Here is a 57,671-nt window from a genome sequence, read left to right on the forward strand (position 1 = left end):
CATCTTTTACGATCGCCCGGCCGGCCAGTTCTTCAACGACGCTAGTGCGGGACTGCCGCTCTTCGGCACGGCCACCGTCAGTCGACAAACCGCTCCGGCGGTGCCCGTCTTCGGGTTGAGCAGCACTACGGAATCGCCGTTCGACTTCCCGGCGATCCCGAACTTGCAGACCGGGCTGGACGAACGCAACGGCCTGATCGGCGCGCCCGCGGCCATCGACATCTGGGACCCGGATCTCGAAACGCAGTATTCGATGAACTGGTTCCTCGGCGTGCAGCAACAGCTCGGCGGCGATTGGGTAGTCGAGGTCAACTACAACGGTTCGGTGGGCCGCCACTTATATCAAGCGTTTGATGTCAATCGGTTCAGCGGCGACGTGATCGACGGACAGTTGGATCGGCTGAACCCCAGCTTCGCGGGCATCAATTACGGGCAAGCGAATGGGAAGTCTTCCTATCACGGCGGCAACGTGACCGTCACGAAGCGCCTCTCCCACGGGCTCCATTTCCAGAGCGCCTACACCGTCGGCAAGGCAATCGACACGGCCAGCAGCTTTGGCGGCAACTTACCGATGGTCGATGCGGGCAATCTCGAGCTCAATCGCGGCCTGGCGAACTTCGATATCCGTCAGAAGCTGGCAATGAGCATCATTTATGAAGTCCCCAACCTGGCGCAATCCGGCCCGTTGCGCGCCATCTTCGGCGACTGGCAGGTCGGAGCGGTGACCATCCTCCAAAGCGGCTCCCCCTTCTCGGTGTTCTGCACCGATCCGTTCGATCCGGTTGTCAATGCCCGCGGCGAGGTGATTGGCAACAGCGGCTGCGACTACAACGCCGACGGGTTCAACAATGACTTTCCCGACGCGCCGGCGTTCGGGAATTCACTTCCCAACTCCGACAGAGCGGCCTTCTTGAGCGGGGTCTTCACGCGGGCGGACTTCCCGCAGCCGGCGCTCGGCTCACCCGGAAATCTGGGTCGCAATGTCTTCATCGGGCCTGGGTTCGCCAACACCGACCTCAACCTGACGAAGCGAATTCCGGCGCCCTTCTTGGGCAACGCCGGCCGCATCGACTTCCGGGCCGAGCTCTTCAATCTCTTCAACCGCGTCAATCTGCAGAATCCGGACGACAACCTCAGTAGCTCGACGTTCGGCCGCTCGACAGCGGCATTTGGGGTGCGTAACATCCAGTTCGGTCTGAAGATTAGCTTTTGACGCGAGGTCGGAGGCGCCCGACCTAAAGGTCGGGCCTACATTTAGATCACTGATCAGACGGGTGTAGGCCCGACCTTTAGGTCGGGCGCTTCCGTTTCTGCCACGAACCAACGATCTTTTGACCCCGTCGAGCGCAATCGATGTCGTCGCGTTTTCGCTGTCTACTGTTCACCGTCGTCTTCGTCGGCGCGGCGGGCCTGCCGGCGTTGGGCCAAGGCATGGCCACGTCGGGCCGTGCCGTCCCCTCGGGCGTGGTCGTCGACGCGACCGACTCGCCGTTCGACGTTCGGTTCGTCGACATCGCGGTCGAGGCCGGTTTGACCGCGCGCAATGTTTCTGGAAATCCCTCGCGCAAGCAATACATCGTGGAGGCTGTTGGCAACGGCGTCGCGTTGTTCGATTACGACAACGACGGGCGCCTCGACATCTTTCTCGCCAACGGCTCGACGCTGGACAACTCGGTTGACGCAGCCGCGGAAACGCATCGCCTCTACCGCAACCTCGGGAATCTTCGCTTCCAGGACGTCACGCACGCGGCCGGCTTGGAGCGGACTGGCTGGGGCCAAGGGGCCTGCGTCGGCGACTACGACAACGATGGCTGGCGCGATCTGTTCGTCACGTTCTGGGGACAGAGCGTCCTGTACCGCAATGACGGCGACGGCACGTTCACCGACATTACAACGACCGCAGGGCTCTCGTCGGAAGGCGTCCGCTGGGACACCGGCTGCACGTTCATCGATTACGACGTCGACGGAGACCTGGACCTTGCTGTCAGCGGCTATGTTGATTTCGACCTGGACGAAGTGCCCTCGCCTGGCAGCGGAGGCTACTGCCGCTGGAAGGGGCTGCCAGTGATGTGTGGACCCCGCGGTCTGCCGCCTGGGCGCAACCTCCTCCTTCAGAACGACGGACGAGGCCATTTCCGGGACGTATCCAAGGCGAGCGGCATCGGCGAGCAGAAGCGCTGCTACGGGTTCACGGTGCTCGCTTCCGATCTCGACAACGACGCCTTTCCTGATCTGTACGTCGCGTGTGACTCCACACCCAGCTTGTTCTATCGAAATCTCGGCGACGGCTCCTTCGAAGAGATCGGCGTGCTGGCCGGCGTCGCCCTCAACGAGAATGGCCAGGAACAGGCAGGCATGGGTGTTGCGACCGCCGACGTGGACGAGGACGGCTTCGTCGACATCGTCAAGACCAACTTCAGCGACGATACGCCGAATCTCTATCACAACGACGGCAACGCCACGTTTTCCGACCAGGTCTACGTGTCAGGGCTCGGCATCCATACGCAGTACTTGGGGTGGGGCGCGCACCTGTTCGATGCGGATCATGACGGGCGGCGCGACATCCTCTTGGTAAACGGACATGTCTACCCCGAGGTCGATAATGCCGGTCTTGCGGTGACCTATCGTCAGAAGCGGCTGCTCTATCAGAACGTCCGCGGGCGCTTCGCCGACGTCTCTGACAAGGCAGGTCCAGGAATCGCAACGGCAGCCTGGTCCTCCCGCGGCTCCGCGGTGGGAGATCTCGATAACGACGGATCTCTCGAAGTCGTCATCAACAACATGAGCGAGAGGCCCAGCCTGCTGAAGAACCAGGGGAAGCCAAAGAACTGGTTGATGGTTCGGCTGGTCGGCACTCGGGCCAATCGCGACGCACTCGGGGCCCGCGCATACGTGGTCACCGCAGAGGGACGAATCTCCGGCGAGGTTCAGGGTGGGTCGGGATATCTCTCGCAGAGCGACTCACGACTCCATTTCGGCTTGGGCGGCGCCGAACGCTGCGAGCGAATCGAGGTGCTGTGGCCGGGCGGCGAGCGCGAAGTGTTCGAGGGATCGAAGGCGAATCGCCTCGTCGTGTTGAAGCAGGGCGAGGGCGAGCCGGCCGGTCCGTCAAAGTCGCGCTGAGCCGCAGGCTCGAAGGGTGGGTCGCAGGTTCAGCGGAGGGTAGCCAGCGCGTGTGTCGCCTCGGCGACCAGGCGCGAGTCGGCTGTGGCGGAGCCCACCAGCGCCGTCAGCCCGGCTTCAATCAGCGAACGGGCCTCGGCGGTACGCCCTTGGGCCACGCGACACAGGCCAGCGCAACGCGCGCCTGGTTGGTGAGGTCGCTGCGTGAGGCGCTCACCAGTGTGGCCCTGACGGGCGTGATTGACACACGCCAAGTCGAGACGCTGCTCGGCGGGAGATGCGAGTCTCTGTGCGCCAACGGCGTGCAAGCCGGGGCTCGTTGCAAGCCGTGCGACGACGGCGTCGCCGCCTGCCTGAGCATCCGCTACGTAAAGTACCGCATTTCAGAATTATTGTGACGTATCTTTACGACCGTCAGGTGCGCGGAGGTGTGCGGCGGAATGTCGCGAGGGGCTGCAGCGCCGGTATGCGCGTGATGCGCCAACGGTGCCGGCCCGCGTGAAGAAAGCGCTTGACAACGATTCGCCACCCGTGCGCGTTTTTGTGCCGTCCCGCGTGAGAATGGTCCGTTACGCAGGCGACGTTGGCCGAGAAGCCGCGTTTGCACGCAACTTTGATTAAAAAGAAGGATCGGTCAGTTTGCGTGCGATCGAGGGCCGTTCTGCGCTTAGAAAATCGCGTCCGTATAATGGGATATGGCGACGCTATTTTCCCCGTTTAATCAGCTCTCTGACTCCGATCTCCTCCGCGAGGTCACGCGCCTCGCTGCCCGTGAACGTGAGGCCACCGCGCGCCTCGTCGGCTCCCTCGCCGAACTCGATCCGCGACGTCTGTATCTCCGCGAAGGCTGTGCCTCGCTCTTTGCGTACTGCGTTCGCGTGTTGCACCTCGCGGAGCACGCCGCGTACGACCGCATCGAGGTCGCCCGCGCGGCGCGCCGCTTCCCCGCCATTCTCGGGCACCTGGCGGCGGGCGCGGTCACGCTGACCACGATTCGCCTGCTGGCCCCGCACTTGACCACCGAGAACCAGGCCGCGGTGCTGGCCGAGGCCCAGCACCGCACGCGCCGCGAGGTCGAACAGATCGTGGCCCGACTGCAGCCGCGCCCCGATGTGCCAAGCACAGTCCGGAAACTGCCCACGCCAACGGCCCCACACCCTAACACGCCGACGGCCGAGAGCAGCTCGCTCACCGCGGCACGAGCGAACGCTGACGCCGCGCCGCCGTGCGCCACGCCGGCCTCGTCTGCCGCAGCCCCGCCACCGCCCGCCCCGGCCCCGACACCGACACGTCCTACGGTGGTCGCCCCGCTGGCCCCCACGCGCTATAAGGTGTCGTTCACGATCAGCGCAGAGACGTATGCCAAGCTGCAGGAGGCGCAGGCGCTTCTTCGGCACGTCATCCCGAGCGGCGACCCTGCGCTGATCTTCGATCGCGCGCTCACGCTGCTCGTCGCTCAGTGTGCGCGGACGAAGCACGCGGCCACGACCACGCCCAGGCCCCGTCGCGCCTCGACGGCGGTTGGCCCGGCCGTCGACCATCCTCGAGGGACCTCCGCGCGGGTCGACGGCGCTACGGCCGGTGCGACGGTCGTGCGGTCGCGGCATATCCCGGCCGAGGTGAAGCGCCAGGTCTGGGCGCGCGATGGTGGCCGGTGCGCGTTTGTGAGCCCTAGCGGCCGGCGGTGCGCAGAACGCGGGTTCCTCGAGTTCCATCACCTGGTGCCGTATGCGAAGGATGGTGAGCCGGCCGTCGAGAATCTGCAGCTTCGCTGTCGTCAGCACAATCGCTATGAAGCCGAGCGCGACTTCAGCCCCTGGCCGACGTCTGTCCGAGAGACGGCACCGATCTTTGGCGTGCCGCCGCCGGCGACTTGGTTTGAAACGAGTGTGGCGCAACTCTTGTGCCACGCCGCCGGGCCACCCCGGATGGAAGCGTCACACGCACGTGATCCCACCGTGCGCGCCTCACCCTAAGGGCGCACGAACGTTGGCTCATGCTTAGACGACGAAACACCTCCGCGCTAAAGCAGCAACAGGGCGTGAGCGGCTGGTCCCTCTGTGGAACCAGCTCGCCGCTTTCGCCGCCCTGCGGGATCGCCGACCGCTGCCCGTCACCCGTTGAACGGAAGCTCGCTGACCCACGACTAAAGAGGGTGAACGACCTCTGAGCCAGCGTTCGCTCAGGAGGCTGGCGACCTTTTACGCTGGCACGTACTCCTCACCAGGAAACAACGCTCGCTGAGTCAGCAGAGAACAGGCACGTTCGATCATGAGACGACGCATGCAGTCTCCTTACGTGTGGTGGGCGTCTATCGCACGGCGTTGCTCCTGACACGCTCGGCAGCTAGACGGCCACCCTCGCGGATCACTACGAAGGTACGTAGGATCTTGGTCGTCGTGCGTTCGGGGCCTCGGTGTGCGCCGTTGTTTCAGGTAGGTTCGGCCACCGATAGTGCGGGCGGCGCCAGTCGACCGCGGACCAGATCATCGTCGCAACAACAGTCAGCACCAGATAGCAGAAGAGCAGGACCCAGTCAGAGGTTTTGTCGCCGCTGCCGCTCGGAAAATAGGTGATAGGGGAGCGCAGATTCAGGATGTGGGCGCCGACCCACGGCACGATCTGCTGCCACATCGTCATGTACCCACGCACGAGCGACGACAGGCCCGGGACGAGTGCGGGCGACACGTTTGCCAACGTCACCGTGTTGTAGAGCGTGAGGTAGATGAACCCGAAGCGGAAGGCGACGGCCAGGGCGCGCGACCACGCTGTGGTATTCAAGCCCTTCGGAAATGCGGATGCACCGCCGCCAGGCGTCGGCGCCGGTTTCGATCCCGCCAGTGGTGCCGACCAAGAGTGCGCGCGCGGCGTCGCGGGCGACGCTGCAGCTGGCGTGGCGCCGACATCAGGAGTGGAACTGCCGTTCGTGCCCAGGGAGCTCATGTGTAGCCTCTCTCTTCGAGCGCGCCGACAGCGACTCCCGTGGGGCGGAGGGAAGCCCGCGCCGTTTGTGCCTCGCAAGCGCTCCTCACCAGGAAACAACGCTCGCTGAGTCACCAGAGAACAGGCTGCCAAGAACGCGTTCGGTTAACGACGAATTCATAAACTCGTCACCGAACGGCATCGCTGTCGGCCCGGAGCGCAGCATCGAGCAACCGCCGCGCCGCAGCATCATCAGGAGCCCAAAGCAGCACGGCTCGGGCATGCCGAGCGGCCTCACGTGACCCGCCGGCATCGAGCAGCGCCTCCGCCAGGCGAAGGCGTGCGGGTGTGAAGCTGGGCGCGACGCTCGCGGCGAGTCGAAGCTCTTCGAGCGCCTGCGCATCTTGGCCCTGATCCTCGAGCAGCAGGGCAGCCTCATAGTGTGCCTGCGCGTTGCTTGGGTCCAGCTCTATGGCGCGCTGCAGCGCGGCAGCCGCGTCTTGGGGGTCGCCGCCGGATTTTCGAATGGCTCGGCCCAGCAGTAGATGCGTATCCGCCGCGTTCGGGCTCATCGAGACCGCCTTGCGCAGTTGACCAAGTGCATTGTCAACGTCGCCCCGCTCCAGGTGTTGTGCCGCCGACTGCGTCAGGATCATGGCGCGGCCCACGCGAGCCTCCTCATCCCTCAGTGCCTCGGCCTGGCGCGCCGACCGCATCGCTTGGTCGCGCTTTCCCAGTCTGTAGTACGCCTGAGCGAGCGTGCGGTGAGCCTTGATAAGCTTTGGATTCGCCTCGATCGCCCGCTGCAGATGCATGAGGGCCTCGTCGACGGCACCCAACGTGAGAAGCACCACGCCCAGCATGTTGTGCGCCTCGGGGTCGTCTGGATCGCGCTCGACCGCCACACGCAGCTCGCGCGCCGCAGCCTTCGCGTCGCCGCTTCGCTGCAGCGCCACGCCCAGGGCACGTCGGGCACGCGCCTCGTCTGGACGCAACCGAAGCGCGTCGCCAAGTGCTTTCGCCGCGTCGGAAAGCCGTCCCGCCTGCGCCAAGGCGAGGCCGAGATTGTAATGCGCATCCGGATTGGCCGGATCGAGGCGGACAGCAGCGCCGAGCGTCTCGACGGCCGCCTTCAGATCCGGTTTCTCCGCATAGGCGATGCCGAGCGCGAGCGCCGCCGATGGATCGTTCGGCTGCAGCTCGTGCGCGGTTCGCAGCGAGGTGATCGCCGCCGCTGGATCGCGGGACTGGAGCAGCAGACCGAGGTTGTAGCGCGCTTCGGCGAACGTCGGCTCGCGCTCAATCACGTCGCGCAGCAGGCGGATCGCCCCTTCCGTGTCGCCCTGTTTGCGCAGCACCCCGCTCAAGAGATAGCGCGCTGGCGTCAAATCAGCGTCGAGCCGTAGCGCTTCCTCGAAACCGGCGATCGCGTCGCTCGTGCGTCCCAAACGATCCTGGGCGAGGCCGAGGTGATAGTGCGCCTCCGCCGACGCCGGGTTCAGCGCGACGGCCTTTCGAAAGTGCGCCTCGGCGTCGGCGACGCGTCCTGTCTCTGCCAGAATGACGCCGAGATTGTCATGGGAAACAGCGTCGTTCGGATCGAGCCGAATCGCCTCTTCAACATGAGGCAGCGCGGCTCGAAGATCTCCGCGCTTCAAGAGCTCGACGGCGCGGTTGCGATGCGTTTCAGCAGCGGTGCGCCGCTCGCCTCGCTCGGTCCGTTGTTGAGCGAGCGCGGCGGGCGGGACCAGCGCTGCGAGCACCATCGCCACGAGCATTGTCTTCACGTGCACCAGCGCTTCTGTGTGTCGGACGGCTCGGCGAGCCGTCCCTACCTTCCCGTCATTGGTAGGGCGCGTTCGCCGAACGCGGCGTGGGTCGCACGCCTCGGCGAGGCGTCCGCACCAGACCCTGTCCCTCGCGCACGGTAATCGCTTGGTTCGCCGGGACGTTCTCGAGTCGGTCAATCGTGCCGCTCGGCCAACGCACCTCGACCGAGTCCGCGCGATCGCTCGTGCCGAGCCCGAAATGGAGGCGCGGATCGTGAGCTGATTGGTAACTGCCACCGCCGGTTCGCTGGTCGCGCTGGTCGAGCCCGTTGGCTCTCACCACCACGCTGGCGCCAATCCCGTCGCGATTGGACTTGACGCCAACGAGACGCACTTGCAGCCAGCTCCGTTGATTGCCGCCGTCATTGCGCAGGAGCTCCGCCTGATCGCCGTTGTTGCTGACCAGGACATCCTCGTCTCCGTCGTTGTCGTAGTCGCCGAACGCCGCTGCACGACTGACCTTCGCGCGCGACAGGTCCGGGCCAAGCTGCCTCGTCACGTTGCGAAAGTGGCCCCCCAGGTTGCGAAAGATGAGCTTCGGCTCGGCGTAGGTGGTCTTCGCATGAAAGAGCTCGATGTTATCCATGACATGTCCGTTCACGACGAAGACGTCCAGCCGGCCATCGTTGTCGTAGTCGACGAAGCGGGTGCCGAACCCGCTGGTCTGAAACGTCTCGTAACCGAGCTTCGTGGAGAACACGACGTCTTCGAACGTGCCATCTCCGCGATTCCGGTACAGGGTCATCGTCTGGCCGCGATACTTGTTCGGATGACAGTACGCGCGGTAGCCGGGGCGTCGCTCACCGCAGTACAGGTTCGTTTCTGGCGTCCAATCGAGATAGTTCACCACGATGAGATCGAGCCGTCCATCGTTGTCGTAGTCGAACCAGGCGCCGCTCGACCCCCACTTATCTCGATTGGCGACACCCGCGCGATCGGTGACATCGGTGAAGGAGCCGTCACCGTCGTTGCGATAGAGAATGGACCGTCGGTAACCCACGACAAAGAGGTCCTGATCGCCGTCGTTGTCGTAATCTCCTACGGCAACGCCCATGCCGAACAGTCCTTCCGCTGCGACGCCGGCCCGCGCGGTCACGTTCGAAAACGTTCCGTCGCCGTTGTTCCGAAACAGGGCGCTGCGCAGTGGCTGGTCGGGCTGGTACACCTTCGTGGGGGCGCTGTTCACCAGATACGCATCGAGCCAACCATCCTCATCGAAGTCGATCCAAGCCGCGCCCGCGCCCATCGTCTCGATCAGGTATTTCTCGGGCGATGCGGCGTTGTCGTGCCGAAATGTCAGGCCCGAGCGCGCAGCGACGTCGACGAACCGCAACTGTGCTCGGTTGGTCCCTGGCGCGGGAGCGGCTGCAAATGACAAGGCGAGTATGCCGCATGCGACCCCCGCCGCATGGTGCGCCGGCGCGACGGTGCTCATCGCCTGCCCTCGCGCACAATCCTGAGCAAGCCGCTCCGTGTGAGCTCGTCGCGGTCGTCCGCCTTTATGTCGCGCACTTTTGCGAACAGCTCGTTCGCCTCGCGGGTCTTCCCTTGGCGACGATAGACTTGCGCCAGTTGGTAACTCGTCGCCGCGTTGTCCGGATCAAGAGCCAGCGCTTGTTTCAAGTGCTCGAGCGCCTCGTCCAGTCTGTCATTGCGCTGCAGCATCTTGGCGAGGAGCAGGTGCGCCTGCAGGAGATCCGGCTGCAGGTCGACGGCGCTGTTCAGAGCCTGGAGCGCCTCGATTTCCTCCTTCGAGCCGGGCTGGGCCCCCGAGCGGTACAAGGCTTCGCCGAGGAACCAGCTCGCGAGCGCATCATCGGGGCTGCGGCGGCGCCGCGCTCGGAGCGTGGCGACGGCTTCGGGAGTGCGCCCCATTTGGAGATAGACCAAGCCGAGCGCGACATACGAGAGTCCATCATCCGGGGATCGCGTGGCGGCCTCGTCGAAGGAGGACTGGGCCGTCTGAAAATCGCCCTTCATGGCGAGGACAATGCCCCGTTGGCGCAGAAGTCTCGCCGAGCGCGGTGACGCCGATGTCGGCGATCTCCAGTGCAAGCTCGAGATTCTCGTGGTCCAGACAGAGGGCGATGAGATCGACGTAGTGCGTCTCGCCGGCTGGATCGATCTCGATGGCGGCGCGCAATGCGTCGTACGCCTGCTGGGTCTCGCCGGTCGCTTCATACGCGCGCGACAGCAGGTTGTAGACCTCTGGGGTCCGGCGCCCATTTTCGACGAGATCTCGAAGGGTCTGCACTGCCGCCGCCGGCTGCTCGCCCCGAAGCCTGGCGAGCGCGAGGTTGAAGCCGACGTCGTAGTTGTCAGGAGAGGCGGCAAGCACACTTTCAAAACGCGTCGCGGCCGCGGAGAATTCTTCCATCTCCACGAGCAATCGAGCCGCTTCTCGATCGATGGTGGGATCGTCGGTAGGCAACGTCGCCAGCGCCGATACCGCCTCCTCGGGGCGACCGACGCGTTGGTAGCTGCGCGCGAGCTTCAACACCAGTGCTGGATCTCCGCGCTCGAAGATGCGGCTCTGTTCGTAGTGCTCGACAGCTCCTTGGAAATCGTCCGCGTCGAAGGCCGCTTCCGCCAGGACGAGATGCGCGACACGGTCGTCCGGCACGGCCTTCAGCAATTCCCGGAAGTGCGCCACCGCCTCGTCCGCTCGCCCGAGCGACATCTCGTTGACAGCCAGATTCTTCAGCGCGGGATGAAAGGTGGGGGCGAGGGCGACCGCCTTCGCGAACTGTGCGTGCGCCTCCTCTCTCCGGCCGCTCGACGAGAGCGCGATGCCCAGCAGGTTCAACGCTCGCACCTCGTCTGGAGAGCGCGCCAACGTGGCTTCCAGGATCTCGATGGCGCTGGTCCAGCGCTCTTCTCGGATGTGATTGGCAGCCTGCTGCAACGGATCAGGCTGCGCCGACGTGACGACCGCAAACGCGCATGAACAGAGCGCAACGAGGATCGCGTACGGTCGGGGCGGCCTCGAAACGACCTGTGTCACATCGTGCTCCTTCGTCCGACGAGTCTACCACTCGATGTCGTGGCACAGCAGACGCTGCACTTGACAGGGCAGTCGCCCGTAGGCTACCGTCCCCTCACCGAGAATGACATCGATATCATGACATCGCTGTCCACCCTGCGGGCGAGGGCAAGGAGAGGGAGAGATGCGTTCCAGACGATCGGTGTTCGCGCTCGTGCTGCTTTCGCAGATGCTCGTTGCGACCTCTGCGTGGGCGCAGGGCGCCGAAGCCACGATCAGCGGCTTTGTCACGGACGATACCGGAGCGGTCCTGCCCGGTGTCACGGTGGCGGCCACCCATGTCGGGACACAGCAGCAGGTGGTGGGCGTCACCAACGAGCAAGGCTTCTACGTCCTGCAGCCGGTGCCTATCGGCGCATACGTGGTGGAGGCCGTGCTCGAAGGGTTCGGGACCTATCGTCGTGAAGGGGTCACCGTCACCACGCAGGCACGGGTTGGCCTGGATATCACGCTAGACGTCGGCGGCATGGAAGACACCGTGACCGTCAACGCGCAGCTGCCGCTCCTCGAGTCGCGATCGTCAGAGGTGGGCCAGCTGATCGAGTCCCGTGCCGTGGAGAGCATGCCGCTGGGCGATCGGCGCTCCATGAACCTGATCCGGATGACCGGAGCCGCGGTGTTCGTGAGCTACGACACGGGCGCCAAGCCGAACTTCAGCCTGGCGGGCGGTCGCACGCAAAGCCAATCCTTCTTGATCGACGGCGGCACCGGCCAGAACATGCGGCTGGGGATCGGCCAGGTGGATGTCGACCCGCCCGTCGAAACAGTGCAAGAAGTCCGCGTGCTGAGTAACAACTACTCGGCAGAGTTTGGCGGGTCGGCGGGTGGCGTCATCACGGCCACCACCAAATCGGGGACCAACACGTTCCGCGGCGTCGGCTTCGAGTACTTCCGCCACGACGGCCTCGACGCGGCCGGCTTCTTCGCGCCTTTCGTCGATGGCAGCAAGCAAAAAGAGCCACTCCGCTACAACGTCTATGGGGGCACGCTGGGCGGCCCTATCGTGCCCGACCGCACGTTTTTCTTCTTCTCCTATGAAGGATCGCGGAGAAAGTTCGGGGAGACGCGCACACTGACGGTTCCCACCACGCTCCAGCGGCGCGGCGACTTCTCGGAGACCGTAAGCGCCAGCGGTGATCAGATCACGGTCTACGACCCGCAGACGACAATGCCGAGTGGAGCGCGGAGGCCGTTTGCCGGTAACGTCATTCCCTCCGACCGCCTCGATCCGGTGGCGCTCCGGTTGATGGATTTCTATCCGCTGCCGAATCGTCCGCCCGACAACCCGAGCGGTGCCAACAACTTCAGTGCGAACGCGACCGACCGGCTCGAGCGCGACAACTATCTGATCAAGATCGATCACGCGCTCACCAGCCGCGACAAGATCACCGGGCGTTATCTCTACAACAGCGACAATCGGTTTCCGGGGAGCGTGCTGCCAGAGTCGGCAGCGGACACGGCGAGCGATGCGCTGCGCCACCAGAACTACCTCTACGTCAGCCACACACGCACCTTTGGCAACGCGGTCAACGAGCTCCGCTATACGTACGCCAACCGTATCAACCACACGACGTCGCCCGGGCTCGGGGGCGGCTGGCCGTCGCAACTCGGCCTGCAGGGCGTCTCGGACGAAGCGTTCCCCCGCTTTTCGGTCGCCGGCTTCGCGCCGCTCGGCGCCACGAACCACGAGCGGCGCCAGTTTCCAATCGAGCAGCATCAGTTCACCGACACGCTGTCCTACGTGCGCGGCCGACACACCTGGAAGACGGGCTTCGAAGTACGGCCCTCGCTCAACTACGAGGTCAACCGTCCGTCGGTCTCGGGGAACTTCAGCTTTACCACGCAGCCAACTGGGCTCCCTGGCCAAAGCGGAACGGGGTATGGATTGGCCAGCCTCCTGCTCGGCTTCCCGAACAGCGTCTCGGTGCGCGAGACGGAGGTGCTCGACCGCTCGAGCTGGTATCTCGCGGCATTTCTGCAAGATGACTGGACCGTGAGCCGCAATCTCACGATCAACCTCGGTGTGCGGTGGGAGGTAGACACGCCGATCAAAGACAAGAACCAGCGCATGAACAGCTTCGACCCTGAGGCCATCAATCCGGTCTCGGGCACGCCCGGCGTCGTGCGCTTCGCCGGCGTCGATGGCTGGAGCGATCTCCCCTACGAGACCGACTGGAACAACTTCGGTCCACGCTTTGGGTTCGCGTGGCGTCCCTTCGGGCTGGAGGGAACTGTCGTGCGTGGCGGCGCCGGCATCTTCTATGCGCATCCGTTCGATCATGGCGCGCCGAGCTCTGCGTCGCTCGGCTTCGAACGATCGGCGAGCCTGTCCACACCCGATAACGGTCTGACCGCACCGTTCTATTTGGCTGACGGCGTGCCGCCGCTCGAAGCGGGCGATGCGCCGCGCGACGAGCGGTTCGGCGCCGTGCCGGTCGGCGCGCCTACCACCACGGCGGTTACCTTCTTCGAGCCGGACCGAGAGACCGGCTACGCCCAGCAATTCAACCTCGGCCTCCAGCGGGAGCTTCCAGGCCGCATCGTCCTCGAGGCGGCGTACGTGGGGAATATCTCCCGGAAGCTGCCGGGACAGAACCTCCCGATCAACCAAATCCCGCCCGAGATGCTGGAGCCCGGTGTGACGCAGAGCGACCGTCCCTTTCCGCAGTTTTCCAACGTGACGATCGTGCTGCCATCCATTGGCCGCTCCGACTATCATGCGGGCACGCTCCGTGTGGAGAGGCGGTTCGACAGTGGGTTCAGCTTGCTCGGCACCTACACCTACGCTCGCTTCGACAGCGATACGGACATGGGAGGGCAGGACCTGGGCGATGTCGGCGTGTACTCCGACTTCTACAACCGACAGGCCGACTACGGACCGTCAGGCAACGACATCCGACGCCGCCTGACGATCAGTAGCGTGTACGAGCTGCCCATCGGGCCAGGCAAGCGCTGGCTGGGCTCCGGCTGGCTTGGCCAGGTCATCGGTGGCTGGTCGGTCGGTCTGCTGGGAACCTTCCAATCAGGGCCGCCGTTCTCGGTCACGACCCAGACGAATACCACGAATGCGTTTTCCGCAGGCGCGCTGCGAGCGAACATGGTTGGTGAACCCGAGCTTCCGGCCGACGAGCGCTCGATCACTCGCTGGTTCGACACCGAGGCCTTCGCCCAGCCAGCAGCGCTGACGTTCGGGAACAGCCCACGTGGCCTGCTTCGCGGCGACGGTATCATCAACTTCGATCTGTCTCTCGCCAAGAGCGTGGCGCTCGGCGGCGAGCGTGTCTTGCAAGCTCGCGTCGAGCTGTTCAACATGTTCAACCACCCGAACTTCGAAATCCCGGGCAACGTCCTTGGCGCGCCGGGCTTCGGCGTGGTCTCGAGCGCTGGACCCGCACGAACCGTGCAGCTTGGTCTACGCTTTGCCTTCTAGGAGACGTGATGACATCACAGCGAAGTGTGAGCTGCGTGTTGTGCCACTGTCTGGCGGTGGCATTGCTGGCAATGATCGGTGTGGCCGGCGCAAGCCGTGCGCGGCTGGATGCCAGCGCTGCTCGCCCGCAAGATGCGCCATCGGAGGAGCGGCCAAACATTCTGCTCGCTATCGCGGACGACTGGTCGTGGCCTCATGCCAGCGCGTACGGTGACAAGGCCATCTCCACACCGGTCTTCGATCGTGTGGCGCGCGAAGGCGCACTGTTCAGCAACGCGTTTACGGCGGCGCCATCGTGCACGCCCTCTCGCGCCGCCATCCTCACCGGCCAATATTCGCATCGGCTCGCCGAGGGCGCCAACCTGCACGGATTTCTGCCGTCCCGCTTTCCAGTCTATCCGGACCTTCTCGAGGAGGCGGGCTACTACGTTGGCTACACACGAAAGGGGTGGGGACCTGGCCGATTCGAGCCCGGCGGCCGTACGCGCAACCCTGCTGGCACGCAGTTCGAGGATTTCGCAGCGTTCTTGGCGAGCAGGCCCTCGAAGCAGCCGTTTGTGTTCTGGTTCGGGAGTCAGGATCCGCACAGACCCTATGAGGAAGGATCCGGCGCCGCAGCCGGGATCGACCTGGATCGGATCGAGGTGCCTCCTCATCTGCCGGACACGCGCGAGGTGCGAAGCGACCTGGCGGATTACCTCGCCGAAGTGCAACGATTCGACCGCGAGGTCGGTGAGATCCTCGAGCGACTCGAATCGGCTGGTGAGCTCGACAACACGCTCGTCGTGATCACCTCTGACAATGGGATGCCGTTCCCACGTTCGAAGGCCAACGTGTACGACGCCGGCGCTCGTATGCCGCTGGCCATCCGATGGCCGGGCAAGGTCAAGGCAGGCGCGACGGTCGATGGCTTCGTCAACCTGTCCGATCTCGCGCCGACGTTTCTGGCCGCCGCGGGGCTCGAGCCGCCGGACGAGATGACCGGTCGCAGCCTGCTCACCCTTGCAGAAGGAAAAGACGAGGCAGATCGCGACCACGTCTTCGTCGAGCGCGAGCGCCACGCACAGGTACGTAAGGGGGATCTCTCGTATCCGATGCGCGCCGTACGGACCAGCGACTGGCTCTACATTCGCAATCTTCGCCCCGACCGGTGGCCGGCTGGCGATCCAGAGATGTACTTCTCCGTGGGCCCCTTCGGGGACATCGATGGTGGACCGACCAAGCAGATCCTCTTGGATGGGCGAGACGACCCAGCGTTCTCTCGCTTCTTTCACCTCGCCACGGACAAGCGCCCGGCGGAAGAGTTCTACGACCTTCGATCGGATCCCGGCCAGCTCCGCAACGTCGCCGACGATCCCACGCACGCCAAAGAAAAGGCGCGGCTGCGCGCACTCCTCGACGACTGGATGCGCAGCACCGGTGATCCTCGTGCGACCAGCGACGATGACCGGTGGGATCGGTATCCGTACTATGGCGGTCCGGCCAAGCCCGTCAAGGGTGAATAGCGCCCGCGCACGCACTTCGCCACGTGCTCGGCGGTCCGAGGCAGGACCTCCTGAGCCGTAGACTTCCTGTATTCTGTTGGCCGTCGCGCTGGTCGCCTCCAGCCCGGCTCTGCGCGCGTCAAAGGTCGATCCGACCTTGGTCTTGCGTCGGGAGCAGGGGGCTCTGAGACGCGCATGTGCCCATGAGACACTACGCCCTTCGTGCCGCACGGCATGCGACAATCGCGTCACTGTTCGGGATCGCGATCCTCACGGGCGCCGTGTGCGGTGTGCTGTTCGCGCACGCCGCCGATCTGCCAGAGATCTCTACACTCGACAGCTACGCTCCCGCGACGATCACGCGTATCCACGCCGACAACAACGAGGTCATCGCCGAGCTCGCGGTCGAGCGTCGTCTGCCGGTGGGGTACGACGACATCGCTCCGCACCTGCGCGAAGCCATCATCGCAGCGGAAGACGGCGGTTTCGACTCGCACGTCGGAGTGAGCCTTTCGAGGCTCGCCGTGACGCTGGTACGCAATGCGTTGGAGGTCGTGCACGACGCGGTGACGGGGCGGGCGTCCCGCCCGGCTGGCGCGAGCACGCTGACGCAACAGCTCGCTCGCAGCGTCTTTGCCGAAACGGTCGGCTTCAGAATCGGAGACGTCAGCCCGGGACGGAAGATCAGAGAAGCGCTCGTCGCGCTGCAGATCGAGAAGCGCTACACCAAGCGTGAAATCCTGACCTTCTACGCCAATCACATGCCCTTTGGCCACGGCACCTATGGCGTCGAGGCTGCGGCGCGGCTCTACTTCGCGAAGTCCGCCGTGGATGTATCGCTCGAGGAAGCGGCGTTGCTGGCCGGGATTCTCCAGTCACCAGCGCGGCATAGCCCATTCGTCAACCGCGACAACGCGCGGTGGCGCCGCAACTACACAGTGCAACGGATGGCAGACGAGGGATTCATCACCCACGCACAAGCGGAGGCGAGCACGAAGAAGCCCATCGTCACACGCGGCGGCCCGCGGCGACCCGACTCGCCTGCACCGTATTTCGTCGAAGAGGTTCGCCAGGCGCTGGAGGCGAGATACGGTGCCAAGCAACTCTACGAGGGCGGGCTGCAGGTTCACACGTCGCTCAACCTCGAGCTCCAAGCGGCTGCGACGCAAGCGCTCGGGGCCGGCTTGGCACGTCTCAACAAGGGCCGCAAGGATCCCGCCGTTGAAGGCGCGGTGCTCGCGCTGCACAATGACACGGGCCAGGTGCTCGCGATGGTTGGCGGCTCGGATTTCGATCGCACGAAGTTCAACCGCGCCGTTCAAGCCAGGCGACAGATCGGATCGACCTTCAAGCCGATCGTCTACACGACTGCCGTGGATCGCGGCTATACCGCGCTGTCCCAGCTGAAAGATAAGCCCGCCTGGTACATGGTGGGCCCGGGACAGCCGCTCTATGCTCCCGAGAACTACGACCACCACTACGAGGGGGTGGTGACGCTTCGCCGTGCGCTCGAGCAGTCACGGAACGTGCCGACGGTTGGCCTGATGCACGACCTCGGCGCGCGCCAGGTGGCGGACTACGCGCGCCGGCTGGGCTTCGCGTCGCAGGTCCGCCCGTATCTCTCGAGCGCGCTCGGGTCGAGTGAAGCGACCTTGCTGGAAGTCGTGAACGCGTTCTCGGTGTTCCCCAACCAGGGCGTACGCATGCAGCCGCACTCTATCCTGCGGATAGCCGATCGGTCAGGAAGCGTGCTCCAGGAGAACCGGCCGGAGCCGCATGCCGCCATCCGGGCGGACACCGCGTATGTCATGTTGAGCCTGCTCCAGGGCGTCACGGCCCGGGGGACGGCGGCACGCGCCTCATCGCTTGGCTGGCCGCTCGGAGGGAAGACCGGAACGACCGACGATTATACGGATGCCTGGATGGTCGGTTTCGACCCCGACATCACGATTGGTGTTTGGGTGGGCTACGACACGAAGAAGACGCTGGGGCCCTCCAATGACGGGTCGGTCGCGGCGCTTCCCATTTGGCTCGATGTGATGAAGGCACACATTGCACACCACAAGGACCAGCCCAAGCCAGCGTTCGCCTCGCCGGGCAACATCGTCTTCGTCCAGCTCGACAACGGCGTCCGCGAAGCGTTCATCGCAGGAACGCAGCCAGGTGCGACTTTTGGTGACATCGACGAATGACGCGTGGCTATGACGACAGCTTCTTTCGTCTCGGTGCCATTGGTGCCGCGCTGTATCTCGGCGCCCAGTTGTTCCAGGCGGTCGCCTTCTGGTGGCTCCCCGTGGCTACGGCGCCGGGAGAAGCCATCGCCCTCAGGCAGCTCCCGTTGGACCAGATACGTAATCTCGTCGTGCTGCTTGGATTCGTGCCGCTGCTCGTGGCCTACACCGCCGCGGCGCTGACGGGCGCTCGCCGCTTCACCGGGAGCGCGATCCTGGCGATCACGTTCACGTCATTGTTCGTGGCGCTCGAGATAGGCTATCGAAGCATAGACCTCTTCGGGGTCAGCCTGCAGTGGGCCTCGGAGTACACCGCCTCCCCAGACGCAGCCGCGCGCGCAGCCGTCATCGATCGCATCCACCACTGGGAGCAGATCGTGGTGGCCTGGTACTTCGGGCTGCTGCTCACGCATGGCGCTGCCTCGATCTGCTTGGCCTGGGTTGTCCGCCGCTCCGACGCACCTGCAACTGCCGTTGTATCGCTGCTGTTCGCGCTGAACGCGCTGCGCATCCTGGCACGGATGCTCGAGATGCATGCGGGCGTTCATGGCCTCGCACCGCTCAACGCCGTCGCCTATTTCCCGATGGTCGTTGTCCTGTACGGGACGCTGACGTATTGGTTGCTCAAGCAGCGCGGCTCAGCGGACCAGGCGCCCGTGCTCCCGGGAACACGCCCCGCCTGAGACGGGCACCCTCAGCGTGAACGAGCATGCGCTTCAGAAGCGCCAGCCGGCAGCAAGGTTGACGTTCGGGTTGTGCGTCCACTCCGCCGACCGTTCGGCGCGGCCGAACCGGATGACGTTGTCTCCACCGTCGATTCGCAGCATGGTCGAGCGGGTGGGATAGACGTCAAAGACCGCTCCAACGTCGACGGCAAAGTTCGATCCGTCAATGAAACAGCTCTCAGGGGTGGGAACGATCGCCGGGCAATTCGTATCCGGCGCGAAGAAGCGCCTCGAGAAGTGCAAGACGCCTGGCCGCACCTTTCCGAACAGCCCGAAGCGGTCGTTGCGCCAGCCTGCCTTGGCGCCAACCAGCGCCTGGAACTGACGGCCACTCACCGCATCGTTGGTCGGGAAGAACGAGACGCTCGTGTCGAGCGCAAGCCAGTCGGCGACGTCATAGGTAAACCAGCCACCGATTCCGGAACGAGTCTGATCAGGATAATCGAGGGCCATCGCTGAATACTGCAGACCCACGGCGCCGCGCGGATCGGCCGCGACCTGCGCGCGCACCTCATTCGAGGCAGCAATGAAGACGACGGACACGAGAATGATGACCTTGTAGGCTTTGGACCACACGGTTAGCTCCTACGCGTAGAGGCAGGCGCGTTCCTCCCAGTGTAACGCCACATCCGGCTCGTAATCCCCCTCCGGGGGCACCTCCTGCGACGACGACCCGCGCTCGGCACCGTGCCCGTGTTCATCATTTGGGGTATTTACGGGGACGCATGACGAGGCAGAGCTCATTTGCCGGCGTCATCATGCGGCCATCGAGTAGGTGCCCCAGCCGGGGCGAGAACACGGGCTGTCGGGCCACCACCCGCAGAGGCGTACCGGCGCGGTCGATCGTGGGCTCCACATCGCGACACGACAGGACCAGATAGCGTCGAGATGGTTCAGCCAGGAATTGGACGACCTCGTCCGGGCTTTGGAGGAAGCGTACTGGCCGTCGCGCGTAGTACACGAGCGATGGATGCAATAGTGTCGAGGCGAGCGGCGCACCCGCCGGAGCGATCGTCGCCGTCGTCCGTCCCAGGGCCTGCGCGGCCTGAAAATGTCCGGCGATCTCGTCGCTCCAGCGCCACGCCACGACCGGGTACAGGAGCGCTGCCACGCAGACGACGACGCCGAGCGCCCTCGAGAGACGAGCGCTTTGAAGAGCTGCCAGGCCAGCGCCGACGGCCAGCAGCACGAGCAGCGTCGTACCGAGCAGGTCGAAGGAAAACAACCACCACAGGAGCGCCGCGAGGACCGCGCAGATCAGGGCGACCACTGCTGCTGTTGCCGCGAGCGTGCCGCGCAAGGCGCGCGACCAACCAGGAGCACCGTTGGCCGTCGCATCGACAAAGGCACCCGCTGCAATCAGGAGCGGCGGGTACGCAGGCAGCGTGTAATGAGGCAGCTTGTAGCGCGCGGCACTGAACAACGCAAGGACACCGAGGCTCCATACGGCAAGCAGCGCAACGCTCGCCCGATCGTCTCTCGACATGCGCCGCCAGGTGACGACAGCCCACACGACCGCGGCGCCAACGAGCAACGTCCAGGGCACGATCTCGCCGGGGAGGATCTTCAGATAGAACAAAGGGCCTCGGGTCGGGCCTGCGAACTTCGACGACACGGCGCGTGTGATGACTTCGTATCCGAAGTGGAGCGCGATGAAGCGCCATCCGTGCAAGGCGATCTCGAAGAGATACCAGGGCGCCGCAATACCAGCCGCCAACACGCTGCCCGCCAGCCACCGGAGTCGGGCGAGGCTGCGCCAGTCGCGCATGACGAGGAGCCAGACGGCAATCACCAGGCACGGTAGGAGGCCTATGGGCCCCTTGGTGAGGACGCCGAGACCCACCGCCGTCCACGCAACCCAGACCCAGCGGGGATCCCCACCCAACACGGCGCGCGTGAAGCCGAGCATGGCGGCGAGCACGAAGCACAGGACCGGCACGTCGGTGAGCCCCTGGCGCGCATACGTGACGAAGCGAAACGTCGAGAGCCACATCCCGCTGGCCAGCAGCGCCGCACGACGCGTGAAAAGTGTGCGACCGAGGAGATAGATGAGCAGGGCGCATCCCACCGCGGCGAAGGCCGCAGGGGCTCGGGCAGCCCACTCGCTGTCGCCCGCCATCCGAAACAGAAGGGCTTGTGCCCAGTACAAGAGGATCGGCTTCTCCCACCGCGGCGCATCGTTGAAATACGGCGTGAGATAGTCGCCGCGCGCGATCATCTGGCGCGTGGCCTCGGCGAACCGTGGCTCGTCTGGATCCCAGAGATTCGTGCCGCCGAGGGCTGGCAGCAGACACACGAGCGCGCCAACGGCGATGAGAACGACATCTCCGACAGTAGCCCAGGTCAGCCTGGGCAAGGGCTCTTCCCGCATGGACATCGCAGACATCTTGTCAGAAGCCGGCGGATCGGGCACACTCGTGTGAGATGGCCACCGTGCTCAGCGCCGCCGAACAGCGAGTGCTCTTACAGAACATCCCCTGGGAGGTCTACGAGGGCCTGCTCGCTACCCAGCAAGACGCGAGTGTACCGCGATACACGTATGACGAAGGGTTGTTGGAGATCATGAGCCCCTCGGCAGAGCACGAGCACGCCAACGATGTCATCCGACTGCTAGTCAACGTCGCGGCGGAGGAAATGGCCATCGACGTCGCGGGATTTGGCTCGACGACCTACCGGAGGAAAGACCTCGCACGTGGCTTCGAGCCGGATGCTTCGTTCTACGTCACGCACGTCAAACAGGTGCGCGGGAGGGCAACCCTCGACCTGACGACCGATCCGCCACCCGATTTGGTCGTTGAGATCGACGTGACCAAATCCTCGTTGGACAAGCTCGCGATTTTTGCACGCTTTGGCATTCGCGAAGCGTGGCGATACGACGGTACGCGGCTCACGGTCTTCGTTCTCGTGGCTGGCCAGTATGTAGAACGTCAAGCTAGCGACGTCTTTCCAGGCCTGGCCGCGGAGACGCTCACACGCTTTATTGGCGAGGCTCGCGAGCTAGAGCGGCCCGTCTGGTTGCACCGCCTCCGTGCCTGGATACGCTCGCACCGTGTCTGACCCCGGGACGCACACCCTCCCTCTGGTGGCGGGACAATCGAGTCCGTCAGATTTGGCGCTATCTCAGTCTTCTGCCGACGCGTTTGTCGCTTCGCCACCGACTGGTCCCGGACTCCCGCAGATGCGATACCGCTAGAATTCCGCGAAAAACCCAGGTAGTCGCGGGCGAAGGGCCCCGTCACGGCCGTGGCGTGCGTCTTGCTACAGTGTGACGCGGGCAGGCCAGTATCCCTGTCTCGCGGGCGCTCCAACGGCGCCGGAGCGCTCTGGTCGAGCAGGACCGTTTGTCCGTGGAGGGGTGCATCATGGAATCGGATCCCGTCGATCGCGTTCGGAGTGAGTTCATCGAGATGCCAGGCATGCGGCTGACGCTCGCACAGGCGGCGCGTTTGTGCGGTCTGGATCAGCCCGCCTGTCAGCGTGTGGTCAACGCGCTCGTGGGATCCGGGTTTCTGCGATGGACGCCCAACGGTACGATCGCGCGCGTCGAGTAGGGCAGGGCCTCCCTGGCCTGAGCGACGTCGAAGGCAACGGTGCAGACCATGGCGGCCCCTTGGGGCCGCCATACTCGTCTCCGCTTGGCGCGCTCTTCTCGGGCTACCACCTCGGTGGCGCCTACGACGAGATGTTCGAGCCGTCTGGCGGGGCGCGCCAGCACTGCCGTGCGCTCTACTGGATCAGCCGATATCTCGAGCGCGCCGAGCACACCATCCGGCTGATTGATGTCCGCCTCGATCTCGGATTGGATCGACGTCCCTCGTCTGCTGGATGGGACTTCGAACGGCTGTACGCCATCCTCAGGTTCTCGCAAACCGGAGAGCCGCCCGACACGCCAGCAGCGCTCATCGAGACGTCGGTCTTCGATCTGTCGAACCCGGATTCCGTGGCCCGTCGGTGACGGCGGCACGCGAGAACGCCCAGCAGGTCCGAGAAGAGATCAGCGCGGACATGTGGGAACAGGTGAACCGTCTCTACCTGCGGCTGAAGCAGGTCCGCACCGAGGGCCTCTGGTCCGCTCGCCCTCATTACCTGTCCCGAGTCGTCATCGAGGGAGTCCACCTGCTCAGCGCGGAGTTCCCGCGCTCTGTGCGCTTCGCCGCGGCTCGTATCGAGTCGGCGTTACAGGCCATCGCCCATCACACGTCTCGCGGTGCCATGCCCAGCCCCCGCGCGGTCAGACGGCGCAGGGTGGCAGAGGACGAGCGGAGCGGCTCGCCGGACGTTTGCACGCATCGTTGGACTATGGCCAGGTCCCAGTCCGTTTGCGCAACCGACGCAGCTGTTGCGCGACTTGGCGTCCGAGGTGGGCCTCGAGCGGGGTGACGACCCGCTCGGCACGTTGCGCCAGCTTTCGCGGGATGTCTACGCCAGCTTCGAGTACAGCCCCAAGAGCACCCGCGTCGACTCGCCGATCGACGAGGCGCTGGAGACGCGGCGCGGTGTGTGTCAAGACTTCGCGCACATCTTCATCGCCCTCGCGCGACAGATCGGCATACCCTCTCGCTATGTGAGCGGCTATCTCCTTCACGCCGCGGACAGCGCCGACCGGTCATCCGACGGCGCCACTCATGCATGGGTCGAGGTGCTGCTGCCTGACCTCGCGTGGGTCGGCTTCGATCCGACCAATGACCTCATCGCGGGCGATCGCCACATTCGAGTGGCGATTGGTCGCGACTACGCGGACGTGCCCCCGACTCGCGGCGTCTTCAAGGGGATCAGCGCCGTTCGCAGCGAGCTGGCCGTGTCGGTCCACGTTGGACCCGTGCCCCCGCCGCTGGCTGGTGAGGCGCTGCCCTTCGTGCCCTGGATGTCACGCGAGGCGGCGGCGCCGCTCGGCGACGCCAGCGCGAGCCAACAGCAGCCGTAGCGGTTTGACGCGTCGTCAGCAGTCCTGTACTCTTGTTGCTACGTTCAGGGCCTGACCGCTTGGACGTGTGTTGGTCCTCACTCGGTCGCCGCTCCCCCGCTGCACTCTCATCGTTGGCACGGCAGGGCGCATGGACGCGCCGAGATACGCCTTGTGATCTCGCGGCAGATGCACTGACGTTCATGGCTGTTTCTGCAGACGCACCGTCCTCGAGCGACCTTCTCGCCGCCGAGGTCGCCCGGCGGCGAACCTTCGCCATCATCTCGCACCCGGATGCGGGCAAGACCACCTTGACGGAGAAGACGCTCCTGTATGCTGGCGCAATTGAGCTGGCGGGAGCGGTCCGTGGCCGCAAGTCGCAGCGACACGCCCTCTCGGATTGGATGGAGGTCGAGCGTCAGCGCGGCATCTCGATTACGTCTGCCGCGCTGGAGTTCGAGCTCGACGACTGCAAGATCACGCTGCTCGACACGCCGGGACACCGCGACTTCAGCGAAGACACCTATCGCACGCTGCTGGCCGTGGACAGCGCTGTCATGGTCATCGATGCGGCCAAGGGCATCGAAGATCAGACACGAAAGCTGTTCGAGGTGTGCCGCAGGCGGGGTCTGCCGATTCTCACGTTCGTGAACAAGCTGGATCTGCCCAGCCGCGATCCGCTCGAGCTCGTCGATGAGATCGAGCGCGTCCTCCAGATCGCGGCAGCGCCGGTCAACTGGCCGATTGGCGATGGAGACCGCTTCAAGGGTGTCTACGATCTCGAGCGCCACCAGGTGCTGCTCTACGAGCGGTCCGTTGGTGGCCAGCGCCGCGCGCCCGTGGCGGTGACGAGCGTGACCGATCCGCTGCTCGTCACGCTGCTGGGCGAGGCGGCATGCGCTCGGTTACGAGAGGCAGTTGCCTTGCTCGAAACAGCCGGCACCCCTTTCGATCGCGACGCGTATCTCGCAGCCGCGCAAACCCCAGTGTTCTTCGGAAGCGCGCTCACGAACTTCGGTCTGGAGCCTTTCCTTCGGGCGCTGGTACAGCTCGCGCCGTCCCCCCGACCGCGCCCCAGCACGCGCGGCCTGATCGATCCGACGGCTCCGGACTTCAGCGGCTTCGTGTTCAAGATTCAGGCGAACATGAACCCGCGGCATCGCGATCGCATCGCGTTCGTTCGCGTCTGCTCCGGCCGGCTGAGCAGGGACATGCAGGTGATGAACCCGCGACTGAAAACGCCGGTGCGTCTCGCGCGTCCCCATCGCTTCTTCGGCCGCGAGCGGGAGACGGTCGAGACGGCCGTCGCGGGCGATGTCGTCGGCCTCGTGAATCCCGGCCGCTTTGCCATTGGGGACACGCTCTTTGCAGGAACGCCCGCGGAATATCCGCCAATCCCGCGCTTCGCCGCCGAGCACTTCGGCATCGCCCGGCTCCGCGACATCCGGTTCAAGCAGTTCGACGAGGGCGTCAAGCAGCTCGAGGAGGAAGGGCTGATGCAGGTGGTCTTCCCCACCGCGGGGCGCCGAGAGCCCATCCTCGGCGTCGTCGGAGCCCTGCAGCTCGACGTCGTGGAGGCACGCTTGACGAGCGAGTATGGAGTCTCCTGCGAAGTGCAGCGGCTGAACTACGTCTCCGCGCGCTGGGTGGCCGGCTCAGACGAGGCCATGCGTGCGATTGAGTTGCCCGGGCAGGGTGTCCTCCAGGCCACGGATCGACAAGGCCGCCTCGTGCTGCTCTTTGCGTCCAGCTGGGAGCTGGATTACTGCCAACGAAAGAATCCTGACCTGGAGCTCCTCGCGGTCGCGTGAGCCCCGAACGTGCTCGCCTTGTCACCCTTTCGGTCGGCGGCTCCTTCGCGCGTCAAAATGTGACCCGCACACCGAGCTGCACCTGCCGCGGCGGTGCAGCGCTCGTCACCGTCCCAAAGGCCATTTGCGACGCGTTGGTGTTCACCTCGTTGAGGTTCACACGGTTGAAGAGATTGAAGAAGTCGACCTGGAAGAGCACGTTCGCTGCTCCGCCGACGCCGACGCGCTTTCGCAGGGAGAGATCCCAGACGTGCAGGGCAGGTCTCTGTACCGTGCCGACGCCCGCCGTACCACGCCGCTCGTCGGGCGCCGGTGCGAACGCGTCCGTATTGAACCACCGGTCGGCTGAGCGCTCGCTCGAAGGAAGGTCGATCTCACCACCGAGATAATCGGCGCGGCGCCCGCCGGTCGACGTGTCCCCGGAGACCGTCGAGAAGCCCCCGGATTGGAGGCGAACGATACCACTCACTTCCCAGCCACCGAGCAGGCCCGCGACGAGGCCCGGGTGATCGCGCCACCAGGGCAATCGCATCGTGAACGTGCTGACAAAAATATGCGGGCGATGGAAGCCCGCGGGGCCGTAATTGTACTTTCGATCGTCGAGCTGTTCGGGATTCGCCGTCGGACCAGTGGCATCGGTTAGCGCCTTCGACCAGGTGTAACTGCCGGTGAAGGTCAACAGTCCCAAGCGGCGGGCGACATAGAGCTGCAGGGCGTCGTAATTCGAGATTGCATCGGCCTGGTAGTAGAGAATGTTCGAGTAGCCTTTGAACGGCCGAAGCGAATTGTCCGATGCCCGTTCGCCCGGCGGCAGGGCGGCGTTGGCCGCGAGCATCTCGAATGGCACGCGGTTGATGTTGGGCCGGCGAAGGAGGCTGCGTCCCCGAGTGCCCACATAGGCGACTTCTGCGAGCATGCCGCCTGGAAGCTCCCGCTGCATGCCGAGGCTGAAGCTTGTCGTGCGGGGCGGTTTCATCCCGGGGTCGATTCCCTGGACCTCGCCGAGCACGCCCGCGGCCGGCGCGCGGCCGCCCGCTGGATCGACGAGGTTGCCGTTCTCGAACTCCACGACGTCGACAAATGGAGGATTCGCGGAGGCGCGCTGCGTGATGTCGCCGCGGGGACTGTCGTAGAACAGGCCGATACCCCCACGGATGGCGGTTCTGCTGTCTCGAAATGGCGTGATCGCGAAGCTGAAGCGCGGCGCGAACCGATGCGCCGGCTCCCAGAGCGTCCGCTCGGCGCCTGCGGGGATGACGTCGAGCGCCGGGTCGCTGCTGTCGCGCGATCCGTCGCCAGCGCGAATCATCCCGTCGAAGGGATCGCCGGAACCGGGCACAACCGTGCCGTCTGGATTGACGACCACAGCCCTTGCCGGGTCGTAGAGCAACGGGTCGAAGGTCGAGAGGCGGTCGTCGCCGGAGAAGATCGGCCGGATGAATTGGTAGCGGACGCCGAGCTCGAGGCTCACGCGATTCGAGACCCTCCAGCTGTCGGTGACGAACGCTTCGTAGTTCTCCGAGCGGAAGGGGGTGACCGGCGTGCCGCTCATCTCCCTGTACCTGCGAAAGTTGCCGAGGAGCGCGTCGGCAAACGCATCGCCGGTGCGCATCGGATTGCCAGCCGAGTTGAAGGTCACATTGCCGAGCGTGAAGTCAGTGACGCGTCCGTTCTGGTCGTTCTTGGTTCGGATGTAGACAATACCCGACTTCATCGTATGCCGCCCGAGCAGCATCGTCAGGGTGTTGGTGACGGCGAAGTCAGCCGCTTCGGCGGCGTTGGCTTGCGCCGGCCCCTTGAATCCAGCGTAGTCAGTGATGGTGACATCAGGCAGTCCCCCAGGAAAGCGGCCACCATCGAACAGGTGTGGAAAGTCGAGGCCAAACGCTGACCGTTCCCAGTTGTCTCCGATCGGCGCAACATCTTGTTCCCACCACGTCATGTTTGCCTTGGCCTCGTTGACGAGCCTTGGCGAGACCACCCAGTTGTGTGTGACGAGCAGGCTGTACGGCGACCGCACTTGTTCCGTCGGAACAGTGGGCAGGTTCGAGTTGATGTTGAGCCCGAAGGGACTCGTCCTCGTGGGAGCGTCGTGCAGATACCGTCCGTACAACGTGTGGCGATCGTTGAGCCGGTAGTCGAGGCGCAGAATGTCCTGACGATAGTCGTACGGGCTGGACAACTGATAGACCGCGTTGTTTGCGGTCGGCTCATCGACGTAGCCCGCCGCGAGCGTCTCCATGGCGTCGTAGACCGCCGCCATGGCCTCGCCTTGTGGTGTGATGAGCGACGAGATGTCGCGATTCGGGACCGGCGTCGTGGTGCCTGGGAAGAAGAGGTCGCCCGTCGTACCGCTGAAGTCGCCGCGTCGCTGGGCGCGGGTCGGGAGCGTTCGCCGCACCGGACTCTCGGTGCGTCGAATGGTGCGCCACTCCTGACCACCGAAGAAGAAGACCTTGTTCCGGCGGATGGGGCCACCGAGGCTCCAGCCGTAATTGTTGAAACGCAGCTCGCCCTCTTCGACGGCAAAGAAGTCGGTTGCGTCCATGGCGTTGTCACGGAAGAACTCGAACGCACTGCCGTGGAGCTCGTTGCTGCCGCTGCGCGTGACCACGTTGATTGCCGAGCCAGCCTGGCGCCCGTACTCCGCCGAGAAGTTGGACGTCTGAATACTGACCTCCTCGATGAAGTCGAGGCCGACGTTGTGGCTCTGCGCGGTGTTGTTCGATTTGTTCAGATTGAATCCGCCATCGACCATCACGTTGTTGGAGTCGCCCCGGTTCCCGTTGACCGGCTGGTTCGACGAGTTGGCGATGGTCTGGTTGATGGCGTCGAAGTTGGTGAGCGGCACGCCCGGGATCGTCGTGGTGAGCTGGATGTAGTTGCGGGCGTTGAGCGCAAGGTTCTGCACCTGCTCGCGGTCGACGACGCGCGCCACCTCGCCCGACGTCGTGTTCACGCTCTCGCCCACGCGCGCGGCGACCTGCACGGTCTCTGACACCGCGCCAGGCTCGAGCACGACGCTCACGGTCACTCGGCCGTCGGCGACGAGCCGGTTCCCCGTCCTGACACCCTGCTTGAACCCCGTCAGCTCAGCATTGACCGTATAGGTGCCGACCGGGAGGTTGGTCACGACGTAGAAGCCTCCTCCGTCGCTGACCGTCTCGCGAGCCGCCCCGGTGCCCTCGTTGATCACGAGGACGGTCACGCCCGGCACGACGGCACCCGAGTTGTCTTCGACGACGCCGGAGATTTGACCGACCAGCGTCTGCGCGTGGAGCGGCGCGCTGGCGAGCGCGGTCAAGACGATGGCGGCACACAGCGCCGGGCAGGCGCGCGCACGTCCGACGAACGCGGGCGGGAGATCGGTGGTGCCCATGAGTCGCCCTCCATGCCGAGAACTCGACAGCGACGTCATGACATCGATGTCATGTGCGGCGTGCCGTGACAGTAGTCCGGCCGCGGCCCCAGTGTCAAGGCCCGCGACAGGCCCGCGATAGGCCCGGTTCTTTGTTCGCCCACCCGTTGGACAGGCGGGGATGACATCGATATCATGACGGCACCGTCCGAAGGAGGAACTGGATGAGAGCTGTGTGTCTCGCACTGATCGCGCTCGCCACCATGGCTTCGGCAACCACGCAGCTGCCGGAGCGGGAAAAGCTGAACGTCCTCTTCATCGTGGCTGACGATCTCAATACCGACATGGGGAGCTACGGCGCGCCGGTCGAGACACCCCACCTCGATCGCCTCGCCCAGCGCGGCGTGCGCTTCGAGCGCGCCTATTGCCAGTTTCCGTTGTGCAGCCCGAGCCGTGCGTCCTTCTTAACGGGACGGCGACCCGACCAAACGGGCGTGCTCACCAACCCGCGCAAGAACCAGTTGTCACCTCACTTCCGGGAGCGGATCCCGGACACGGTCACCCTGCCGCAGCTCTTCAAGGAACACGGATGGTTCTCGGCACGCGTCGGCAAGCTCTATCACTACGGTGTGCCGCTTCACATCGGAACGGCCAGCCTCGACGACTACATGTCCTGGGACTTCACGGTCAACCCCCGCGGCCGCGATCGCGACAGACTCGATCAGGTGTTCAGTCTCGTTCCTGGCCAGTTCGGCGGCACGCTGAGCTGGCTGGCCGACGATGGAGAAGATGCAGAGCAAACAGACGGCATCGGTGCGCTCGAGGCGGTGCGCCTGTTGGAGCGCTTCAAGAACGACGAGCGCCCCTTCTTTCTCGCCGTCGGCTTCTACAGGCCGCACACGCCATACGTCGCGCCAAAGAAATACTTCGATGGCTACCCGCGCGACGGCATCGAGCTTCCGGCGCTGAGCGCTGACGACGAGGCCCGACGTCCGGAGGCAGGCTACGCCAGCGCGAAGAAAGAACAGGACAGCATGACGGACGCGCAGCGACGTGAGGCCATTCAGGCCTATCACGCGTCGACCACGTTCATGGATGCTCAAGCCGGCCACGTCCTCGACGCGCTGGAGCGCCTCGACTTGCGTGAGCGAACCGTTGTGGTCTTCACGAGCGATCACGGCTATCACCTGGCCGACCACGGCCTGTGGCAGAAGATGAGCCTCTTCGAGCGCAGCGCCCGCGTCCCGCTCGTCATCGCAGCGCCGGGAGCCAAAGCGAACGGACAGGTGGCGCGCGGGGTCGTTGAGCTCGTGGACCTCTATCCGACGCTCGCCGCGCTGAGCCAGCTCGAGGCTCCGGACTATCTCGACGGCGTCAGCTTGCAGCCCATGCTCGACGATGCAACCAAGAGCGTGCGGGAGGCGGCCTTCACGCAGGTGCGCGATGGCTACTCGGTACGGAACGACCGCTGGCGATACATCGAATGGGCGGAAGGCGCAAAGGGGGCGCAGCTCTACGACATGGAGCGCGATGCCGACGAAACCAACAATCTCGTGGAGGACCCCGAGCACACCGACACGGTTGCCGAGCTCAAGGCGCTCTTGGAGACATATCGCCAGAAGGGAGCGGATCGGTGACAAGGTGACAGGGTGACAGGGTGACAACGTGACAGGTGACAAGGTGACAAGGTGACAAGGTGACAAGGTGACAAGGTGAGCGGGTGATTCGACAATTCGGGTTGGAAATCGTGCGACGTTTCCGATGGCTCGATGTACGCCTCGAGCAATCGAACACCCGCTCACCCTGTCACCCCTTCACCCTGTCACCCCCTCACCCTGTCACCCCCTCACCCTGTCACCCCCTTCACCCTATCGCCGGCGCACGAGCGCCGCGAAGGCGCCGCGGAGCGGAGAGCGACGTCGCCGTGATCGCGTGCGGCGCGCCACGGGAACCGCCATCATGACCTCCTCGACGCGTCCCGCCATCACCTCGCGTCCGAGCGGTGTCAGGCTGAGAGTCTGGTACTTGTCGGCCGACGTGCGAACCAGGCCGGCGGCGCATATGGCCTCGATCCACTGTTCCACCGTCTGCGGGAGCTCGTCCCGCAGCAGACCGGTGGTGGACAAGCGCGTCAACGGCTCGGGCAGACCGTCTACCTCACCGACGAGCATGGCCGCGACCTTTCGCCGCCCATACCGCTCACCCGCCCGCGCGATGCCCGACAAGATCTTCCTCACACGCAACCGAGCCGCCTCGTCCAGCGGGCGGCGGCGATCGCAGTTGCCGCATGCGCCGCACGGCTCGCGCGCGGCGGGATCGCCGAAGTAGCGCAGGATCGTCGCTCTCAGACAGCCCGCGGCATGGGCGTACGCCACCATGCGGCGCAGCTTCTTGTGATCCAGCTCCTTCCGGCGCGCGACTTCGGCCGCGTCCAACGGAGCCACCGTGCGACCGGGCAGCTCTTCTCGCGCGTGGTCGATCAGGTACTGCCGCGTCTTCACGTCGCGGTAGTCCCAGAGCAGCGTCGCGTCCGCTGGCCGGCCGTCACGACCAGCACGACCGATCTCCTGGTAGTAGGCCTCGATCGAGCCTGGAATCGCAAAGTGAATCACGGCCTCGACGTCCGGCCGATCGATGCCCATGCCGAACGCGTTGGTCGCGCAGACCACAGGCAAGGCGCCCGAAGCAAAGGCGTCTTGGACGCGGCTTCGCTCGCTATCGCGGAGTCCGCCGTGATAGGCATCCGCCGCGATGCCAGCCTCACGCAACGACTCCGCGGATTCTTCTGCACTTGCTCGGGTCGCCGTGTACACGAGTGACCGCCGACCGGCGACCAGCTGATGCAGCAGCCGCTCTTTCTCCTGCCTGCCCGACACTGGACGTATCTGCAGGTGAATGTTGGGACGGTCGAATCCCGAGACGAGCAGGTGCGGATTCGACAAGCCGAGAAGATCGACGATGTCATCGCGTACCTCGGGCGTCGCCGTGGCGGTAAACGCGGCGAGCGGCGGCCGACCGGCTTGGCCGTCACTCCGGCGACACGCGCCTGCCGCCGCGCGAAGCCGGCGATAGTCCGGCCTGAAGTCATGTCCCCATTCGGACACGCAGTGCGCCTCATCGACGACGAATCTCGCCACGGGCAAGTCACACAGTAGGCGGGCGAAGTGATCCGACGCGAACCGTTCGGGCGCCACATACAGAAGGCTGAGATCTCCTTGACGCGCCGCGGTCAGCGCTCGACGTCGCGCATCGCTCGGCAGCATCGAGTGCAGGGCGGCCGCACGAATACCGCGGCGATTCAGCTCGTCGACCTGGTCCTTCATCAGCGAAATCAACGGGGAGACCACCAGCGTGATGCCTGGAAGCAGGACCGCCGGTAACTGGAAGCCGAGAGACTTGCCGGATCCGGTCGGCATGACCGCGAGCACGTCATGGCCGTCGAGCACGGAGCGGACGAGATCCTCCTGACCGGCGCGGAACGACCCGTGGCCAAAATGACGCTGGAGAGTGGAGAGGAGATCGACCATCGCCGGCAGTGCCGCGGTAGTCATCGATACGATCTACGTTGGCCCCGGCGATCCTACCATCGTCGAGCAGCTAGAGCTCCCCGCGCTTCAGCTCATTGACCGCGTGGTCGACGGCGCGTGCCGTCAGCGCCATGTACGTGATGCTGGGATTGACACAGGACGAGCTGGTCATGCAGGCGCCGTCGGTGACAAACACATTCGGGGCCTCCCAGACCTGGTTGTCGCCGTTCAGCACGCTCGTCGTCGGGTCTCGGCCCATGCGCGCCGTTCCCATCTCATGGATGGCTCCGCCCGGCATGGCGGTCATGTCTTCCCGCTCGAGCCCGTCCTGAATCTGGACATTGTGACACCCGATGGCCTCGAGCATCTCGGCCGCTTGCGCCTTGATGTCCTTGCGCATGGCCAGCTCGTTCTCACCCCAGGAGGCGTGGATGCGCAGTACCGGGATTCCCCACGGATCGGTCTCCTTGGCGAGCTCCACGTAGTTGTCCGACCTCGGAAGGCACTCGCCAAAGCCACCGAGTCCCATGTGCCAGGGACCGGGATCGCGCAGCACGCGTTTGAGCGCCGCACCAATCTCGGGTCGGTCGGAGCCGCGGCCCCACCCCGCACGACCCGCCCCGCCTTGGTAGCCGTAGCCACGCACGAAGCCGAGCCTGTCCGAATCGGGCGCCTTCAGGTTGCGAAAACGAGGGAGGTAGGTCCCGTTGGGTCGGTCGCCTTGATAGTAACGGTCCACCAGTCCTGGGATCTCCCCGCTCGCGCCCTGCCGCAGGTGATGGTCCATCAGATAGCGCCCCAGCGCTCCGCTGCCGCCGCCGAGGCCATTGGGATGACGCCGGCTCCGGCTGTTGAGCAGCACACGCGTCGTGGCCAGGGTGGATGCACACAAGAAGATCACGCGCGCGTAGAGCTCCTGCGTCTCACCGGTTTGCGTGTCGACGACCCGCACGCCCGTCACCCGATCGCGCTGGAGGTCATAGATGATCGAGTGCACGAGGCTGGAGGGCCGCAGCGTCAGCTTCCCCGTCTTGCGTGCGGCTGGTAGGGTCGATGCCTGGCTGGAGAAGTAGCTGCCGGTCGAGCAGCCACGCGCGCAGGGACCGCAGTAATGGCACGGCAAGCGGTCACCAATCGGTTGCGTGAGCACGGCGGTGCGCCCGATGGTGAGCCGGCGATCGGGATAACGCTTCTCGAGGCGCGTCTTCACCCACTTCTCGCCGGCGTTCAACGCCATGGGCGGCTGAAACTCTCCGTCCGGGAGCTGCGACAGCCCCAGCTTCTCGCCGCTGATGCCCACGAACTTCTCGACGTACGAGTACCACGGCGCGATGTCGGCGTAGCGGATCGGCCAGTCTACGCCGTGGCCGTCCTTCAGGTTCGCCTCGAAGTCCAGGTCGCTCCAGCGGTAGCATTGGCGGCCCCAGATGAGCGATCGGCCACCGACCTGACTCCCTTGCACCCACAGGAACGGCTTTGCCTGTACGTAGGGGTTCTCGGCGTCCTTGAGAAAGTAGTGCGTGGTCGCCTCACGAAAGCTGGGCGTGTGCGCCTGTGTGGGGTGCTCTGGCGCCTGCGCTGGCGTGAGCTTCCGCTCGCGCAGTGGAAAGGCCCAGGGGGGGAGGTGTTCGGTCGGATAGTCGCCGTGCTGTTGGTCACGGCCGCGCTCGAGCACGAGGGTGCTCAGTCCCTTCTCGGTCAGCTCCTTCGCGGCCCAGCCGCCACTGATGCCCGAGCCAACAACAATGGCGTCGTAGTCGTGTTCGGTGCTCATGCCCAGGATCGCCCGCCCTCTCCATAGGGAATGTCAGCCTCCCAGGACCCGATGGGATTCGGGCGCAGCTCCTTGGTGGCGCCAACTTCGGACGTGTAGTACCCCACGATGACCAGCTCCTTGAAGGTGCGGAAGAACGATCGCAGCGGCGCGTGCGATCCGCTGGTCGGTTGGAACGCCTCCCGATTCAGCGCCTGAACCAGCTCGAGCTGCTGCCCCCTCGGCAGTGTTGTGAAATCGCCTCCAAAGCGGCGGCGCGCCCGATCGTCGACGCCATCGAGCCCTGCCAGGAACTGATCGCGCTTCTCTGATGGGTAGTAATCGGTAAGCATGGCGTCGACGAACTCGTCGACGCGTGCGGTACGCGCACCTGGACTGTCCGTCTCGGGCAGAATGTGCTCTCCCATGGCCAGCACCATCTCGCGCTGCTCAGGGGAAAGCGTTCGTCTCGCTCCGGCGATTGCCGAGGTCGAGGTGTCTGCTGGCGCCTGTGCGGCCTGACAACCAGCCAATACACCTTCGATGGTCGGCGCTGAAAGCGCACCGCCCAGCAGGCACGCGGCACGGCGCAGTGCCTCACGCCGATGAATCATGCGACGAGCGTCGAGCATCACGGCTCACGACGGATTGTCGTGCGACATATTGGTTGATAATGGAAAAACTTATCAGTGTCAAGCTGTGATGAGCGGGGGCTGAAAATCCCCGATTGGCGGCCCTCAACGGCCGCCCGCGAACCGGCATGGAACCGCCTGCTGTTGACACCTCAGTTTTTCTGTCTTCATACTCTCGGGCGAGGATTCAGGCATGATGGACAAGCCACCGGAAGTCAAGGCCGCCCACCTCCTGCGGGCGGAAGATTGGCAGTTCGAATACCGGCAGAAGTGCACGCCACAGACATCCAATCTGCAGTTGCTGACCTACGGCGTCTACCGCATCGCCGGGCGTGTGACCAGCGACGAGCTGTACCATCGGCGCGATGAAGCCATTTTGTTCTGCCTGGCCGGCGGACAGCGCGTGCAGGTGGAGGATCGAACGTTTGAGCTGAAGCACTACGACACGCTGTACGTCCCGCTCGCCACGCCATACCGGATCACGAACGACACTGACGAGCCGGGCGTGCTCGCCGTCTGCCGTGCGCCTGCAGTCAACCGACACGTGCCGTCGCACGCCGTCTGGGAGCGGGTTCACGCCGATGAGGCGCGCATCCGTCACCTCGACGGCAAGGATGTGTTCCTGATGTTCGATGTGAGCGAGGCAGGCGACCGCCTCTTGGCCGGCTACACGATCTATCAGCCGCACACGCGCGCCTGGCCGCCCCACAACCACACCGATCAGGAAGAGATCTACCTCTTCACGAAGGGCCGCGGTTCCATGGAGGTCTACGCGGACGAGAAGACCAAGACGTTCGTGCACAGCGTCAAGGCGCTCGACGCGGCAACGATCCCGCTGCTCAACTACCATCCCGTCTTCAGTCAAGACGAGGAACTGCACTTCATCTGGTGCCTGGCCGGCGAGCGGTATTGGATCGGCGACAAGCACCGCGAGTTCATGGACGCGTCTGTCGACGAGCTCACCACTGGCGCACCCTCCACCCCAAACGGCTTATGACTGACGTACGCAACGACACCGTTCACGCGCTCTATCTGGACGGCCGATGGCATCATGGCGGGCAGCCGCTGTCGGTCACCAATCCGGCGACCTCGGAGGTCTTCGCGCGGGTGGCCACCGTGGACCGCACCGGCGTTCGAGAGGCCATCGACGGCGCGGCAGCCGCCTGGCCTGGCTGGCGGGCGCTCTCGGGCAAGGAGCGTGGAGCCTTGCTCCACCGCATCGCTGGCGTGATCGCACGGCGTGCCGACGAGATCGCCCACACGATCACGCTCGAGAACGGCAAGCCGCTCGCCCAAGCTCGCGCCGAGGTGGGCATGACAGTCGACCATCTCCAATGGTTCGCCGAGGAGGCACGGCGCGCGTATGGACGCGTTGTCCCGCCCCAAGCGACGGGCAAGCGACACCTCGTCATCCAGCAGCCGATCGGCGTCGTCGGCGCGATTGCCCCCTGGAACTTCCCGCTGGTGCTCGCGGTGCGCAAGGTGGCGCCCGCCCTGGCTGCGGGATGTCCCGTCGTGTTGAAGCCAGCCGCCGCAACACCGTTGTCCGCCGTCCACTTCGCAGAGGCGGCTCATGAAGCGCGCCTTCCTGCCGGCGTGTTTCAGTTGGTCGCGGGAAGCTCTCGGGAGATCGCCGCCGAGATGTTCGCTCATCCCGCCTGCCGCAAGATTACGTTCACGGGCTCGACGGAGGTGGGACGCGACCTCATACGCCTCGCTGCCGACCGCGTGGCGAAGCTCTCGCTCGAGCTCGGTGGAAATGCTCCGGTGATCGTCTTCGATGACGCCGATCTCGACCAGGCGATCAACGGAGCGCTCGTTACCAAGTTCCGAAACACGGGCCAGTCCTGCATTGCTGCGAATCGGATCTATGTGCAGCGTGGCCTGTTCGACAGCTTCGTGGCGGGGTTCACGGAGAAGACCAAGTCGCTCGCGATCGGCAACGGTCTGGACGATGGTGTGGAGATCGGGCCGCTGCGTGACGCCACCGCGGTCGACGCTGCGCTCGCCTATGTCGAGGATGCACGCCGGCTGGGCGCCACAGTGCTGTGCGGCGGCAAGCCGGTCGACGGCCCGGGCTACTTCTTCGAGCCCACCGTGCTGGTCGACGTCGGCGAATCGGCACGTTGTCTCAGCGAAGAAGCGTTCGCGCCAATCGCGCCAATCCTGCCGTTCGACGATGAGGCGGAGGTCATTGAGCGCGCCAACCGCACGCGCTATGGCCTTGCGGCCTACCTGTTCACGACCAACCTCGGGCGTGCGTGGCGTGTCGCGGAGGCACTCGAGGCTGGGACCGTCGGCGTCAACGATGCCGTACCGACCACGAGCCAGTGCCCGTTTGGTGGCGTAAAGGAAAGCGGCGTCGGGCGAGAGCTCGGAAGCGAAGGGCTCGAAGCGTTTCTGGAAACCAAGCACATCGCGTTTGCAGGCATTTAGGAGAGCTTTGGCAACCCGTACACGACGATGGGCGAAGGCCTCTTCCAGCAGGCGTGGGACCAGACTCCGGAATCATAGAGGGTCATGGAGAGGGAGCCACGCACGGTGAGCGCGGCGGTATCGGCCGAGGCAGAGCATGCTGCGCCTTGGTACCACGGTGTCACCCGGTATCAGTGGCTCGTGCTCGTCGTCGCGTCGCTTGGCTGGATGTTCGACGCGTTCGAGGGGCAGATCTTCGTGGCCGCCATGACCGAGGCGATGCCGTCACTCGTGCCCGCGAGAACCTCCTCGGGACAAATCGGCCTGTACAACAACATCGCGCTTGGCGCCTTCCTGCTGGGTGGCGCACTTGGCGGCGTGCTGTTCGGCGTGCTCAGCGATCGCATCGGGCGGAAGCGGACCCTCTCGTTGACAATCGCGTTCTATTCCTTCTTCACCTGTCTCTCGGCAATATCGCAGGAGTGGTGGCATCTGGCCGCGTTCCGGTTCCTCGTGGCGCTCGGGGTCGGAGGAGAATGGGCGGTCGCCAGTGCGCTGGTGGCCGAGGTATTCCCGGCACGTGCACGGGCGCACGCCGGGGGGATCTTCCACGCCACGAGTGTCCTCGGAACCTATCTGGCCGTGGCGGCAGGTGTCTTCCTGATCGGCAACCCGGCGCTCTACGCATGGTCGCGCCAGGTCGGGAGTGGTTGGGTGGGTCAGTACGTCGATCCAGAAACGCTGCCCTGGCGAATTGGATTTGCGGTAGGTGTCGTACCGGCGCTGTTGATCATTTGGATCCGCAGGAGTATTCGCGAGCCTGAGACCTGGCAAGCGGCTCGAGCGCGGGCGCACAGCGAGCCGAGTCAGAAGATGGGAGCCCTGGCCGATCTGTTTCGTGGCGAGCTGATACGCCCCTCTCTCGTCGGCGTATCGCTGGCCGGGATCGGCCTCGCCACGTTCTGGGGCACGCACATCTACGGCAAGAACGCGCTGCGGCTCGTGGTCGAGCAGCAATATGTCGAGGCAGCCACGACTGGAGTCTCCGCTGGCGGCGGTCCGAGCGCCACCGCCCAGCAAAGCAACGGGCCCGCCGCCAACGCCGCTCGGAGCGCATTGACCGACCACGAGCGCCAGCGTCTCCTCGAGCGGCATGCGACTGCCCTGAAGCGATGGGAGATGCTCGGGATGTTCCTCGTCACGACCGGCGGCGGTCTCGGGCTGGTTGCCTTCGGGCCGATCTCCCAACGCACTGGCCGCCGCAGCGCTTTTTTCTTCTACCATCTCGGTGCCGTGGCGAGCGCGCTGCTCGTCTTCCAGGGCCTCGACGATGTCAGCACGTTGGTGGTGGCGCTTCCCGTCTTTGGATTCCTCACGCTGGGCATGCATGCCGGCTACGCCATCTACTTTCCAGAGCTCTACCCAACGCGCCTCCGCGGCACCGGTACCGGGTTTTGTTTCAACGCGGGCCGCATGCTTGCCGCCCCGGTGCTGCTCGTCGTGGGCTGGATGCAGGCCGGTCTGGGCTTTTCACTGACGAGTATCTCTTCATGGCTCAGCCTCCTATTCCTCCTGGGCATCGTCGTCTTGATCTTCGCCCCTGAGACGAGAGGGAGAGAGCTCAGGGACTGACATGTCACATTCATCACCAGTACGATTCGGATTGATTGGCTTCGGTGCCTGGGGTCGGTGTCACGCAGAGGCAATCGCGCACTCAGACGAGGCGCAGCTCGTCGCGATCGCTGGTCGCTCGGAGGCCAGCTGCAAAGCGGCCCGTGAGGCATTCCCGAGTGCCACCGTGGTCTCGGATTATCGTGAGCTGCTGGCTCGGACCGACGTCGAAATCGTCGCTGTCGTCCTGCCAACGTATCTGCACCACGAGGTGGCTTCTGCCGTGCTGTCGGCAGGAAAACATCTGTTGCTCGAGAAGCCGATGGCCGCGTCGCTCCAACAGTGCGACGACCTCATCGCGCTGGCGAAGCCACATGATCGGTTGCTGGCGATCGGGCACGAGTTTCGGCTGTCATCCCTGTGGGGGAAGGTGAAGGAGATGGTCGATGCCGGATACGTCGGCGAGCCGCGATACGTGCTGGTGGAGCTCTCGCGCAACCCGTATCGACAGGGCGCGAGTGGCTGGCGCTACGACATCGATCGCGTTGGCAGCTGGATTCTCGAGGAGCCGATCCATTTCTTCGATCTGGCGCGCTGGTATCTGCGCGCGGCAGGCGAGCCGGAGAGCGTCTATGCGGCCGCGAGCTCACGCCAGCCTGGTCACCCGGAGCTCCAGGACAACTTCAGCGCGATCGTGCACTTTCCGAAGGGTGCCTACGCCGTCATCTCGCAGACACTGGCCGCGTTCGAGCATCATCAAACGGTCAAGGTGACCGGGACGAAGGGCGCGCTGTGGGCGAGTTGGAGCGGTGCCATGGATCGCACGCGACATCCCACGTTTTCGTTGAAGGGGTTCGACGGCGAGAACGTGCAGGAGATCCCAATCGAGAAGATCACCGGCGAAGTGTTCGAGCTCGAAGACCAGGTCGCGATGCTCGTCCGCACGATCCGAGAGGGAGCGCCGCTCTCGGTAGGGGGAGAGGATGGCCGGTCGTCGGTTGGGTTGTGCCTGGCCGCGGCAACGTCGGTGCGCCAGGGGCGGGCCGTGGAGCTCAACCTCCAAGTCGGATCGACGCCGTCGAGCTGGTGAAGTGTGTCGCGCACTGACCGCGCTACGAGACCGTTACTAATTCAGCGGTTACAGGCCGCAGGTCTACGGGAGATCTACAGGCGTTTGACCTCGACGTTGCCAAACGTGACGTCGGAGTGGTGAACGACGAGTAGCAGCGAGCCCGACTGTAGATCCTGCGCGCCATCGACGCTGACCAGTCAATCGTGTAAGGCAAAGGCCACACGCGGCCCGGCGTGTAATGGGCGCGAACGCTCGACGAGAGCGTCCCGCCACCCTGCAACCTTGCTCGAATGACGACGTCATTTGCTCCGTTGAGCAGATCGCTGCGTTCAATCTCGATGTTGAAGTCGCCCGGCCGAGCCAGCCGACGAAGGTCAACGCCCATCGAGAGCGCCTTGACTGATGCGCCGTTGAGCGAATACGACAACGACTCGACCTCGTCATGACGCGCGATCGACCCGAGGATATTGATGCGCGGCTGTGAGTTGCCCAGCCGGCCGAAGTGTTGCTCTTGGCCGTACCATACGTTGATCGCTGGACTCAGGCTCTGTGAACCCAGTGCCCCCACAGCCAACGTGAAGGACGCGACGCAAATCGCGGTGAGTAATCGGCAGCGATGGTCCTTCGCGCTTCTCTGTCTCTTGGCAACGGCCGTGGTATCCGCCCTCACAACACCCATCTCTCGTGTGAAGGCCGTCCTACTGTGTCCGTTGCGCCCGGCCGTTATCGTTACGCCAGACGTGGAGGTCCTTGAAGCCGAAGTAGGCGATACTCACGATGTCCAGATCGCCGTCACCATCGAAGTCCGCCGCCAACGCGCCCTTATGACTTTCCTTGCCCTCGTCGATCAGGTGCTCGTTCCACGAGGTGCCGCGATTGACGTTCTCATAAATGACGAGGCGAAGGCGGTCCTTCGTTTCGCCGATGACGATGTCAGGTGAGCCGTCGTTGTTCATGTCGGCAACGGAAAGGCTGTCCAGACCGTTGTAGCCGCGACCAACGTCGTGGCGCGCCCACTCTTCTTTGAGGGGATCGGCGGGCGCTTCGAACCAAAAGATGTGGCTGTCCTCGTTTTCCGAGTCAGTGGCGACCACATCGAGCCGTCCATCGCCGTTGACGTCGGTCGCTTCCAGCATCTTCGCCGCGTTGACGGTGTTGCCGATGGAATGCCTGACCCAGTTGGCCGAACCGTCAGCGGGGTTGCGCCACCACTCGACTTGCGGCAGCTTGATACCGACGCCGAGCACGAGATCCAGGTGGCCGTCACCGTCAATGTCGCCGATGCCGATGCCCTTCTGCTCATCGTGCTCCGTCTGGGTGATTTTCATGATGGGCCAGCTCCCCGCCTCGGGCTTGTCTGGTATCTGCAGCAGATGCGTACCGCCGCCAGCGGAAAGAATAATGTCCGGCCGTTTGTTGCCAGGAACGATGTGCGCCAGCTTGATCGTGCGCCCATTCCCATGCCCGACAGCCGGCATTTGAGCGACCACCTTGGCGGACCAGGACTCGCCTTCAGGGTCTTCGGCATGCAGCCAGACGATATTGGGCAACGCCTGCGCGAGGATGTCGCGGGCCGGGCCGTTGCCATCGACACTGAAGAGAAGCCCCGCATCGAGGCGCCTGCCGCTCTCGGGCCCGGCCTCGGGGTCGCTGGGCAACGTCACACGTGGCCAAGGCGCCTTGGTCATGTCCGCGCCGGGATTGCGATAGAAGTAGGGGCCCGACGCGACGTCCAACCAGCCGTCGCCGTTCGAATCGGCGACTCCGATGCCGAAATCGCCCCTCTCTTTTCCAGTTGACGGCTCGCGGCTGTCGTCGGCGTGGATGTAGGTCCACTTGTCGAGGCCGACCCTCGGCTCGGTGCGGCTGGGCTGCACAGCAGACGCAAGCGTTGCTCCGGCCGTAAGCGCGAAGGTAAGCAGTTGCCTGCGCCGTAAGGCTGTCGCGGCGCTATGGGTGGTCGTTGGAGACTTTGCCATCGGTCTTCATCGTGTGAGCCACATCCCTCGAGCGCCCTCGCGGAGCACCAGTATTGAGTGGCGGACGCCATCCTCGTCATCGTGAAACAGGCCATAACTGTTAACAGGCCAAGAGGATGCATGTCGTTAGCACCGCCGGAAAAACCTGTCGCCGGCGCGGAAGGTCTGCGCCGAGGCGTGCTAACCTTACGAATCGCACACGCTCATCTGTTGCCTTCATCGTCCCAATGTCTTCCGAACCCGCCATTGTGTCGATGCGGTGTCTCGCGGCGGAGCCCGGTGCAACCTACGACTGGCATGATCACCCGTTCTACGAGTTCACCTTCCTCTCCGATGACGAGGCGACGGTCGGCTATGCCGACAGGATGCGGCCGGCTCGGCCCGGTGCACTGCTCTTCTATCACTGTCGCGAGCGACACGCGGGCTGGAGCGGTGCCGACCAGCGGCCACATTTCTGGGTCGTCCACTTCACGGCGCCGGAAGCTCTCCTGGACGACTTCCCTTCCCTCCACGTCGCCGATCCAGAGCGCCGCCACTGGAATCTGTTGCCGGAGCACGGTGAAGCGTTTCGTTGGATGTTTCTTCAGATCCTCAGCGAGCGCACCCGCCGGGCGCCACATCAGACCGCGGCCGAGGCAGCCTGGCTCCGCCTGCTGCTGATTAACGTGCATCGCTGGACCACCAAAGAGGCGTTCGCTCCGCTGACACCAGGCCACCTGAATCCCGACCTGCTGAAAATCTGGCACCTCGTCAACGCGTGCGTCGGCGAGCCCGCGGAGTTCCAGCAGCGTATCCACGAACTGCCAAATTACGATTCACTGCGCCACGGCTTCAAGCGCGCGTTCGGCTGTTCCCCACGCGAGATGATGCTGCGCCTGCGCATCCAGCACGCGAAGAATCTGCTCCTCGAGTCCAACCTCAGCATCAAGGAAATCGCCTACCGATCCGGTTATCAGCGACAGCACGAGTTCACGCGTGCGTTTCGCCAACACACCGGCGTTCCGCCGACCACGTGGCGCGAGCAACCCGTCGCGCGGTCGTCCACGCAGGCGAAATGACGTTCCATACCTGCTAAAGACGCCCGCCCCCTGGCGCAATCTATACTTCGAGGGCTGTGATGGCCCGCGAACTCAGGCCGTTGTGATCTGCGCCGACCGATGATCGCCCTTGTCAAGACCAGACCCGGTCCCGGCCATGTCGAGCTTTGTGACATGCCCGAGCCCGCCCTTACTGATGACCAGGTGAAGCTGGAGATCTCGCACTGCGGTATCTGCGGGACGGACCTCCACGTCTTTCACGACACGTTTCCCAATTTCCCGCCAGTGATCCTCGGTCACGAATTCGTGGGGCGTGTCATCGAGGAAGGCGCAGCGGTGCGCGGAGGCGTCGATCGTTCTGGGCGCTATGCCGTGCTCGGCGCGACGGCGATCAGGTGCGGCCGCTGCCACTACTGTCGTAGTGGCGACTTCATGTTCTGCCTGGACCGCCGGGGCATGGGCCACGGCGTCCACGGCGCGTTTACGCGCTACGCGTGTGTGCGCCCCGACCAATTGTTCCGCCTCGACGACAACGTGCCCGAGGAGGAGGGCGCACTCGTCGAGCCGCTCGCGGCCGCAGTGCACGCCGTCACCGAAATGACGGTGGTCCGGCCGGGCGATATCGCGCTCGTCTCCGGGCCAGGCCCTATCGGCCTGCTCTGCCTTCTCGTGCTCGTGCACCAGGGCATCCAGACCATCGTCGCCGGCACCACGGCCGACGGCGGTCGCCTCGCCCTCGCCCGTGAGCTTGGGGCCGCGCGCGTGGTCGATGTGGAGACGAACAACCTCCAGGACGCCGTCGGTGCCGAGACCGGCGGTGCCGGTGTCGATGTGGCCTTCGAGGTCGCGGGAGTCGCGGCGTCGGCTGGCGCATGCCTCGACGCGCTCCGCCCACTCGGACGCTACACGCAGGTCGGCCACTTCGGGCGACAGATCACCGTGCCCTTCGATCGCATCGGGTTTCGCCAGCTCCACGTGCGCGGTTCCGTCGGGTACACCGCCGCCACCTGGGACCGCACACTGCGCCTGATCGCGCGGGGCCTCGAGCCGAGTCGGATTGTCACGCACCGCCTGCCGCTCGAGCGCTGGCGCGAAGGCTTCGAGCTCTTCGAGCGCAAAGAGGCGGTGAAAGTTCTCCTCAGTGCTTCATCCGCTTCGGTCCGCTGAAAGAAAACGATTTCGCCAACACTATCGCCGCTCTTTGCGGCTGTCCAGATCGTCAGCAAACACGCTTACAATATTGAACTTGTGGCCGTCCGCCTCAAGGACATCGCCGACGAGCTGCAGCTTTCGGTGGTAACCGTCTCCAAAGTTCTGCAGAACTACCGCGACGTGAACGCCGAAACGCGGCGCCGTGTCTTGCAAAAAGCCCAAGAGCTGGGCTACCGGCCGAATTATGTCGCGCGTAGCCTGGTCAAGCAGCGGAGTGCCACCATCGGCATGGTGCTGCCCCACTTGCGCCACACGTTCTTTCAGGAGGTGTACCAGGCGATTGCCGCGAAGGCTTCTCCCAAGGGGTACAGCCTGTTGATCGCGCTCTCCCAAGAAGACCCCGATCAGGAGGCGCGCGAGATTGACCACATGATCTCACGCCAGGTGGAGGGGCTGATCCTCGCATCGACGCAGCCGTATACCGCGGGAGAGTTCCTGGAACCGCTCGAGAAGCGCAACCTGCCGTTGCTGCTGCTCGACCGTGAGTTTGCCGGCTACGAGGCGCATTTCGTGGGGACCGACGACGGCGAGCTCGGCCGCCTCGCCACCGCGCACCTCATTGAGCAAGGCTGCACACGGATTGCCCACCTGCGCGGGCCTGACGTGTCGACCGCGATCGTCCGGGTCGAGGGCTACCGTGCCGAGCTCGCTGCGCACAAGCTGACGCGGCACCCCCACTACGTCGCTGGCGGGACCGGCGACGATGAGGCCGGCTATTGGGCCATGAAGAGCCTGCTCAAGGCCAAGCCACCGCCCGACGGCGTGTTTTGCTACAACGACCCGGTAGCGGCAGGAGCCATGAAGGCGGTCCTGGACTCCCAACTGCGAGTTCCGGAGGACGTAGCCATCGTCGGCGCCGGCAATATGCACTACTCGGATCTCTTTCGCGTGCCGCTCACCACGGTGGACCAGCGGAGCGCCGAGGTCGGCGCCCAGGCCGCCGATCTGATCTTGGCGCTCGCTGAACGCGGCTCGACGGCCCTCGCCACAGACGCGCGCCGTAGGCGCCCCACGCGCGTGCTCGTGAAACCGACGATGGTGATCCGCGAGTCGAGCCGGCGGAAGCGCTAGCCGTCCTGCAGTTGATTGCGCGCTTTGTTGACATCACACGCGACGCTGTGCTAGTTTATCGAAAACGTTTTCGATGCCGGTCCACAGTTGTCGCGGCGAGCCTTTCCCGTCACTCGAGGCTTGTGCAGGGCGACGCGGGGACGCTTTGGCTGTTTTTTTCGAGAGGTGAGGGATGTCCACTCTTTGGTCCGCACGTACGCTCGCCGGCTGCGTGAGCTTGCTGGCACTCCTTGGATCCGCAGCCGCTCAGACCTACCGCGGCACCCTGTCCGGCACCATTACCGACCCGACAGGATCCGCGATGGTCGAGGCAACCGTCACGATCGTCAATCTCGAGACCGGCGTGACCCAGCAAACGCGCGCCAACGCGGAAGGCACATACCGTCTCCTCAACCTGGAGCCCGGGCGCTATCGCCTTGTGGTCGAGCAGACCGGGTTCGAGACCTATGCTCGAGAGCCGATCACCATACCGGTCGCCGCGAGTCTGACGCTCGACGTCGAGCTCATGCTCGGCCAGGTGACCGATGAGGTTCAGGTGACGGCAGGGGCGCCCCTGCTCGAAACGCGCGCGTCGTTCGGACAAGTGGTAGACCAGCGTGCGATCGAAGAGCTGCCGCTCAACGCGCGAAACCCTATGCTGCTCGTCACCCTGTCGCCCGGCGTCACCACACAGGGACAATTTAGTGCAGACGGCGTCGGCGCGGGCAATATCGAGGGTGGCCGCGACCAGTACGCCACCGATTTCTCGATCGGCGGCGGAAAGACACTGTCCAACGAGGTGCTGCTCGACGGCGCGCCCAACACGAGCGTCGACCGCGGCTACATGGCCTATATCCCACCGGTCGACTCGACGCAGGAGTTCAAGGTGGAGGCGAATGCTTTTTCGGCCGAGTTTGGTCGAACCACCGGGGGTGTGGTGAACATCGTCACCAAGGGCGGCACCAATGAGCTCCATGGAACCGTGTACGAGTTTCACCGGAGCAGCGGGCTCGATGCCCGTGACTTCTTCTCGAACCGCTCCGGCGATCCGGACCCGCCGAGTTGGAACCGGGACCAGTTTGGCGGCAACTTCGGTGGGCCGATTCGCCGGAACAAGACGTTCTTCTTCGCCAATTACGAGGGTCTTCGCCAGGCCATTCCGTTCACGTTCACCTCCACGGTTCCGACGCTGCTCCAGCGGCAAGGCGACTTCTCGGAGACCCGGGGGCCGAACGGCGAGCTGATCACGATCTATGACCCGGCCAGCCTGCAGCGGTTGCCAGATGGCCAGCGCGTCCGGTCACCGTTTTCAGGGAACGTGATTCCACCCGACCGCTTGGACCCCGTTGGGCAGGCGGTGCTCGGTTACTACCCGGAGCCCAACGTCGCCGGGGATCCCGTCACGAACACCAACAACTACGTGAGCATCAACAACGGCACGGCGAACATGAACAATTACGGTGCGCGTGTCGATCATAACTTCAGCACCGGGAACCGCCTCTCCGGTCGCGTCTCCTATCGGAAGGACACGCGCGTCGCCGCGAACACGTTTGAGCCCGGAAACCCGGCAGCCAATACGGGCGCGCCGACGGACATCTCGTGGAACCTCATGGTGTCGGATATGCACACCTTCTCGTCGACGATGACGGGCGAGCTACGGGCATCCTTCGCACGGCACCACACGGCGGAGATCTCGCCGTCGTTCGGGTTCGATATCTCGCAACTAGGATTTCCGCAGAGCTACGTTGAGACTGCGGTCCCCTTCTTTCCGAAGGTCAATCAGACGGATGCACAGAACTTGGGGCGCGATCGGTTCTACGACCAAATTCGCGACACCCTCTCGTTCCAGGGCAACGTCACGAAGCTCGCCGGTCGGCACACCATGAAAGCCGGGTTCGATTATCGTCTCCCGCGTTTCCAGCTGGATCGAAATCTCAACTCGGCCGGGACCTTCCAATTCAATCGCAACTTCACGCAAGGTCCTGATCCACGGAGCTCCAGCGCGACCGCGGGTCACAGCGTGGCCTCGCTGCTCCTCGGCATGGGCTCTGGCGGATCGCTCACGCACACCGACGCGTTCACGCTCAACCGTCAATACTACGGGTTCTTCTTCCAGGACGATTGGACGATCACGCCCCGCCTCACGCTGAATCTGGGTCTCCGCTACAGCCTCGAAGTCGGCCAGACCGAGAGCGACGACCGCATGGCCTTCCTCGACCTGGACGCGCCGAACCCGCTGTCGGAGCAAGTGGGCATTCCGTTCACGGGCCTCGTGGGGTATGTGGGAACCGACGGGAGCTCGCGCAACTTGCTCGAAACGGACAAGAACAACGTCGCCCCGCGCATCGGCCTCGCCTTCCGATTGAATGACCGGACGGCCATCCGGGCTGGCTACGGCGTCTTCTACGCGCCACAGTGGATTGCGGCATACGATGCGAACGTGTATGCAGGGTACAACGGCGTCACGAGCTGGGTGACCTCGCTCGACAACGGCATCACGCCGCTCTATACGCTGAGCGACCCCTTTCCGCAGGGCTTCAACTTGCCGACCGGCGATCGGGATCCCCTGGTCAATACCGGCCAAGGCATCTCCGGCTGGACGCGCGACGAACGCGTCGGCTATACGCAGCAGTGGAATCTCACGGTCCAACGACAGCTCGGAGACCGGCTGCTCGTCGAGGCGGCGTACTGGGGCAGCAGAGCGCTCAAACAGGAGAACCGGAACGGGTGGCAAGAGAACCAGCTGCCGAACGAATATCTGGAGCTGGGCAGCGAGCTGGACGAGCTCGTGCCGAATCCGTTCTACGGCATCATCGAGCAGGGCGAGCTGTCGAACCCGGAGGTGTCCCGCCGTCAGTTGCTCCTGCCATATCCGCACTACACCTCTGTCTCTCGCACGGGCGTCATGGCCGGGAGCTCGTTCTACAACGCGTTCACCCTCCGCGCCGAAAAGCGGTTGTCGGGAGGCCTCAGCTTCCTCACGTCGTACACCTTTTCAAAGACGATCGACGATTTCGACGCGCGCCCGCTCGATCACTACAATCGCGACCTCGAGCGTTCGCTCTCCGCATTCGACGTACCGCACCGCCTCGTCTTCGGCGCTGTGTATGAATTACCGTTTGGTCGCGGCAGGCCCTTCGGCGACGGGATGCCTCCGGCGCTGGAGGCGATCCTCGGTGGATGGACAGTCAGCGGTATTGGCACGTACCAGACTGGCTTCCCAGTTGCAATCGGACGTCCCGCCGTGAACAACGGGCAAAGTGCCAAGGTGGACGACCCCGATATCGACCAGTGGTTCGATACGAGCGTGTTCTCGCCGGCCGAGCCGTTCACGTTTGGAAATGTGGGACGCAGGCAGCCCGACGTTCGTGCGGACAGCTTCAAGAACCTCGACCTGACGCTCACGAAGAATTTTACGCTCCTGGACCAGTACAGGCTGCGCCTCCGCGTCGACAGCTTCAACGTGACGAACACGCCGCAGTTCGCCGCGCCGAATGGCTCGGTGACGAGCGCGGCCTTCGGTCAGGTCAGCAGCACCGCGAACAGACCGCGCTCGATCCAGTTCAGCGCGCAGCTCATCTTCTGAGCCTGGTGTACCGGCTCTCCGCGGCGATCATGGCGTGAGCCACTTCTGCTCGAGCGCGGCGCTGATTACCGTAGGAACGGTGGTTTCGAGAAACCCGATTGACACACGCTGCGGCACGAAGTCGAGGAACTTGTCGCCGCCGCTCCGGCCGAAACCGAAGACCGTCATTTGCCGCTTCATTTGATAGAACCGGTCCGGATGCTCATCGTCTTCATGATGCACGAGGAAGAGCACCCGCTGCAGCTTCTCATCACCGAAGACAATCCACTCGGGCGCGGGAATGTCGCCCTCGTGGTTCGTGGTCATCGGCTGCCGCTCCTTGACGGCCGAGGTCATCCACCAATCGGTGTCATCGTATTGCCCGCCCGGTGTGCCCTCGTAGAGCACCCAGTATTTGTTGGTGGACGGCATCTTCGTCATCGTGAACGTACTGTGCGTCGGAAAAAAATCGTAGCGAGACGCCCAGACGCCGTTTCTGGAGGTCGCGGAGATGGTCACACGATCCGGACCGACGTACTCCACGTCCGTCCTCGAAAGGTCGGTAGCTTGATTTCTTGGGTGAAAGTAGTTGCCGGCCTGCCGGTGGACAGCGTTGGGAAATCCGCGGAACTCGCCGGCGGGCCCCGACCGGGGTTCGGGACGAAAGCCGATCCAGTCATGGCCGTCGCTGTCGATCAGAGCGGCGAGGCCGGCGCCGGATTTTTCTAGATAGTAAGTCGCAACGGCCGTTTCGATCTTATAGCACTCCAGCCCGGGTGCAGAGGCGAGGGTGGCATTGGGCGTAAAGCGCAGCGCGGCGCTACTCTGCCACGTGATCTCTGCGTAGACGGTGCAGGCACCAGCCAGGAGCAGCGCTGCAACGAAGGCAGGGAGGCGCTCGACAGGAGACTGTTGTTGCACGACAGGCACCGCTCACCCCCATTCACTGCTGCGAAGCGGCGACGCGAGATCACGAGAATACGCTCTTCGTCTGGATAGCGCCTGCTGGACCTGATCGACGATCGCACCCGCGTGCAGGCCGAAGTGCCGCAGGAGGGCCTTGTAGTCGCGGCCCGAGCTGGCAAACCGGTCGGCAAGTCCCACCCGATGCACCAGGACCGGACACGTCTCGGCCACGACTTCGGAGACCGCACCGCCGAGACCGCCGTAGATGGAGTGGTCTTCGGCGGTGACCAGACAGCCGGTCTCCTGCGCCGCGTGCACGATCGCCTGGCGGTCAATCGGCTTGATGGTGTGGCAGTCGAGCACCCGGGCCTCGACGCCAGCCCGCGACAACTCGTCTGCGGCGATGAGCGCTTGTTCGACCATGTTGCCGGTGGCGATGATCGTCACGTCGCCGCCGTCGCGCAGCCGGATCATCGTCCCGATCTCGAAGGGCGTCTCCTCCGCGTGCAGGACAGGCGCGACCTGCCGGCCAAGCCGCATGTACACGGGCCCGACGTAGGCCGCGATGGCGCGCGTCGCGAGACGCGTCGTGACCGGATCCGAGGGCGAGAGCACGATCAGGTTCGCCATGACCCGCATGATGGCGAGATCCTCGACCGCCTGATGTGAGGGGCCGTCACCGGCGATCTCCACCCCGGCGTTGGTGGCAACGATTTTCACGTTCCGTTTGGCGTAGCACACCGACTGGCGGACAGCTTCGCACGCGCGCATGCTCGCGAACATGCAAAACGTGCTGGCGAACGGGATCAGCCCCATCGTGGAGGCGCCGGCGGCCATACACACCATGTTGAGCTCGGCGGCGCCACAGTTGAAGAACCGCTCCGGAAACCGCTCGCCGAACCGGTACGTGTTCGTGGATTTCGCGATGTCGGCCTCGAACACGATGATCCGCGGATCCTGCTCGCCGAGCTCCACGAGTGTCTGCCCGTACATCGCGCGGTTCGGCTGCGCTTCGATCATCCTCCCTCCAGCTCGGCCAGCAGATGCGCCATTTCCGCCTCGGTCAGCGGCTTGCTCAGCGAATGCGAGTCCACCTGGTTCTCGAGCGACGGCACGCCCTTCCCCTTGATCGTATCGCCCACGATGGCATGCGGGCGGCCCTCGCGCGCTTGGCAGCGCTCGACGGCGTCGTGGATCTGCGCCAGATCGTGACCATTGATCTCATAGGTCTCGAAGCCAAACGCTCTCCACTTCTCCGCGATTGGATTGGGGCTCATGATGTCGGCCGTGAAGCCGTCCGTTTGGAGCTTGTTGTCGTCGACAAAGACAATGAGATTATCGAGCGTGTAGTGGCTGGCGGCCATCGCGGCTTCCCAGACGATGCCCTCCTGTAACTCAGCGTCGGAGAGCATCACGTACACGCGGAAGTCTTGCTGCTGCAGCTTCCCACCGAGCGCGATGCCAGTGGCGGCGGAGAATCCCTGCCCCAAGGAACCACTGGTCATGTCCACACCCGGCGTTTTCAGCATGTCCGGATGGCCCTGCAGGCGGCTGTCGATATCCCGCAGCGTCCACAGCCAGGCCCGAGGAAAGTACCCGCGTGCGGCCAGGGCCACGTACCAGGCTGGTGCGCAATGTCCCTTCGATAACACGAAGCGATCCCGGTCCGCCCAGTCAGGATGTGCGGGATCGATGCGGAGCCGGAACCAATACAGATAGGTGATGTAGTCAATGGCCGACAAGGAGCCGCCCGGATGGCCCGATCCCGCGATGCCCAGCATGCGGATGATGTCTTTCCGCAAGAGCAGCGCCTGACCGTGAAGCTGCTCGTAATCCGGGGTGTCGCGATCGGCTGTCGTCATAACGAAAACGTTTTCGCTGAGTATCCTTCCATGGCTCTTCGCCACTGTCAAGAGCTCACAAGCCCATGATCGCGGATCAGTTCAGAGCGAAGATATTACGTATTACGATGATACGTTACGAGACCGGTTTGGAGACATCCAGGCATGACACAGGTAGCAGCCGAGCCACAAACCATGCTCCGGGCATTGATTGTTCATCCGGACGACAACGTCGCCAACCTCATTGGTCCAGGGCAGCGCGGCCAGCGCGTCCAGTGCGTCGTCGAGGGACAGGACCAGATCGAGACGATCGACCTCGTTGACGACCTGCCGTCCAACCACAAGCTGGCGCGACGCGACATCGAGACCGGCGAGCCGATCGTCAAATACGGGCTGATCATCGGCAAGGCGAGCCGGCCGATCAGACGTGGCCAGCACGTGCACGCTCACAACATCGAGTCCAATCGTGGAAGAGGGGATCTGAAGTCGTGAGTTCTGAGTCTTGAGTTGAGTGTTCGGCAGGAGTCATACGATGCGAGACGGCTTTTATGGTTACGTGCGAGACGATGGGCAGGTTGGTATACGGAATTATGTGCTCTTGCTGAGCGGCACGCTCTACGCCAACCCCACGTGTGAACGTGTGGCGCATACGGTTCAGAACACGATTCCAATCGTGCATCCCCTGGGCCGGTGCCAGATCGCGCCCGATCTCGCGCAAACGTTCCGCACGCTCGTCGGCCACGGGATCAATCCCAATGCGGGTGCGGTGATCGTCGTGGATCACTTCAAGGAGGCGGGCTGCGAGGCTGACGCCATCGCGCACGAGATCGCCCAGACTGGCAAGCCCGTCGAAGTGGTGAACATCCGTAACGCTGGTGGCGTCGTGCAGGCAACCGCGCAGGCGACCAACCTCGCCGTCGCGCTCAACCGCACGATCACTGGGCAGCAACGCGACAAAGTCACCCTGGACCGGCTCGTGTACGGCATCAACTGCGGGACGAGCGACGTGACGAGCGGCCTCTCCCACAATCGCTGCGTGGGCTGGGTCGCCGACCGGATCATCGAGGCTGGCGGGCGTGTCGTCGGCGCCGAGACCACCGAGATGATGGGAGGCGAAGAGCTGATCCGAGAAAAGGCCAAGACGCCAGCCGTGGCCGACAAGCTCTTGGGCTATATCGCAAAGATGGAACGCGAGATTCTCGCCTGCGGCGTGGATCTCCGCGGCAGCCAGCCCACGGGCGACAACATGGCCGGGGGCCTCTCCACCATCGAGGAGAAGTCACTCGGCGCCATGATGAAGTGGGGCACTACGCCGATCGTCGGAGCAGTGGATTACGCCGAGCGCATTGGCCGGGAGGGCGGTCTTTGGCTGATGGATACACCCGGCCACGGAGGCGAGTCGATCACAGGAATCGCCGCCGCCGGAGCTCAGATCATGAGCTTTGCCACCGGCGGCGGGCACACCATCAACCATCCGCTCATGATCACCATGCGTCTGACGGGCAACCGTGAGTCCTGGAGCCGGATGGAGGAAACGACCGACGTGAACGTCAGCGACATGTTCGACGGCACCACGTTGGATCAGGCAGGTGAGCGACTGCTCAATGAGGTGCTGGACATTTGCGACGGCAAGATGACCAAGGCAGAAGCGCTGCGGGAATGGAACGCGTTTGCGATCACACGCTGCGGACCGAGCGTCTGACAGCGGCAATGACGGACGCGGACCCAATAGTCGCCCCGTACTCCGAGCTGCTCGCGGCATTCGCGGCTGCCGAAGAAGCCGAAGGGTGGTTGGCTCGATGCGTGGAGGCGGGTCGCTATCTCGCCTTGAGCGTCCAATTCGTCGATGCCCTTGCGACGGCGCTGCGCCGACTCGGCCAGTCACCGGTCGTCGAGATCTGTGCAGGCGACGCGGCGCTCGCCGCCGCGCTGGGGAGCCGTGGTCTTGCGGTGACCGCGACAGACCTCCGGCCACCGCCGCGAACCGAGACGCAGGTTGAGCCGCTTGCGGTAGACGAGGCGCTGCGTCGTCATCGCCCACGAGTCGTGCTCGCCAGCTTCGTGCCAGTGGATACTGGTGTCGATCGGCACGTCCTCGACTGCCCAGGCGTGCAGCACTACGTGGTGCTCAACGCGCGGCTCGGTGGCGAGTGCGGGACGGTCTGTCTCTGGACGCATCCCGGCTGGACACGCACGCCGCTGGAAGCCGTGACGCGCTGGATGATCTGCCGGCACGACGTATGGCTTGGTACAGAGAGACCGCCGCTGACGCACGGTGAAGCCTGGCTCCTCAGCCGTCCCCACTTACGTGATGACGACAAAACGCTACAACCCTGACGCGCTCCGGACGCTCGTCGGCACGATCGCCCAGGCCGCTGGCGTGCCGGACGTCGATGCGCCCATTCTCGCAGATGCCCTCGTAGACGCGGACCTGCACGGCCGCTCGACGCATGGCGTCTCGCGACTGGCGATCTACCTCCGGCGAATCGAGCTAGGACAAATCGACGCCCGCGCAGCGCTACAGATCGAGCAGCGCCGCCCAGGCGTGCTGGTGGTCGATGCCGGGAACGGCTTGGGGCAGGTTCAGGCAATTCGAACACTGGAGCAATTGGCGCCACTGGCACAACAATATGGGCTCGCCGCAGCCACCATCCGCCGCTCGCAGCACTTCGGCGCGCTGAGCTACTACTGCAATTGGGCGGCCGATCGGGACATGATCCTGCTTGCCACGACGAGCTGCGAGCCAGCGATGAGCCCTGAAGGGGGCTGCGAAGCCTTCTTCGGAACCAACCCCATCGCCGCCAGCTTTCCCACGGGGAAGGGTTGGCCGGTAAGCGTTGACCTTGCGACGTCGGTCGTGGCGCGTGGCAACATCATCGCGGCAAGCCGCGAGGGCCGGCGTCTGCCCGACGGATGGGCGCTGGATCCGGAGGGCAATGCCACCACCGACACCGACGCTGCTCTGGCGGGAACGGTGTTGGCCATGGCGGGCCACAAAGGCTATGCCCTGGCGCTGATGGTCGAGCTGTTGTCCAGTGTGCTCAGTGGCTCCGCCATCGGGCCGGACATCGGCTCGATGTACAAGAACCTCGACCGCCCGCAAGACGTCGGACATTTCTTTTGCCTGCTCGACATTGCCGCGTTCACCGACGCGGCAGTGTTCAGGCAGCGCATCGATCAAACCATCGATCGAGTCAAAGCCTGCCGGCGGCGCCCGGGAGTCAAAGAGATTCTCGTGCCGGGTGAGCGTTCGTCGCGAAGGGCCGAAGCCAATCGTCACACCGGTGTGTCGCTCAGCGACGCGACCGTGCGCGAGCTCGACGAGCTGAGCGAGCGATTCGAGCTCGCGCTCCGGCTGCACGACGCCGAGACGGCTGCCGTTGATCCCGTGAATCGTGATTAGTACTCGCCACCATGCCCGACATTCTCGTGAGTGAGTCGCTCGCTGGCCCGGACCTCGACAGCCTCGGCCACCGTTACAGCGTATCGGTCGAGCCGGAGCTCTGGCGCGACGAGCCGCTGCTGGTGAATCGCCTAGCCGACACTCGGGCGCTCATCGTGCGCAATCAGACGCGGGTGACCAGCGATGTCATCCGTGCCGCTGACCGCTTGGAGGTCATTGGACGCGCCGGCACAGGGCTCGACAACATCGACGTTGCCGCGGCGACCGAGGCCGGCGTGGCTGTATGTTACGCACCGGATCAGAACAGCTGCTCCGTCGCGGAGCTGGCAATGGCCATGCTGCTGGCGCTGGCGCGACGCGTGGTCACCGCCGACCGCGACACCCGCGCGGGCGGATGGGCGCGCAGTGCTTTCATGGGCATCGAGCTCTATGGAAAGACACTGGGCGTGGTCGGCTTCGGCCGCATTGGCTTTCTTCTGGCCATGCGCGCGCGGGCCTTCGGCATGCGCGTGCTGGCGCATGATCCCTTTATCAGCCCCGACGCGGTGACCGTCACTGAGAGTGGCGCGGAGCTCGTCGGCCTCGACGAGCTACTCGCGCGCGCCGATGTCGTCAGCTGCCACCTCCCCAGCACACCTGCAACGCACAAGCTGTTCAACGCCGATCGATTCAGGATGATGAAACCGACGGCGCTGTTTCTGAACCTGGCGCGGGGAGACGAGGTGGACGAGCCCGCATTGGTTGAGGCGCTGCAGAGCGGCCAGATTGCGGGCGCTGGGCTGGACGTGCGGGCGCTCGAGCCGCCGGCCTCTTCGTCTTTGAACGCGATGGACAACGTTGTCCTGACGCCGCACATCGCCGCCTTCACCGTCGAGGCACAGGCGCGCATCGTGGCAGCGGTGTGCCGCGACGTCGCTGCCGTGCTCGACGGCCGATCGCCGCTCTATTGCGTCAATGCGGCCGCGTTGTCCGAGAAGCGGAGTCTCGCGCCACGATCGTGACGTTGCCGGCGGCTGACACCTCATGCGTCGCGGCTCGTCTTGCGCCCGACCTGAAGGTCGGGCCTACAGGTCCGACCGCAACGCGATAATCGGGTCGATACGCGAAGCGCGTCGGGCAGGAAGATACGTCGCCACGAGCGTCACAACCGTCAGACTTGCTCCGACAGCCACGTACGTCACCGGATCCGTCGGACCCACGCCAAACAGCAACGCTGACATGACACGAGTGAGCAGCATGGCCGCGCCACTGCCGAGCGCGATGCCGATCATCGTGAGAACGAGCCCGTGACGAAGAAACAGACGACGCACATCGCCGGTCTGTGCGCCGAGCGCCATGCGGATGCCGATCTCGCGCGTCCGCTGCGTGGCGATGTACGCAATCACGCCGTAGATTCCCACCACACCGAGCAGCAGCGCTACGCTCGCGGCAATGGCCAGCATGACCATGGCAAAGGACGTCTGCGCCATTGACTCCGCCTGAATCTCATCGAGCGTTTGCACGTTCGCCAACGGCAGGCTCGGATTGACGGACCAGACGGCTTGTTGGAGCTCGCGCAGGAAGCCGGGCGAGCCCACGCGGGTCGACCGCACGGCGTAGGCCATCGTGCGCGTCATGTAACCGGGGATCCGCTCTCCACCACGGACCCACAAGTTCTCATTCAACAGCGGCCAGTACACCATGGCGGTCGCCGGCTGATTCAGGCCATCGTCACGCTCGTTGCCGACGACGCCAACGATTTCTCGCCACTCGAGACTGTTCCGAACACGCTTGCCGAGTGCCTCGGATGGCTCCCGCCAGTACTCACGTGCCAGAGTCTCGGAGATGACGACAACGGGCCTGACCTGGTAGATGTCGGTCCAGGTGATCGTGCGTCCGGCCACCAGCCGGTTCCCCATCGTCTCGAAGTAGCCAGGCGCCACGGACTTGAAACGGTAGTGTGGCGGCAGCTCGTCGTCCCGCACGTGGACGTGCTCCACGTGGATGGCATTGGTGTTGTTCTCGCCGTCCATCGTGATCGAGGAGGAGAGACCGACCGAGACGACGCCCGGTACCTGCCGCAGCCGTTGGGCGATCTCATCGTGCGTCCGCGCCATCTGTTGCAGATCACTAACGAGGGCCTCTGGCACATCGATGCGGAACGTCTGCACTTCGTGGGGGCGCACAAAGCCGGGCTCGACCTGCCGCATGGCAACGAACGTCCGAATCATCAGTCCCGAGACGATCAGCAGCACGAGGGCGAGCGCGACCTCCGCCACGACCAGCGCATTGCGCGTCCGGTGTCGCCCCGGCGCGTCGCTCGCCGATCGGCCACCTTCCTTGAGTGCCGTCCCGCTCGGCGTCCCAAATCTCAGGACGGGAATGAGGCCGAACATCAGACCCGTGAGCACCGAAATCGCCACCGTGAAGAGCAGCACCATCGGATCGATGTTGATCTCATCCACGCGCGGCAACTCCGCCGGCGCCAACCTCCTCAACACGCCGATGCTGGCTTGGGCGAGCGCCAGGCCGACGACGCCGCCCGCGAGCGCCAGCATCAGGCTCTCCGACAGCAGCTCCCGCGCGATGCGCCCACGACTCGCGCCCAGGGCCGCACGGATGGCCAACTCCTGCTGGCGCCCCTCGGCGCGCACGAGAAAGAGATTCGCGACGTTCGCACAGGCAATCAGCAAGACGAAGCCCACGGTGGCCAAGAGAATCCAGAGAATGCGCCCGATGTCCCCGATCACGTCTTGCGCCAGTGGACGAATGTTCGGCTGTAAGCGGTAGGCATGGTAGGTCGGCGGGAGGAGCGGGATCATGCGCGCCA

General features: G+C 64.6%; 41 protein-coding genes and 1 pseudogene (1 of these 42 running past the window's edge). 26 read left to right on the forward strand and 16 right to left on the reverse strand.

Annotation, left to right across the window (positions count from 1 at the left end):
- Positions 1–1,353: 1,353 nt before the first annotated feature.
- Together GEV06_03015 and GEV06_03020 are read left to right on the forward strand one after the other, a co-directional pair.
- Positions 1,354–3,123: a CRTAC1 family protein gene (locus GEV06_03015; protein MPZ16879.1), complete on the forward strand. Its 1,770-nt coding sequence runs from the start codon at positions 1,354–1,356 to the stop codon at positions 3,121–3,123.
- 695 nt (positions 3,124–3,818) lie between these two features.
- A complete protein-coding gene (locus GEV06_03020) occupies positions 3,819–5,099 on the forward strand; it encodes a hypothetical protein (GenBank protein ID MPZ16880.1) in 1,281 nt (426 codons plus the stop codon).
- Positions 5,100–5,493: 394 nt separating this feature from the next.
- Here GEV06_03020 and GEV06_03025 read toward each other — a convergent pair whose 3' ends face one another.
- The 5 genes from GEV06_03025 to GEV06_03045 form a co-directional block, all read right to left on the reverse strand.
- Positions 5,494–6,066 carry a hypothetical protein gene (locus GEV06_03025; protein MPZ16881.1) on the reverse strand — a complete coding sequence of 191 codons (573 nt, stop codon included), beginning with the start codon at positions 6,064–6,066 and terminating at the stop codon, positions 5,494–5,496.
- Positions 6,067–6,233: 167 nt separating this feature from the next.
- Positions 6,234–7,832 (reverse strand): tetratricopeptide repeat protein, encoded by a 1,599-nt coding sequence (locus tag GEV06_03030; protein MPZ16882.1) that lies wholly within the window; start codon positions 7,830–7,832, stop codon positions 6,234–6,236.
- 55 nt (positions 7,833–7,887) lie between these two features.
- Positions 7,888–9,120, reverse strand: coding sequence for a hypothetical protein (locus GEV06_03035; GenBank protein MPZ16883.1), 1,233 nt, complete (start codon positions 9,118–9,120; stop codon positions 7,888–7,890).
- 185 nt (positions 9,121–9,305) lie between these two features.
- Positions 9,306–10,100, reverse strand: a complete 795-nt coding sequence (locus GEV06_03040) for a tetratricopeptide repeat protein (GenBank protein ID MPZ16884.1) — start codon at positions 10,098–10,100, stop codon at positions 9,306–9,308.
- Positions 9,790–10,878: a tetratricopeptide repeat protein gene (locus tag GEV06_03045; GenBank protein MPZ16885.1), complete on the reverse strand. Its 1,089-nt coding sequence runs from the start codon at positions 10,876–10,878 to the stop codon at positions 9,790–9,792. The genes GEV06_03040 and GEV06_03045 overlap by 311 nt, the downstream gene beginning before the upstream one ends.
- 163 nt (positions 10,879–11,041) lie before the next feature.
- On the opposite strand from GEV06_03045, the gene GEV06_03050 reads away from it, so the two are divergent.
- The 4 genes from GEV06_03050 to GEV06_03065 all read left to right on the forward strand — a co-directional run bounded on the left by GEV06_03050 (position 11,042) and on the right by GEV06_03065 (position 18,745).
- A complete protein-coding gene (locus tag GEV06_03050) occupies positions 11,042–14,347 on the forward strand; it encodes a hypothetical protein (protein ID MPZ16886.1) in 3,306 nt (1,101 codons plus the stop codon).
- Positions 14,348–14,418: 71 nt separating this feature from the next.
- Positions 14,419–15,852, forward strand: coding sequence for a sulfatase-like hydrolase/transferase (locus tag GEV06_03055; GenBank protein MPZ16887.1), 1,434 nt, complete (start codon positions 14,419–14,421; stop codon positions 15,850–15,852).
- Positions 15,853–16,034: 182 nt separating this feature from the next.
- Positions 16,035–18,023 (forward strand): PBP1A family penicillin-binding protein, encoded by a 1,989-nt coding sequence (locus tag GEV06_03060; GenBank protein MPZ16888.1) that lies wholly within the window; start codon positions 16,035–16,037, stop codon positions 18,021–18,023.
- Entirely contained in the window at positions 18,020–18,745 is a 726-nt protein-coding gene (locus tag GEV06_03065) for a hypothetical protein (GenBank protein ID MPZ16889.1), read from the forward strand. Before GEV06_03060 ends, GEV06_03065 begins: the two co-directional genes overlap by 4 nt.
- A 33-nt stretch (positions 18,746–18,778) precedes the next feature.
- On the opposite strand, the gene GEV06_03070 is transcribed toward GEV06_03065, so the two are convergent.
- Both GEV06_03070 and GEV06_03075 read right to left on the reverse strand, forming a co-directional pair.
- A complete protein-coding gene (locus tag GEV06_03070; protein MPZ16890.1) occupies positions 18,779–19,363 on the reverse strand; it encodes a hypothetical protein in 585 nt (194 codons plus the stop codon).
- 124 nt (positions 19,364–19,487) lie between these two features.
- Positions 19,488–21,173: a phospholipid carrier-dependent glycosyltransferase gene (locus GEV06_03075; protein ID MPZ16891.1), complete on the reverse strand. Its 1,686-nt coding sequence runs from the start codon at positions 21,171–21,173 to the stop codon at positions 19,488–19,490.
- A gap of 38 nt (positions 21,174–21,211) precedes the next feature.
- Between GEV06_03075 and GEV06_03080 the strand changes: the two genes are divergently transcribed.
- The 6 genes and pseudogenes from GEV06_03080 to GEV06_03105 all read left to right on the forward strand — a co-directional run bounded on the left by GEV06_03080 (position 21,212) and on the right by GEV06_03105 (position 25,501).
- Complete coding sequence (locus GEV06_03080; protein ID MPZ16892.1) at positions 21,212–21,844, forward strand: Uma2 family endonuclease; 633 nt, start codon at positions 21,212–21,214, stop codon at positions 21,842–21,844.
- 305 nt (positions 21,845–22,149) lie between these two features.
- Complete coding sequence (locus tag GEV06_03085) at positions 22,150–22,338, forward strand: hypothetical protein (GenBank protein ID MPZ16893.1); 189 nt, start codon at positions 22,150–22,152, stop codon at positions 22,336–22,338.
- Positions 22,339–22,469: 131 nt separating this feature from the next.
- The gene (locus GEV06_03090) at positions 22,470–22,742 is read left to right on the forward strand and encodes a hypothetical protein (protein ID MPZ16894.1); all 273 of its coding nucleotides are present in this window, start codon (positions 22,470–22,472) and stop codon (positions 22,740–22,742) included.
- Positions 22,736–23,167: pseudogene (locus GEV06_03095) on the forward strand (hypothetical protein). The gene GEV06_03090 and the pseudogene GEV06_03095 overlap by 7 nt, the downstream one beginning before the upstream one ends.
- Positions 22,869–23,711 carry a transglutaminase family protein gene (locus GEV06_03100; GenBank protein ID MPZ16895.1) on the forward strand — a complete coding sequence of 281 codons (843 nt, stop codon included), beginning with the start codon at positions 22,869–22,871 and terminating at the stop codon, positions 23,709–23,711. Before GEV06_03095 ends, GEV06_03100 begins: the two are co-directional and overlap by 299 nt.
- Positions 23,712–23,893: 182 nt before the next feature.
- On the forward strand, positions 23,894–25,501 hold the full coding sequence (locus tag GEV06_03105) for a peptide chain release factor 3 (protein MPZ16896.1): 1,608 nt from the start codon (positions 23,894–23,896) through the stop codon (positions 25,499–25,501).
- 52 nt (positions 25,502–25,553) lie between these two features.
- Here GEV06_03105 and GEV06_03110 read toward each other — a convergent pair whose 3' ends face one another.
- The gene (locus GEV06_03110) at positions 25,554–28,919 is read right to left on the reverse strand and encodes a TonB-dependent receptor plug domain-containing protein (protein ID MPZ16897.1); all 3,366 of its coding nucleotides are present in this window, start codon (positions 28,917–28,919) and stop codon (positions 25,554–25,556) included.
- Between the two features lie 164 nt (positions 28,920–29,083).
- Between GEV06_03110 and GEV06_03115 the strand changes: the two genes are divergently transcribed.
- On the forward strand, positions 29,084–30,496 hold the full coding sequence (locus GEV06_03115) for a sulfatase-like hydrolase/transferase (GenBank protein ID MPZ16898.1): 1,413 nt from the start codon (positions 29,084–29,086) through the stop codon (positions 30,494–30,496).
- A gap of 231 nt (positions 30,497–30,727) precedes the next feature.
- On the opposite strand, the gene GEV06_03120 is transcribed toward GEV06_03115, so the two are convergent.
- From GEV06_03120 to GEV06_03130, 3 genes are read right to left on the reverse strand one after another with little or no spacing between them, the layout of a single operon-like run.
- A complete protein-coding gene (locus GEV06_03120; protein ID MPZ16899.1) occupies positions 30,728–32,410 on the reverse strand; it encodes a RecQ family ATP-dependent DNA helicase in 1,683 nt (560 codons plus the stop codon).
- A gap of 46 nt (positions 32,411–32,456) precedes the next feature.
- A complete protein-coding gene (locus GEV06_03125; GenBank protein MPZ16900.1) occupies positions 32,457–34,160 on the reverse strand; it encodes a GMC family oxidoreductase in 1,704 nt (567 codons plus the stop codon).
- A complete protein-coding gene (locus tag GEV06_03130) occupies positions 34,157–34,774 on the reverse strand; it encodes a gluconate 2-dehydrogenase subunit 3 family protein (GenBank protein MPZ16901.1) in 618 nt (205 codons plus the stop codon). The genes GEV06_03125 and GEV06_03130 overlap by 4 nt, the downstream gene beginning before the upstream one ends.
- A gap of 190 nt (positions 34,775–34,964) precedes the next feature.
- Between GEV06_03130 and GEV06_03135 the strand changes: the two genes are divergently transcribed.
- The 4 genes from GEV06_03135 (at position 34,965) to GEV06_03150 (ending at position 39,887) form a co-directional block, all read left to right on the forward strand.
- Positions 34,965–35,768: a cupin domain-containing protein gene (locus tag GEV06_03135; GenBank protein ID MPZ16902.1), complete on the forward strand. Its 804-nt coding sequence runs from the start codon at positions 34,965–34,967 to the stop codon at positions 35,766–35,768.
- Positions 35,765–37,207, forward strand: coding sequence for an aldehyde dehydrogenase family protein (locus GEV06_03140; protein ID MPZ16903.1), 1,443 nt, complete (start codon positions 35,765–35,767; stop codon positions 37,205–37,207). Before GEV06_03135 ends, GEV06_03140 begins: the two co-directional genes overlap by 4 nt.
- An 84-nt stretch (positions 37,208–37,291) precedes the next feature.
- Entirely contained in the window at positions 37,292–38,818 is a 1,527-nt protein-coding gene (locus tag GEV06_03145; protein MPZ16904.1) for an MFS transporter, read from the forward strand.
- Position 38,819: 1 nt separating this feature from the next.
- Entirely contained in the window at positions 38,820–39,887 is a 1,068-nt protein-coding gene (locus tag GEV06_03150) for a gfo/Idh/MocA family oxidoreductase (GenBank protein MPZ16905.1), read from the forward strand.
- 680 nt (positions 39,888–40,567) lie between these two features.
- Here GEV06_03150 and GEV06_03155 read toward each other — a convergent pair.
- Positions 40,568–41,848, reverse strand: coding sequence for a hypothetical protein (locus GEV06_03155; protein ID MPZ16906.1), 1,281 nt, complete (start codon positions 41,846–41,848; stop codon positions 40,568–40,570).
- A 116-nt stretch (positions 41,849–41,964) separates the two neighbouring features.
- Here GEV06_03155 and GEV06_03160 point away from each other — a divergent pair, with 116 nt between their 5' ends.
- The 4 genes from GEV06_03160 (at position 41,965) to GEV06_03175 (ending at position 48,733) form a co-directional block, all read left to right on the forward strand.
- A complete protein-coding gene (locus tag GEV06_03160) occupies positions 41,965–42,906 on the forward strand; it encodes a helix-turn-helix domain-containing protein (GenBank protein ID MPZ16907.1) in 942 nt (313 codons plus the stop codon).
- Positions 42,907–43,005: 99 nt separating this feature from the next.
- A complete protein-coding gene (locus GEV06_03165) occupies positions 43,006–44,052 on the forward strand; it encodes an alcohol dehydrogenase catalytic domain-containing protein (protein ID MPZ16908.1) in 1,047 nt (348 codons plus the stop codon).
- 81 nt (positions 44,053–44,133) lie between these two features.
- The gene (locus GEV06_03170) at positions 44,134–45,168 is read left to right on the forward strand and encodes a substrate-binding domain-containing protein (GenBank protein MPZ16909.1); all 1,035 of its coding nucleotides are present in this window, start codon (positions 44,134–44,136) and stop codon (positions 45,166–45,168) included.
- 172 nt (positions 45,169–45,340) lie between these two features.
- A complete protein-coding gene (locus GEV06_03175; GenBank protein MPZ16910.1) occupies positions 45,341–48,733 on the forward strand; it encodes a hypothetical protein in 3,393 nt (1,130 codons plus the stop codon).
- Between the two features lie 27 nt (positions 48,734–48,760).
- Here the strand turns inward: GEV06_03175 and GEV06_03180 are convergent, their stop codons facing one another.
- From GEV06_03180 to GEV06_03190, 3 genes are read right to left on the reverse strand one after another with little or no spacing between them, the layout of a single operon-like run.
- Positions 48,761–49,642, reverse strand: coding sequence for a hypothetical protein (locus tag GEV06_03180; protein ID MPZ16911.1), 882 nt, complete (start codon positions 49,640–49,642; stop codon positions 48,761–48,763).
- A gap of 3 nt (positions 49,643–49,645) precedes the next feature.
- Positions 49,646–50,638, reverse strand: coding sequence for a transketolase family protein (locus tag GEV06_03185; protein ID MPZ16912.1), 993 nt, complete (start codon positions 50,636–50,638; stop codon positions 49,646–49,648).
- The gene (locus GEV06_03190; protein MPZ16913.1) at positions 50,635–51,480 is read right to left on the reverse strand and encodes a transketolase; all 846 of its coding nucleotides are present in this window, start codon (positions 51,478–51,480) and stop codon (positions 50,635–50,637) included. Before GEV06_03190 ends, GEV06_03185 begins: the two co-directional genes overlap by 4 nt.
- 144 nt (positions 51,481–51,624) lie before the next feature.
- Here GEV06_03190 and GEV06_03195 point away from each other — a divergent pair, with 144 nt between their 5' ends.
- The 5 genes from GEV06_03195 to GEV06_03215 are packed head-to-tail and all read left to right on the forward strand — an operon-like array spanning position 51,625 to position 55,863.
- On the forward strand, positions 51,625–51,951 hold the full coding sequence (locus tag GEV06_03195) for a D-galactarate dehydratase (protein ID MPZ16914.1): 327 nt from the start codon (positions 51,625–51,627) through the stop codon (positions 51,949–51,951).
- A gap of 40 nt (positions 51,952–51,991) precedes the next feature.
- Entirely contained in the window at positions 51,992–53,161 is a 1,170-nt protein-coding gene (locus tag GEV06_03200; protein ID MPZ16915.1) for a hypothetical protein, read from the forward strand.
- An 8-nt stretch (positions 53,162–53,169) separates the two neighbouring features.
- Positions 53,170–53,796 (forward strand): hypothetical protein, encoded by a 627-nt coding sequence (locus tag GEV06_03205; GenBank protein MPZ16916.1) that lies wholly within the window; start codon positions 53,170–53,172, stop codon positions 53,794–53,796.
- Entirely contained in the window at positions 53,771–54,862 is a 1,092-nt protein-coding gene (locus GEV06_03210) for an Ldh family oxidoreductase (protein MPZ16917.1), read from the forward strand. The genes GEV06_03205 and GEV06_03210 overlap by 26 nt, the downstream gene beginning before the upstream one ends.
- A gap of 11 nt (positions 54,863–54,873) precedes the next feature.
- Positions 54,874–55,863 (forward strand): hydroxyacid dehydrogenase, encoded by a 990-nt coding sequence (locus GEV06_03215; protein MPZ16918.1) that lies wholly within the window; start codon positions 54,874–54,876, stop codon positions 55,861–55,863.
- 63 nt (positions 55,864–55,926) lie between these two features.
- Here GEV06_03215 and GEV06_03220 read toward each other — a convergent pair whose 3' ends face one another.
- Positions 55,927–57,671, reverse strand: partial view of an FtsX-like permease family protein gene (locus GEV06_03220; GenBank protein ID MPZ16919.1) — the 3' portion only. It continues 697 nt past the right edge of the window; only the last 1,745 of its 2,442 coding nucleotides appear in the window; its start codon lies beyond the right edge, outside the window — the gene reads right to left on this strand; it ends in the stop codon at positions 55,927–55,929.

It is taken from the genome of Luteitalea sp., assembly GCA_009377605.1.
In the GTDB taxonomy this organism is placed as follows: domain Bacteria; phylum Acidobacteriota; class Vicinamibacteria; order Vicinamibacterales; family Vicinamibacteraceae; genus WHTT01.

Excerpts from the sequence above, each read along its gene's own strand:
- GEV06_03015 (MPZ16879.1), top strand. The coding sequence starts at position 1,354 with ATGTCGTCGCGTTTTCGCTGTCTACTGTTCACCGTCGTCTTCGTCGGC.
- GEV06_03020 (MPZ16880.1), top strand. The coding sequence starts at position 3,819 with ATGGCGACGCTATTTTCCCCGTTTAATCAGCTCTCTGACTCCGATCTC.
- GEV06_03025 (MPZ16881.1), bottom strand. The coding sequence starts at position 6,066 with ATGAGCTCCCTGGGCACGAACGGCAGTTCCACTCCTGATGTCGGCGCC.
- GEV06_03035 (MPZ16883.1), bottom strand. The coding sequence starts at position 9,120 with ATGGGCGCGGGCGCGGCTTGGATCGACTTCGATGAGGATGGTTGGCTC.
- GEV06_03040 (MPZ16884.1), bottom strand. The coding sequence starts at position 10,100 with ATGGGCGCCGGACCCCAGAGGTCTACAACCTGCTGTCGCGCGCGTATG.
- GEV06_03050 (MPZ16886.1), top strand. The coding sequence starts at position 11,042 with ATGCGTTCCAGACGATCGGTGTTCGCGCTCGTGCTGCTTTCGCAGATG.
- GEV06_03055 (MPZ16887.1), top strand. The coding sequence starts at position 14,419 with ATGATCGGTGTGGCCGGCGCAAGCCGTGCGCGGCTGGATGCCAGCGCT.
- GEV06_03060 (MPZ16888.1), top strand. The coding sequence starts at position 16,035 with ATGAGACACTACGCCCTTCGTGCCGCACGGCATGCGACAATCGCGTCA.
- GEV06_03065 (MPZ16889.1), top strand. The coding sequence starts at position 18,020 with ATGACGCGTGGCTATGACGACAGCTTCTTTCGTCTCGGTGCCATTGGT.
- GEV06_03075 (MPZ16891.1), bottom strand. The coding sequence starts at position 21,173 with ATGTCTGCGATGTCCATGCGGGAAGAGCCCTTGCCCAGGCTGACCTGG.
- GEV06_03080 (MPZ16892.1), top strand. The coding sequence starts at position 21,212 with ATGGCCACCGTGCTCAGCGCCGCCGAACAGCGAGTGCTCTTACAGAAC.
- GEV06_03085 (MPZ16893.1), top strand. The coding sequence starts at position 22,150 with ATGGAATCGGATCCCGTCGATCGCGTTCGGAGTGAGTTCATCGAGATG.
- GEV06_03090 (MPZ16894.1), top strand. The coding sequence starts at position 22,470 with ATGTTCGAGCCGTCTGGCGGGGCGCGCCAGCACTGCCGTGCGCTCTAC.
- GEV06_03105 (MPZ16896.1), top strand. The coding sequence starts at position 23,894 with ATGGCTGTTTCTGCAGACGCACCGTCCTCGAGCGACCTTCTCGCCGCC.
- GEV06_03110 (MPZ16897.1), bottom strand. The coding sequence starts at position 28,919 with ATGACGTCGCTGTCGAGTTCTCGGCATGGAGGGCGACTCATGGGCACC.
- GEV06_03115 (MPZ16898.1), top strand. The coding sequence starts at position 29,084 with ATGAGAGCTGTGTGTCTCGCACTGATCGCGCTCGCCACCATGGCTTCG.
- GEV06_03120 (MPZ16899.1), bottom strand. The coding sequence starts at position 32,410 with ATGACTACCGCGGCACTGCCGGCGATGGTCGATCTCCTCTCCACTCTC.
- GEV06_03125 (MPZ16900.1), bottom strand. The coding sequence starts at position 34,160 with ATGAGCACCGAACACGACTACGACGCCATTGTTGTTGGCTCGGGCATC.
- GEV06_03135 (MPZ16902.1), top strand. The coding sequence starts at position 34,965 with ATGATGGACAAGCCACCGGAAGTCAAGGCCGCCCACCTCCTGCGGGCG.
- GEV06_03140 (MPZ16903.1), top strand. The coding sequence starts at position 35,765 with ATGACTGACGTACGCAACGACACCGTTCACGCGCTCTATCTGGACGGC.
- GEV06_03145 (MPZ16904.1), top strand. The coding sequence starts at position 37,292 with ATGGAGAGGGAGCCACGCACGGTGAGCGCGGCGGTATCGGCCGAGGCA.
- GEV06_03150 (MPZ16905.1), top strand. The coding sequence starts at position 38,820 with ATGTCACATTCATCACCAGTACGATTCGGATTGATTGGCTTCGGTGCC.
- GEV06_03155 (MPZ16906.1), bottom strand. The coding sequence starts at position 41,848 with ATGGCAAAGTCTCCAACGACCACCCATAGCGCCGCGACAGCCTTACGG.
- GEV06_03160 (MPZ16907.1), top strand. The coding sequence starts at position 41,965 with ATGCATGTCGTTAGCACCGCCGGAAAAACCTGTCGCCGGCGCGGAAGG.
- GEV06_03165 (MPZ16908.1), top strand. The coding sequence starts at position 43,006 with ATGATCGCCCTTGTCAAGACCAGACCCGGTCCCGGCCATGTCGAGCTT.
- GEV06_03175 (MPZ16910.1), top strand. The coding sequence starts at position 45,341 with ATGTCCACTCTTTGGTCCGCACGTACGCTCGCCGGCTGCGTGAGCTTG.
- GEV06_03185 (MPZ16912.1), bottom strand. The coding sequence starts at position 50,638 with ATGATCGAAGCGCAGCCGAACCGCGCGATGTACGGGCAGACACTCGTG.
- GEV06_03190 (MPZ16913.1), bottom strand. The coding sequence starts at position 51,480 with ATGACGACAGCCGATCGCGACACCCCGGATTACGAGCAGCTTCACGGT.
- GEV06_03195 (MPZ16914.1), top strand. The coding sequence starts at position 51,625 with ATGACACAGGTAGCAGCCGAGCCACAAACCATGCTCCGGGCATTGATT.
- GEV06_03200 (MPZ16915.1), top strand. The coding sequence starts at position 51,992 with ATGCGAGACGGCTTTTATGGTTACGTGCGAGACGATGGGCAGGTTGGT.
- GEV06_03205 (MPZ16916.1), top strand. The coding sequence starts at position 53,170 with ATGACGGACGCGGACCCAATAGTCGCCCCGTACTCCGAGCTGCTCGCG.
- GEV06_03210 (MPZ16917.1), top strand. The coding sequence starts at position 53,771 with ATGACGACAAAACGCTACAACCCTGACGCGCTCCGGACGCTCGTCGGC.
- GEV06_03215 (MPZ16918.1), top strand. The coding sequence starts at position 54,874 with ATGCCCGACATTCTCGTGAGTGAGTCGCTCGCTGGCCCGGACCTCGAC.